Annotated in this window: 51 protein-coding genes (1 of these 51 running past the window's edge); 22 read left to right on the top strand and 29 right to left on the bottom strand. The window is 71.2% G+C overall.

Annotated elements, in window-relative coordinates; genetic code table 11:
- Together BXA11_RS13555 and BXA11_RS13550 are read left to right on the top strand one after the other, a co-directional pair.
- Positions 1-336, top strand: partial view of a hypothetical protein gene (locus tag BXA11_RS13555; RefSeq protein WP_076434820.1) — the 3' portion only. It extends 252 nt beyond the left edge of the window; 336 of the gene's 588 nt are visible here — the last part of the coding sequence; its start codon lies off the left edge, out of view; its stop codon occupies positions 334-336.
- 199 nt (positions 337-535) lie between these two features.
- Positions 536-1,624 (top strand): Vgb family protein, encoded by a 1,089-nt coding sequence (locus BXA11_RS13550; protein ID WP_204053672.1) that lies wholly within the window; start codon positions 536-538, stop codon positions 1,622-1,624.
- Between the two features lie 72 nt (positions 1,625-1,696).
- Here the strand turns inward: BXA11_RS13550 and BXA11_RS13545 are convergent, their stop codons facing one another.
- From BXA11_RS13545 to BXA11_RS13530, 4 genes are all read right to left on the bottom strand, one after another.
- Positions 1,697-3,004: a homoserine dehydrogenase gene (locus BXA11_RS13545; protein WP_030510514.1), complete on the bottom strand. Its 1,308-nt coding sequence runs from the start codon at positions 3,002-3,004 to the stop codon at positions 1,697-1,699.
- A gap of 42 nt (positions 3,005-3,046) precedes the next feature.
- A complete protein-coding gene (lysA, locus tag BXA11_RS13540; RefSeq protein WP_030510515.1) occupies positions 3,047-4,456 on the bottom strand; it encodes a diaminopimelate decarboxylase in 1,410 nt (469 codons plus the stop codon).
- A 128-nt stretch (positions 4,457-4,584) separates the two neighbouring features.
- Complete coding sequence (locus tag BXA11_RS13535; protein WP_076434958.1) at positions 4,585-5,304, bottom strand: DALR anticodon-binding domain-containing protein; 720 nt, start codon at positions 5,302-5,304, stop codon at positions 4,585-4,587.
- Between the two features lie 283 nt (positions 5,305-5,587).
- Entirely contained in the window at positions 5,588-7,609 is a 2,022-nt protein-coding gene (locus tag BXA11_RS13530; RefSeq protein WP_076434819.1) for a glycosyltransferase, read from the bottom strand.
- A gap of 322 nt (positions 7,610-7,931) precedes the next feature.
- Between BXA11_RS13530 and BXA11_RS13525 the strand changes: the two genes are divergently transcribed.
- On the top strand, positions 7,932-9,122 hold the full coding sequence (locus tag BXA11_RS13525; RefSeq protein ID WP_239105007.1) for an ATP-binding protein: 1,191 nt from the start codon (positions 7,932-7,934) through the stop codon (positions 9,120-9,122).
- 84 nt (positions 9,123-9,206) lie between these two features.
- Here the strand turns inward: BXA11_RS13525 and BXA11_RS13520 are convergent, their stop codons facing one another.
- Positions 9,207-9,686, bottom strand: a complete 480-nt coding sequence (locus BXA11_RS13520) for a hypothetical protein (RefSeq protein WP_143734246.1) — start codon at positions 9,684-9,686, stop codon at positions 9,207-9,209.
- 15 nt (positions 9,687-9,701) lie between these two features.
- Positions 9,702-9,875 (bottom strand): hypothetical protein, encoded by a 174-nt coding sequence (locus tag BXA11_RS43105; RefSeq protein WP_159454773.1) that lies wholly within the window; start codon positions 9,873-9,875, stop codon positions 9,702-9,704.
- Between the two features lie 290 nt (positions 9,876-10,165).
- Here BXA11_RS43105 and BXA11_RS13515 point away from each other — a divergent pair, with 290 nt between their 5' ends.
- The 3 genes from BXA11_RS13515 to BXA11_RS13505 all read left to right on the top strand — a co-directional run bounded on the left by BXA11_RS13515 (position 10,166) and on the right by BXA11_RS13505 (position 14,589).
- Positions 10,166-11,845 (top strand): asparagine synthetase B family protein, encoded by a 1,680-nt coding sequence (locus tag BXA11_RS13515; protein ID WP_076434816.1) that lies wholly within the window; start codon positions 10,166-10,168, stop codon positions 11,843-11,845.
- A gap of 217 nt (positions 11,846-12,062) precedes the next feature.
- Positions 12,063-13,808, top strand: coding sequence for a maltose alpha-D-glucosyltransferase (gene treS, locus BXA11_RS13510; protein WP_076434815.1), 1,746 nt, complete (start codon positions 12,063-12,065; stop codon positions 13,806-13,808).
- Positions 13,809-13,998: 190 nt separating this feature from the next.
- A complete protein-coding gene (locus BXA11_RS13505; RefSeq protein WP_083744209.1) occupies positions 13,999-14,589 on the top strand; it encodes a superoxide dismutase family protein in 591 nt (196 codons plus the stop codon).
- Positions 14,590-14,690: 101 nt separating this feature from the next.
- Here BXA11_RS13505 and BXA11_RS13500 read toward each other — a convergent pair whose 3' ends face one another.
- The 3 genes from BXA11_RS13500 to BXA11_RS13490 all read right to left on the bottom strand — a co-directional run bounded on the left by BXA11_RS13500 (position 14,691) and on the right by BXA11_RS13490 (position 18,433).
- The gene (locus tag BXA11_RS13500) at positions 14,691-16,964 is read right to left on the bottom strand and encodes an ABC transporter permease (protein WP_083744208.1); all 2,274 of its coding nucleotides are present in this window, start codon (positions 16,962-16,964) and stop codon (positions 14,691-14,693) included.
- Positions 16,965-17,055: 91 nt separating this feature from the next.
- Complete coding sequence (locus BXA11_RS13495) at positions 17,056-17,805, bottom strand: ABC transporter ATP-binding protein (RefSeq protein ID WP_076434814.1); 750 nt, start codon at positions 17,803-17,805, stop codon at positions 17,056-17,058.
- 121 nt (positions 17,806-17,926) lie between these two features.
- Positions 17,927-18,433, bottom strand: coding sequence for a PadR family transcriptional regulator (locus BXA11_RS13490; protein WP_030510524.1), 507 nt, complete (start codon positions 18,431-18,433; stop codon positions 17,927-17,929).
- A 135-nt stretch (positions 18,434-18,568) separates the two neighbouring features.
- On the opposite strand from BXA11_RS13490, the gene BXA11_RS13485 reads away from it, so the two are divergent.
- The 6 genes from BXA11_RS13485 (at position 18,569) to BXA11_RS13460 (ending at position 24,894) form a co-directional block, all read left to right on the top strand.
- On the top strand, positions 18,569-19,831 hold the full coding sequence (locus BXA11_RS13485) for an ABC transporter substrate-binding protein (protein WP_076434813.1): 1,263 nt from the start codon (positions 18,569-18,571) through the stop codon (positions 19,829-19,831).
- A gap of 6 nt (positions 19,832-19,837) precedes the next feature.
- Positions 19,838-21,163, top strand: a complete 1,326-nt coding sequence (locus tag BXA11_RS13480) for an ABC transporter substrate-binding protein (RefSeq protein WP_076434812.1) — start codon at positions 19,838-19,840, stop codon at positions 21,161-21,163.
- 12 nt (positions 21,164-21,175) lie between these two features.
- Positions 21,176-22,771: an ABC transporter permease gene (locus BXA11_RS13475; protein WP_076434811.1), complete on the top strand. Its 1,596-nt coding sequence runs from the start codon at positions 21,176-21,178 to the stop codon at positions 22,769-22,771.
- The gene (locus BXA11_RS13470; RefSeq protein WP_076434810.1) at positions 22,768-23,655 is read left to right on the top strand and encodes a carbohydrate ABC transporter permease; all 888 of its coding nucleotides are present in this window, start codon (positions 22,768-22,770) and stop codon (positions 23,653-23,655) included. The genes BXA11_RS13475 and BXA11_RS13470 overlap by 4 nt, the downstream gene beginning before the upstream one ends.
- A 183-nt stretch (positions 23,656-23,838) precedes the next feature.
- Entirely contained in the window at positions 23,839-24,519 is a 681-nt protein-coding gene (locus tag BXA11_RS13465; protein ID WP_030510529.1) for a uracil-DNA glycosylase, read from the top strand.
- A gap of 24 nt (positions 24,520-24,543) precedes the next feature.
- Positions 24,544-24,894, top strand: coding sequence for a hypothetical protein (locus BXA11_RS13460; RefSeq protein ID WP_030510530.1), 351 nt, complete (start codon positions 24,544-24,546; stop codon positions 24,892-24,894).
- A gap of 197 nt (positions 24,895-25,091) precedes the next feature.
- Here BXA11_RS13460 and BXA11_RS13455 read toward each other — a convergent pair whose 3' ends face one another.
- Together BXA11_RS13455 and BXA11_RS13450 are read right to left on the bottom strand one after the other, a co-directional pair.
- Positions 25,092-25,634 carry an MOSC domain-containing protein gene (locus BXA11_RS13455; protein WP_076434809.1) on the bottom strand — a complete coding sequence of 181 codons (543 nt, stop codon included), beginning with the start codon at positions 25,632-25,634 and terminating at the stop codon, positions 25,092-25,094.
- A complete protein-coding gene (locus BXA11_RS13450; protein ID WP_030510532.1) occupies positions 25,631-26,200 on the bottom strand; it encodes a TetR/AcrR family transcriptional regulator in 570 nt (189 codons plus the stop codon). The genes BXA11_RS13455 and BXA11_RS13450 overlap by 4 nt, the downstream gene beginning before the upstream one ends.
- A 287-nt stretch (positions 26,201-26,487) precedes the next feature.
- On the opposite strand from BXA11_RS13450, the gene BXA11_RS13445 reads away from it, so the two are divergent.
- Positions 26,488-27,414, top strand: a complete 927-nt coding sequence (locus BXA11_RS13445) for a TIGR03564 family F420-dependent LLM class oxidoreductase (RefSeq protein ID WP_076434808.1) — start codon at positions 26,488-26,490, stop codon at positions 27,412-27,414.
- 79 nt (positions 27,415-27,493) lie between these two features.
- Here the strand turns inward: BXA11_RS13445 and BXA11_RS13440 are convergent, their stop codons facing one another.
- From BXA11_RS13440 to BXA11_RS13410, 7 genes are all read right to left on the bottom strand, one after another.
- Positions 27,494-28,438: a hypothetical protein gene (locus tag BXA11_RS13440; protein WP_143734245.1), complete on the bottom strand. Its 945-nt coding sequence runs from the start codon at positions 28,436-28,438 to the stop codon at positions 27,494-27,496.
- A 114-nt stretch (positions 28,439-28,552) separates the two neighbouring features.
- Complete coding sequence (locus BXA11_RS13435) at positions 28,553-29,644, bottom strand: hypothetical protein (protein WP_076434806.1); 1,092 nt, start codon at positions 29,642-29,644, stop codon at positions 28,553-28,555.
- Between the two features lie 245 nt (positions 29,645-29,889).
- Complete coding sequence (locus tag BXA11_RS13430; RefSeq protein WP_143734244.1) at positions 29,890-30,342, bottom strand: NUDIX domain-containing protein; 453 nt, start codon at positions 30,340-30,342, stop codon at positions 29,890-29,892.
- Between the two features lie 38 nt (positions 30,343-30,380).
- Complete coding sequence (gene erm / locus BXA11_RS13425) at positions 30,381-31,157, bottom strand: 23S ribosomal RNA methyltransferase Erm (protein ID WP_076434805.1); 777 nt, start codon at positions 31,155-31,157, stop codon at positions 30,381-30,383.
- 239 nt (positions 31,158-31,396) lie between these two features.
- Entirely contained in the window at positions 31,397-32,368 is a 972-nt protein-coding gene (locus BXA11_RS13420; RefSeq protein WP_239105008.1) for a GNAT family N-acetyltransferase, read from the bottom strand.
- A 280-nt stretch (positions 32,369-32,648) separates the two neighbouring features.
- On the bottom strand, positions 32,649-33,119 hold the full coding sequence (locus tag BXA11_RS13415) for a hypothetical protein (protein WP_076434804.1): 471 nt from the start codon (positions 33,117-33,119) through the stop codon (positions 32,649-32,651).
- A 110-nt stretch (positions 33,120-33,229) separates the two neighbouring features.
- Positions 33,230-33,787 carry a TetR/AcrR family transcriptional regulator gene (locus BXA11_RS13410; RefSeq protein WP_076434803.1) on the bottom strand — a complete coding sequence of 186 codons (558 nt, stop codon included), beginning with the start codon at positions 33,785-33,787 and terminating at the stop codon, positions 33,230-33,232.
- Between the two features lie 92 nt (positions 33,788-33,879).
- Here BXA11_RS13410 and BXA11_RS13405 point away from each other — a divergent pair, with 92 nt between their 5' ends.
- A complete protein-coding gene (locus BXA11_RS13405) occupies positions 33,880-35,232 on the top strand; it encodes an MFS transporter (RefSeq protein ID WP_076434802.1) in 1,353 nt (450 codons plus the stop codon).
- A 21-nt stretch (positions 35,233-35,253) separates the two neighbouring features.
- Positions 35,254-35,619, top strand: a complete 366-nt coding sequence (locus tag BXA11_RS13400) for a nuclear transport factor 2 family protein (RefSeq protein WP_076434801.1) — start codon at positions 35,254-35,256, stop codon at positions 35,617-35,619.
- Between the two features lie 98 nt (positions 35,620-35,717).
- On the opposite strand, the gene BXA11_RS13395 is transcribed toward BXA11_RS13400, so the two are convergent.
- Together BXA11_RS13395 and BXA11_RS13390 are read right to left on the bottom strand one after the other, a co-directional pair.
- Entirely contained in the window at positions 35,718-36,074 is a 357-nt protein-coding gene (locus tag BXA11_RS13395) for a nucleotide pyrophosphohydrolase (RefSeq protein ID WP_076434800.1), read from the bottom strand.
- Between the two features lies 1 nt (position 36,075).
- Positions 36,076-38,079 (bottom strand): N-6 DNA methylase, encoded by a 2,004-nt coding sequence (locus tag BXA11_RS13390; protein WP_239105009.1) that lies wholly within the window; start codon positions 38,077-38,079, stop codon positions 36,076-36,078.
- A gap of 146 nt (positions 38,080-38,225) precedes the next feature.
- Here BXA11_RS13390 and BXA11_RS13385 point away from each other — a divergent pair, with 146 nt between their 5' ends.
- Together BXA11_RS13385 and BXA11_RS13380 are read left to right on the top strand one after the other, a co-directional pair.
- Complete coding sequence (locus tag BXA11_RS13385) at positions 38,226-38,705, top strand: PIN domain-containing protein (protein WP_051762213.1); 480 nt, start codon at positions 38,226-38,228, stop codon at positions 38,703-38,705.
- A 39-nt stretch (positions 38,706-38,744) separates the two neighbouring features.
- The gene (locus tag BXA11_RS13380) at positions 38,745-40,343 is read left to right on the top strand and encodes a GMC family oxidoreductase (protein ID WP_076434798.1); all 1,599 of its coding nucleotides are present in this window, start codon (positions 38,745-38,747) and stop codon (positions 40,341-40,343) included.
- A gap of 4 nt (positions 40,344-40,347) precedes the next feature.
- Here BXA11_RS13380 and treZ read toward each other — a convergent pair whose 3' ends face one another.
- The 4 genes from treZ to BXA11_RS13360 form a co-directional block, all read right to left on the bottom strand.
- Complete coding sequence (gene treZ / locus BXA11_RS13375) at positions 40,348-42,045, bottom strand: malto-oligosyltrehalose trehalohydrolase (protein ID WP_076434797.1); 1,698 nt, start codon at positions 42,043-42,045, stop codon at positions 40,348-40,350.
- A gap of 20 nt (positions 42,046-42,065) precedes the next feature.
- Positions 42,066-44,300 (bottom strand): malto-oligosyltrehalose synthase, encoded by a 2,235-nt coding sequence (gene treY, locus BXA11_RS13370; protein WP_143734243.1) that lies wholly within the window; start codon positions 44,298-44,300, stop codon positions 42,066-42,068.
- Between the two features lie 168 nt (positions 44,301-44,468).
- Complete coding sequence (gene glgX / locus BXA11_RS13365) at positions 44,469-46,628, bottom strand: glycogen debranching protein GlgX (protein WP_076434795.1); 2,160 nt, start codon at positions 46,626-46,628, stop codon at positions 44,469-44,471.
- Positions 46,629-46,959: 331 nt separating this feature from the next.
- Positions 46,960-47,331 carry a winged helix-turn-helix transcriptional regulator gene (locus tag BXA11_RS13360; protein WP_030510550.1) on the bottom strand — a complete coding sequence of 124 codons (372 nt, stop codon included), beginning with the start codon at positions 47,329-47,331 and terminating at the stop codon, positions 46,960-46,962.
- Positions 47,332-47,407: 76 nt separating this feature from the next.
- On the opposite strand from BXA11_RS13360, the gene BXA11_RS13355 reads away from it, so the two are divergent.
- Positions 47,408-48,265, top strand: a complete 858-nt coding sequence (locus BXA11_RS13355) for an SDR family oxidoreductase (RefSeq protein WP_076434794.1) — start codon at positions 47,408-47,410, stop codon at positions 48,263-48,265.
- Between the two features lie 74 nt (positions 48,266-48,339).
- Here BXA11_RS13355 and BXA11_RS13350 read toward each other — a convergent pair whose 3' ends face one another.
- Both BXA11_RS13350 and BXA11_RS13345 read right to left on the bottom strand, forming a co-directional pair.
- Positions 48,340-49,665, bottom strand: coding sequence for a sensor histidine kinase (locus BXA11_RS13350; protein ID WP_076434793.1), 1,326 nt, complete (start codon positions 49,663-49,665; stop codon positions 48,340-48,342).
- A 52-nt stretch (positions 49,666-49,717) separates the two neighbouring features.
- Positions 49,718-50,401, bottom strand: a complete 684-nt coding sequence (locus BXA11_RS13345; RefSeq protein WP_030510553.1) for a response regulator transcription factor — start codon at positions 50,399-50,401, stop codon at positions 49,718-49,720.
- A 156-nt stretch (positions 50,402-50,557) separates the two neighbouring features.
- Here BXA11_RS13345 and BXA11_RS13340 point away from each other — a divergent pair, with 156 nt between their 5' ends.
- The gene (locus BXA11_RS13340; protein WP_143734242.1) at positions 50,558-51,199 is read left to right on the top strand and encodes a hypothetical protein; all 642 of its coding nucleotides are present in this window, start codon (positions 50,558-50,560) and stop codon (positions 51,197-51,199) included.
- Between the two features lie 57 nt (positions 51,200-51,256).
- Here BXA11_RS13340 and BXA11_RS13335 read toward each other — a convergent pair whose 3' ends face one another.
- On the bottom strand, positions 51,257-51,985 hold the full coding sequence (locus tag BXA11_RS13335; RefSeq protein ID WP_143734241.1) for a DUF305 domain-containing protein: 729 nt from the start codon (positions 51,983-51,985) through the stop codon (positions 51,257-51,259).
- 358 nt (positions 51,986-52,343) lie between these two features.
- Between BXA11_RS13335 and BXA11_RS13330 the strand changes: the two genes are divergently transcribed.
- Both BXA11_RS13330 and BXA11_RS13325 read left to right on the top strand, forming a co-directional pair.
- A complete protein-coding gene (locus BXA11_RS13330; RefSeq protein ID WP_076434790.1) occupies positions 52,344-53,348 on the top strand; it encodes a LacI family DNA-binding transcriptional regulator in 1,005 nt (334 codons plus the stop codon).
- On the top strand, positions 53,335-54,813 hold the full coding sequence (locus BXA11_RS13325; protein ID WP_143734240.1) for a serine/threonine-protein kinase: 1,479 nt from the start codon (positions 53,335-53,337) through the stop codon (positions 54,811-54,813). The genes BXA11_RS13330 and BXA11_RS13325 overlap by 14 nt, the downstream gene beginning before the upstream one ends.
- Positions 54,814-54,956: 143 nt before the next feature.
- On the opposite strand, the gene BXA11_RS13320 is transcribed toward BXA11_RS13325, so the two are convergent.
- Positions 54,957-55,616 (bottom strand): class I SAM-dependent methyltransferase, encoded by a 660-nt coding sequence (locus tag BXA11_RS13320; protein ID WP_239105010.1) that lies wholly within the window; start codon positions 55,614-55,616, stop codon positions 54,957-54,959.
- An 89-nt stretch (positions 55,617-55,705) separates the two neighbouring features.
- On the opposite strand from BXA11_RS13320, the gene mscL reads away from it, so the two are divergent.
- Positions 55,706-56,134: a large conductance mechanosensitive channel protein MscL gene (gene mscL, locus BXA11_RS13315; protein WP_076434787.1), complete on the top strand. Its 429-nt coding sequence runs from the start codon at positions 55,706-55,708 to the stop codon at positions 56,132-56,134.
- A 902-nt stretch (positions 56,135-57,036) separates the two neighbouring features.
- Here the strand turns inward: mscL and BXA11_RS13310 are convergent.
- On the bottom strand, positions 57,037-57,671 hold a 635-nt coding region (locus BXA11_RS13310), incomplete at its 5' end, for an alpha/beta hydrolase (RefSeq protein WP_076434786.1).

The raw sequence follows: 57,671 nt of genomic DNA, 5'->3' as shown, positions 1-57,671 counted from the left end.
GTCGCCGACTCCCGGGGTGGAGTGCCTCCCTGGACGGCGACCGTGTCCGCCACGAACTTCACCACCGGCAGCGGCACCCCCACGCAGACGATCACGACCGCGAACGTCGCCTACTGGTCGGGACCGGTCACCGCGTCGTCCGGCCCGGGCACCCGCAACCCCGGTCAGGCCACCGCGGCCGGCCGAGTGGCGCTCACCTCGCCCGTCGTCGCGTTCAGCGGGCGCAAGCAGGCGGTGCCGATGTCGACGAGCTGGCAGCCCACCGTGGTCATCACCATTCCCTCCAACACCGCCGCCGGCGTCTACACCGGGACCATCACCCACTCGGTCGCCTGACCGTCTCCGCTCGTACAGGAGTTGAGGGTCTCGTTACCCGCCACGGACACGGCGGATCGGCCGCCGGTCGGACAGGTCGGCGATAGTGAGGCCCGCCGGGCCGGGGCCGCGGCTTCCGATCCGGCGTCTCATGTCGCTCCTCAGCCGAAGGGATGCCATGCCCCGCTTCTCACGACACCTCCGCCGCCCACTCGCGGCGATGGCGCTGGCCCTGGCGACGGCCGCGCCCCTGTTCACCGGCCTGCCCGCCGGCGCCGCCGGGCCGGGCGAGCGTCCGAAACCGCCGCCGCCATGGGTGCGGATCTGCCAGAAGCTGAAGCGGATGCCGGAGCACCGGCACATCCGGTGTCCCGTCCACCGGCCGCGCCCGCTCGGCCGGCCGTACGGCTCCGGCGACGCGGCGCGGTTCCCCACGGTCTCGGAGATGGACACCCCGACCCACACGTCAGGACCAGTGGGCATCACCTCCGGTCCCGACGGCGCCCTGTGGTTCACCGAGAACTACGCCGGCAACATCGGACGCGTCACCACCGACGGCGACTTCACCGAATATGCCGTGCCGACCACCGACCCCGAGCCGGGGCACATCACCACCGGGCCGGACGGCGCGCTGTGGTTCACCGAGGCGACCGGCGACAAGATCGGGCGGATCACCACGTCCGGCGTCATCACGGAGTACGCCCTGCCCACCGCGGGGTCCTACCCCTGGGGCATCACCGCCGGTCCCGACGGCGCCCTGTGGTTCGTGGAAACCATGGGCAACAAGATCGGCCGGATCACCACCTCGGGAACCATCACCGAGTACGCCCTGCCGACCGCCGACGCCTACCCGATGCGGATCACGGCCGGTCCCGACGGCAACCTGTGGTTCACCGAGTCATTCACCGGCACGATCGGGCAGATCACTCCGGACGGGGACATCACCGAGTTCGCCATCCCCTCCACGGGGGCGATACCCATAGGGATCACGACCGGGCCGGACGGCAACCTGTGGTACGCCGACGCCAACGGGAAGGTCGGCACCGTCACCACGGACGGCGCCTTCACCGAGTATTCGCTGGACGACCCCAACGCCTTCCCCTGGGGCATCACCAGCGGCTCGGACGGCAGGCTGTGGGTGTCCGAGCAACTCGGCAACGCGGCGGCCAGCGTCACCACCTCGGGAATCATCATCGAGTACAACATGCCGACCAGTCTCGCCGGGCCCTTCGACATCACCAGCGGGCCCGACGACAACGTCTGGCTCGCCGAGAACTACGTCGACCAGATCGCGAAGATCGCCCTTTAGCCCGGCCGGCACGGCTGCGGGGACTCCCGGGTGGAGCACCCGTGAGTCCCCGCAGGCAGAGTGCCCTCGGCGTCAGGGTGTGTCGTCGCCCTCGACCCGCATGACGCTCGCGACCGCGCGGACGATGTTCAGGTCGCGCAGGTCCTTTATCGTGCCCGACAGGGCGGCGTCGCTGGCCCGGTGGGTCACCAGCACGAGCTGGGCGTCGTCGCCGCGCCCCTCCTGCCGCACCGTCTGGATCGACACGTCGTGGCTCGCGAAGATCTCGGCCACCCGCGCGAGCACACCGGGCTTGTCCGCGACGTCCAGCGACACGTGGTAGCGGGTGACGCTGTCGCCCATCGGGTGGACCTTGAGGTCGGCGTACGTCGACTCCTCAGGCCCGCGGGTGCCGGCGATGCGGTTGCGTGCCACGGCGACGATGTCGCCCAGCACGGCGCTGGCGGTCGGCGCGCCGCCCGCGCCCGCGCCGTAGAACATGAGCCGCCCGGCCGACTCGGCCTCCACGAAGACGGCGTTGTACGCCTCGCGCACCCCGGCCAGGGGGTGCGACCTCGGAATCATGGCGGGGTGCACCCGGACGCCGACCGACCTGCCGTCGTCGGAGCGGGCGCAGATGGCCAGCAGCTTGATGACGTACCCCATGCCCTTGGCCGAGGCGACGTCGGCCGCGGTGATCTCCGTGATGCCCTCGCGGTGCACGTCGGCGGCCGTCACCCGGCTGTGGAAGGCGATGCCGGCCAGGATCGCCGCCTTGGCGGCGGCGTCGAAGCCCTCGACGTCGGCCGTGGGGTCGGCCTCGGCGTACCCGAGCGCTTGGGCCTCCTCCAGGGCGTCGTTGAACGAGGCGCCGGTGGAGTCCATCTTGTCGAGGATGTAGTTGGTGGTGCCGTTGACGATGCCCAGCACGCGGCGCACCCGATCGCCGGCCAGCGACTCGCGCAGCGGGCGCAGCAGCGGGATCGCCCCGGCGACGCTCGCCTCGAAGTACAGGTCGGCGCCGTTCTCGCGGGCGGCCCGGTGGATCGTCGCGCCGTCCTCGGCCAGCAGCGCCTTGTTGGCGCTCACCACGGACTTGCCGTGCGCCATGGCGGCGAGGATCAGCGACCTGGCCGGTTCGATGCCGCCGATCACCTCGACGACGATGTCCACGTCGTCGCGGGTGACCAGGGCCTCCGCGTCGGTCGTGAGCAGGGCGGGGTCCACGTCGGCGTCCCGCTTGCGCCCCAGCCTGCGCACGGCGACGCCGGCCAGCTCCAGTGGGGCCCCGACGCGGGCGGCCAGGTCGTCGGCCTGCTCGCGGAGCAGACGCACGACCTGCGACCCGACGACGCCGCAGCCCAGCAGCGCGACCCTGAGCGCCGGTTTGGCCTTACTCACGATGCCTCCTCGCTTCGCCGCCAGACTGCCCGGAGCGGCCGGTCACAGCTGCCCCCTGAGCAGGTCGTCCTCGGTCTCTCTGCGGATGATGACCCGCGCCTGGCCGTTGGACACCGCGACGACGGCGGGCTTGGGCAGATAGTTGTAGTTGTTGGCCAGCGACCGGCAGTAGGCTCCGGTGCCGGCGACGGCGATCAGGTCGCCGGGGGCCAGGTCGCCCGGCAGGTACAGGTCGCGCACGACCATGTCGCCGCTCTCACAGTGCTTGCCGACCAGGCGCGACAGCATCGGCGCCGCCTGGCTCACGCGGGAGGCGAGCACGGCCGTGTACTCGGCGCCGTAGAGGGCGGTGCGGATGTTGTCGCTCATGCCGCCGTCGACGCTCACGTACGTGCGCAGGCCCTCCACGTCCTTGACCGTACCGGCCTCGTAGAGGGTGACGCCGGACACTCCGGCGATCGACCGGCCCGGCTCGACCGTGAGCCGGGGCACGGGCAGCCCTGCCGATTCGCACACCTTCGTGACGATCTCCCGCAGGCCGTCCGCGATGACCTTGACGTCCAGGGACTCGTCGCCCACCACGTACGGAATGCCGTATCCGCCGCCGAGGTCCAGCTCCGGGAGCACGACGTCGTGCTCCTCCTTGATCTCCACCAGCAGCCTCGCCAGGCGGCGGGCCGCGACCTCGAAACCGCCGGTGTCGGTGATCTGCGACCCGATGTGCGAGTGCAGGCCGACCAGTTCGAGCTGCGGCAGCGCGAGGATGCGCCGCACCGCCTCGGCGGCGGCGCCGCTGCTCAGCGACAGGCCGAACTTCTGGTCGTCGTGGGCGGTCGCGATGAACTCGTGGGTGTGCGCCTCGACGCCCACGGTCACCCGGATCATCACCTTCGGCCGCACGCCGTGTTTGTCCGCGAGGAAGCCGAGGCGGGCGATCTCCTCGTACGAGTCGACCACGATGTGGCCCACGCCGACCTGGACGGCCTTCTCCAGCTCGGCGAGCGACTTGTTGTTGCCGTGCATCGTGATCCGCTCGGGCGGGAAGTTCACGCTGAGCGCGACGGCGAGCTCGCCGGCGCTGCACACGTCGAGGCCGAGGCCCTCCTGGTCGATCCAGCGGGCGACCTCGCGGCACAGGAACGCCTTGGCGGCGTAGTGGACCTCGCCGTCGTGGAAGGCGGATCGGTACTCGCGGCAGCGTGAGCGGAAGTCCTCCTCGTCGATGACGTACAGAGGCGTGCCGAACTCCTTCGCCAGGTCGCGCACGTCGATTCCGCCGATGGTGACGGCGCCGTCGGCCCGGCCGGACGTTCGCGGCCAGATGGCCGGTTCGAGCGCGTTGAGGTCGGCCGGCACGTGCTGCTGCGGACGCTCCTCGGGCAGTCCGGCGGTCACGGCGACGATCGATGAAGCGGCGTGCAGGTCGCCGGCAGGGTGGGCGAATCGACTCACCCGAACGAGGCTAGCCGACCCTGCGATTCACTCGCGCCCGCTGTTCACCCTGCGAGACGACCCCGACGGAAGATATTCAGATCTGCAGGTCATCGGCGACAGCACTTTCAGCCAATCACCGGTTTTGTTCAGATTTTGCCGGGTGGGGCGACACCGAGCTCCACCAGCCCCTCGCCGAGCACCCGGCGCACCGCCTCCCCCATCCGCACCCGGGCCGCGTGGAGCTCCGACGGCGGCTCGTCGCCCCTGGGGATCGGGGCCGCGCGCTCGACGGCGGTGTGGTAGGCCTCGGCCAGGCGTTCGAGGTATGCCGCCCATCCCGGATCGCGGCTCTCCCTCCTGCTCGGCAGCTCGGCCAGCACCCGCAGCACGGCCCGGTCGAACGGGCCGTCGAGCAGCTCGGGCCGCACCGCCGCGCCGGTCCGCACGCCCAGGTCGCGCGCCCACCGCCGTACGGCTCCCGCCCGCACGTACGCGTAGCGCACGGCGAAACCGGGGTTGTCCCAGGTGCGCGGGAAGTCCGGCCACGGCGCCGCGGAGGCCCCCGGCGGCGGGGGCACGGCGACCGGGGCGGCCAGCACGTCCTCGACGATCTCTCCGGGGGTGGCGAGGCCGATGACGAGGAAGCCGTTGGGCCGGACGTCCACCCGCCGGATCCCGGGCACCGCGCGCAGCCGTGCCGCGAGCCGCTCCGCCACCTCGGCCGGAGCCTCCGCCGTTGCCCGAGGCGTCGCACCCGCAGCCTCCGCCGTTCCCCGCAGCGCCACCGTGGAGACGAACCACGCGTCCCGCTCCCAGGACCCCTGCGGCACCGGCGGCTCGCCAAGGACGCCACACAACGCCTCCATGATCACCCCACACCCCCTCACCGCCGTGATCTTGTAGTTTGTCGCACGCATCCCCGCCGAGCTGGGCCTTCGCCTTTAACGATCTTGCAGAATTGGCACAACCAAAGGGCTCAGCAGGGGAAACACGAACCGTGATCTTGCAATTGCAAGATCACGGCGGTGATAACGCCAGGTCACGAAGCATATCGGCGCGCACTTGCATGATCACCAAAGGGATCGGCGCAGGTGACGGCCCATCCATGCGACAAACTACAAGATCACGAGGGGTGGGGTGGGGGGTGGTCTAGAGCAGGGCGAGGGGCTCGGCTGGGATGTATCCCTCCATACGCGCAGCGCCGAGCAGTGAGCCCTCGGCCGAGTCGCGAACGCAGACGTAGGAGTAGCGGTCGGCCGAGTAGACCCGCACCCCGTCCGTACGGCACTGCCGCATCAGGACCTCGCCCCACTCCTCCGAGACGTCGGCGAAGCCGAGCTCGGTGAGGACCTGGCGGCGGGCCAGGACGGTGCCCCCGGCCACCTCGGGGAGGAACCGGTGCTCGGCCTCCGGCTGGCGCAGCAGGGTCGCGCCGGTCGCCGGCAGGTGGGCGTAGAACGACGCCTTCCCCAGCACCTCGGCGTCGGTGGAGGCGAAGTGGCGGACGAGGTCGGCCAGGTAGTGCTCGCCGTACAGGTCCCTGGCGTCGAGCACGGCCACGTAGTCGCCGTCGGCGAGCCGGACCGCGCGGTCAAGGGCGGCCCCCCGGGTGACCGGCTCCCCCGTGGCCCGGACCACGACGTCGAGGTCCGGGCACGACTGACGGACCGTCTTGTCCACCAGGCCCGCGTCCAGGCCGTCTGCGACGATCACGATCTGCCCAGGTCGTGTGATCTGACGGGTGATCTGGGCGAGCAGGCGGTCCAGCTCCGCCGGTTCGGAGACGGCGGTGATCGCCGTGATCACGCCGCTGTTCCGTACGCTCGGCACGCCGAGGGTGTCGAGGATCGGGTCGAGCAGCGGGGTGACGCTGCCGCGGGCCCGCCAGGCGAGGTGGGCCTCCCTGGCCAGCCGTCCCGCGTCGGCCATGAGAATCTCGGCCGCCGCGAGGACCTCCTCGCCCTTGGCCCCGGCCCGCACCTGGAGCACCGGGGTGCCGCAGGCCGCGACCTCCCCTATCACCCTCGGCTCGGCGTCGGCGCCCGCGATCAGCAGGGCCGGCCGCCGGTAGGCCGTCAGCACGTCGTCGTACGACGTCGGGTCGTCGCCCTGCCCGGCCAGCGGCTGCCAGTCCGCACCGCCGGCCGGCGGGTTGACCGTGCCGAGGGTGACGATCTCCCCGGTCCTGCCGCCCTCGGCGGGGATGGGGTTGTGCACCCGGGGCTGGATCGCGAGCGGGAGCACGCCGACCCGCTCGTGGCGCAGCGCGGAGCGCCACTCGCGGGCGCGGGCCTCGGTGGTGGCCAGCACGTATTCGAAGTGCTCGGCCGCCGGGAACGCCCGCGACACCGCGCCGCCCGAGTGCCAGAAGACCGTCTTGATTCCCCGCTTGCGACAGGCCGCCACCAGGTCGCGCACCGCACGCGTCTCGCCGGCCAGTGCCTCCAGCCAGCGCCCGCCGTTGCCCTGCCGGGGGCCGGGCCGTACGGACTCGACGAACAGCACGTGCGGCTGCTGCTGGTCGAGCATGGCCTCCCAGTTGTCGGGACCGAAGTTGGTCACCAGCCGCCACTCATACCGCAGCAGCGCCTCGGTCTGCCGGTCCACGATGGCGGCCACCGTCATGTACGGCCGGGCCGTCGGGCCCTTGGGGACCGTGAACGACTCGGCGAGCGGCGCGGAGACCTGCGGGGCCTTGGGCTCGGGCGCGGCGGGGGCCGCCTTCACCTCGGGGACGGTGGGAATCTGCGGCTTGAAGTCCGAGCGCTTGGGCGCGGGGCGCTTCCTGACCGGCGCCTTGAGCGTCCTGGCCACCGTGCCGGGCTTCTTGCTGTGGATCGCGTCGCCGAGCTTGCTCCACCGGCTGTCCTGGAGCGAGGCGAGCTTCCAGTTGGCGACCTCGGTCTGGTACTTCTGCTCCGCGAGCTGCTTGGCGAGCTGCGCGTTCTGCCGCTCGGCCGTCTTCAGCCGCGCCTCGGCCTCGCGCGTCTTCGTCAGCGCCTCGGCCTCCGAGCGCGCCACCTCCTCCAGCCGCCGCTGGTAGTCCGTGATCAGCCGGGCCAGCTCCGCCGCGCCGGAGGCCCGCTCCACCGCCTCCGCCAGCGCCTGCCGCAGCGCCGCCGGGTCGTTCCACTCGGGCTGTCCGGCTGCCGGCTCGCTTACCTCGCTCATAGGGGGTGACTCCGCGGTAGACCTTCAGGACCAGAGTCACAATATTCGCAGAACGCCCTGATCGCTCTCAGCCGGAGCCGAGACCTCGTCCACCTCCCCCGCCCCATCCCCCGGCGACCGGCCGTTCACGGACCCCGCGACCAAATCGCCGAGATCCTAGCGACCAAATCACCAGCGATCATGCGACCATTTCGCCATTGATCATGCGACCGTTCTTTCACAAGGACAGCCAGCATGCCATCCTGAGCTGGTGAGAAGCCCTTCACAGACCCCTCTCGGCCGAGTGGTTCCAAGACACGCGGAAAAGCCTGCCGCGGACGCCTTGAGCGACACCCGCGTTGTACTGATCAACGGTGCCCGCCAGAGCGGCAAGAGCACCCTTGTCCGCCTCCTCGCCAAGGAACGGACGGCCGAGTGGCGCAATCTGGACACCCCGGTCGTCCGCCAAGCCGCGGAGGAGGATCCCTCGGGCTTCGTGGCGTTCCCCGATCTGATGGTGATCGACGAGATCCAGCGCGTACCCGAGCTCATGCTGTCCATCAAGGAACAGGTGGACACCGACCCCCGGCCAGGGCGGTTCCTGCTCACCGGATCGGCGCGAGTGCTCGGCCTGCGGGCCCTCCCCGACGCATTGCCGGGCCGCATGGAGACGATCGAGTTGTGGCCCTTCTCTCAAGGAGAGATCGACGGCACTCCGGACCGGTTCGTAGACGCGATCTTCGCCGAAGGCGAGGGCCTCCATCACACGTCCTCGTCGTCGCGCGCCGACTACGCCGAGCGGGTCGTCCGCGGGGGATTTCCGGAGGCGGTGGCCCGGACGAACCCGCGCAGACGCGAGCGCTTCTTCGACTCGTACGTCTCGGACCTGATCGCGCGAGACGTGAGCCGGCTGTCTGAGATCGAGCGGACTGCCGAGATGCGCGCCCTGGTGCGGTCGGTGGCCGCCCTTTCGGGACAGTTGCTCGTGACCGGCGCGCTCGGGGCGGACATCGGGCTGTCCTACGGCACCGCGAATCGCTACCTCGGCCTGCTCGAAGAGGTATTCCTGATCAAGCGCATCCCCGCCTGGTCACGCAACCTCAGCAATCGAGCGGTCGGCACCCCCAAGGTGGCCTTCGTCGACTCGGGCGTGGCCGCCAACCTGGTGGGCGCCGACGCGAGGAGCCTCGTGCGGCCCGACGGTCAGTTCGGACCGTTGCTGGAGGGATTCGTCCTCATGGAGCTCGCCCGCCAGCTCACCTGGTCGGACGAGCGCGTGGAGCTCTTCCACTACCGGACCAAGGACAAGGTCGAGGTCGACGCGGTGCTGGAGAACCGGCAGGGCCGGGTCGTCGGCGTCGAGGTCAAGGCGTCCTCCACAGTCCGCGGCGACGACTTCCGCGGCCTGCGTCACCTCGCCGACCGCCTGGGCGACGACTTCGTGGCCGGCGTCGTCCTCTACACCGGCACGCAGACCCTCCCCTTCGGCCCGCGACTGCGCGCCATGCCTGTCAGCGCCCTATGGCAGGTCTGACGGGCAAGTCGTGCGCATAGGCGGCCAGGGCGGGCTGGGCCTGCACTGTCTCAAGGCCGTGCGCTCCGACCCGCCCTCTTCGCCTCACCCGCACATTTGACTCGCGCTTTCGAGAAACTCGTTCCAGGTGTACGTGTCGTCCTTGTCGCCGACATACACCTCCCCGGGGCGGAGTGTGGCCGCGTCGTTCAGGGTGAACCTGAGCTGACCCACGATCGCGTCCTTTCCGGAATCAGGGTACGCCTCGACGTAGTAAGTGACGCCGGGGCGCAGGCGAGGATCGCCCCAGATCAATTTCCAGTCCGGCGACGGCGAATTGAGATCAAGCGTTACGGAACCGCTCCCAGTCCGCGTGGTGTCGAATTTGGCGACTCGTTCCCAGGATTCGTGCACCAGGATGGTCACGGTCATCGAGTGAGGTGCCCTTCCACACCACGCGACAGGAATGTTGATGCCGCCGTCCTGCGAGCGCGTCAGCCCCACCGTTCCTACCTGTTCCTGCACACAGCCGGCGAGCATCAAGACCACTGCCGGCGCGACCACGAGCCGCGGGATGTTTTTCATGTCAGGCCGCATTGCTCACCGTATCTCGCCCTTGATCGGATCTGCTTGGATCTCGAACCCGTTTGTACAAGGATTCGGCCCCACGAGCCAGTAGGCGATGGCGAACGAGAACCACCATCCGGTTCTGCCGCCATAGGTGTACCACCGCTGCGTGAAAGCGACCGCAGGGGGAATCTCGGACAGGAACACGCACCCGATGGTGTTGCCGTTGCGGCCGGCGCGGAACAGTTATTCCGGCAACCCACCGCCGCCCGACAGCCTCCCGCCCAAGGCGCTGCCGCACGGTCGTGGCGCAGGTGATCGGCGCGACGGTCCCGGTCCACGACTAACCGCGCATTCTGCCGTCGGCGCCCACATAATCGCCGGCGTTCAACACACCGGCATCCGGCGGCGTTCTTGCCGGCCGCTGTGGCAGACTCCGGTCCCCCTGCGAGCCCCGAGGTCCGTAGACTCGGCTGGGGTTCAAGGGAGGGCAAACCGTGCGCAAGGGTGAGTGGCCGCGATTCCAGGCCAGGCCGTACGTCTGCGGGGCCGTCGGGCCCTTCGAGCAGGCGACGCTCGACCTGCTGGCACGGTCGGGGCCGGCTGTGCAGGCCGTGCACACCGCCCCGGAGGCCGCGCTGCTCGCGTCGGCCCCCCTGGCGCCGTACGCCACCGGAGCCCGGGCGACCGCGTACGCCTGGGGCGACCGGCGGCCCGAGACCGGGGGCGAGCCCCGGGCGAACGCGTGGCTGCGGGTCGCGGAGACGTACGAGACCCCGGGCCTGGTGGACGAGCCCGACGCGGTGAGCCTGCACACGGGCGGTCTCGGCCTGGTCGACGTCTACTACCTCCAGGACGGCGACGCCGTCTACTTCTCCTCGCTGATCGAGCCGCTCCTCGCGCTCGCCCGGCGGCCCTACGAGGTGAACTGGGACGCGTGGGCGGCGATCCTCACGCTCACCTACCCGCTCCTCGAGGACACGCCGTACCGCCAGATCCGGCGCCTGCCCGGCGCGACCGCGCTGACCTGGTCGCGGCGCGAGCGCAGGCTGAGGGTGGACCGGCGGGCCCCGCGCTGGGTGCGGGAGGAGCCGGTGGACCGGGGTGTGACGGCCGGCGACCTGGTCGCGCTGCTGCACGACGCGCTCAAGCCGTACGAGCGGGTGCTGGTGCCGGTGAGCGGCGGTTACGACTCGCGGCTGCTGGCCAGCGTGGCGGTGGCCAGGAAGATGGACGTCGAGTCGTGGACCACCAGCCCCGACGACGGCCTGGACAACGACATCGACTTCGCCCGCTACATCACCCGCGAGCTGGGCATCCCGCACCGGATCATGCCGCAGGACCCCGCCGCCTACCCGCAGGAGGCACTGTGGGCGGCCCGGCGCCTGGAGTTCCTCACCAGCCACCACGCCTGGTACTCCCCCTTCGCCCGTGAGGTGCACGGCGCGGGCCGGGCCCTGGTCGACGGCCTGGCGGGCGGCCCGCTGATGAAGAACTTCCTGATCACGGCGGACGCCGTCGGCGCGGGGACGGGCGCGTCCCGCCGCGAGGCGCTGCTGAAGGCCCTGGCGACCGGCGACGCCCACATCCCCGTGCTCGGCGAGGCCGCCGCCGCGTTCATGGGCGACCGGGTCCGCGCGGCGTTCACCCGGGCGACCTCCATGCTGCACGGACACCGGGCCGAGCTGCCGTTGAGCGTGCTCCACACCCGGACCGTGCGGGGCATCGCCAGGTCCCCGGTCAACCTCGTCGGCCCCGAGGCGACCCCGGTCTTCGCGTTCCTGCACCCGGAGTTCTTCGACGCGGCGCTGTCGGTGCCGGTCGTCCGCAAGGAGGGCGGGAAGTTCTACCGGGAGGTCCTGCGGGCCGCCAACCCCCGCGTGGCGGCGCTGCCCTCGACCAACACCCCGCTGCTGCCGAACCGCCGGGTGCCGCTGCGCTCGAACGGGCCGGTCGCCCGCGAGTGGAACCACCGGATGCTGGTCAGGGCCGCGCGGATCCCGGGGCTGATGTCGCCCCAGATGCTGGACGCGATCGCCGGCGGGCCGGACGCCCTGACCGCCTTCGGGTCGTGGAACTCGCGGTTCTGGCTGCGTGCCCTGGTGGCGTTCGGGGCGTGGCTGGCCGACTACGAGGACGTGCTCGGCGACCTCACCCCGCCCTGGCCTGCGCCGTAGGGCGGGTGGTCCGCACAGTCCTGGGCCGCGTCTGTGCGGTAGCACTCCGTGATCACTCGAAAACAGGTAAAAACTGCATGTCAGACCGGCGTCAGCCTTTTCGGTCAGACCACTTCTAGTGGTAGTTTTGGTCAAATAGAGCCAAACATCTTGGCGAGAGCTTCAAAGCTCGGGTGTGACCTGACAACACGCTCCTCCTTCCTCAAGCGAGAACCAGATGAACGCTGCTGCGCCCTGCCCTGACCCGGTTTCCGGGTCGTTCGGCGCCACCACCGGTGCGTACTCCGGCGATCTGCCGGAGATCACCGATTTCACCTCACAGGACCCCCGCTGGTACAAGCGCGCGGTCTTCTACGAGGTACTGGTCCGCGGCTTCAAGGATTCCAACGGCGACGGCACCGGCGACCTGCGCGGGCTGATCGAGAAGCTCGACTACCTCAAGTGGCTCGGGGTCGACTGCCTCTGGCTGCTGCCGCTCTACGAGTCCCCGCTCAAGGACGGCGGCTACGACATCTCCGACTACCTCAAGATCCTTCCGGAGTTCGGCGACCTCGGCGACTTCGTGAAGCTGATCGAGGCCGCGCACGAGCGCGGCCTGCGGGTCATCACGGACCTGGTCATGAACCACACCAGCGACCAGCACCCGTGGTTCCAGGCGTCCCGCAACGACCCGGACGGTCCGTACGGAGACTTCTACGTCTGGTCGGACGACCCGGACAAATACTCGGGCGTCCCCATCGTCTTCGTGGGCTCCGAGGACTCGAACTGGACGTTCGACCCGGTGCGCAAGCAGTACTACTGGCACCGGTTCTTCCACCACCAGCCCGACCTGAACTACGACAACCCGGACGTCCAGGACGCGATGATGGAGGTCATCCGCTTCTGGCTCGATCTCGGTGTGGACGGGTTCCGGCTGGACGCGGTGCCCTACCTGTTCGAGCGCGAGGGCACCTCCTGCTCCGGGCTGCCGGAGACGCACGACTATCTCAGGAAGATCCGCGCCGAGGTGGACCGGCTCTACCCCGACCGGGTGCTGCTCGCCGAGGCCAACGGCTGGCCGGAGGACGTGGTCGAGTACTTCGGCGACCCCACCAAGGGGGGCGACGAGTGCCACATGGCCTTCCACTTCCCGCTGATGCCGCGCATCTTCATGGCCGTACGCCGGCAGAGCCGCGAGCCGATCTCCGAGATCATGTCGCGCACCCCGAAGCTGCCGGAAAGCGCCCAGTGGGGCATCTTCCTCCGCAATCACGACGAGCTGACGCTCGAGACCGTGACGGAGGAGGAGCGCGACTACATGCACGCGGAGTACGCCAAGGACCCGCGCATGCGCGCCTACCTCGGCATCCGCCGGCGCCTGGCTCCCCTGCTGGAGAACGACAGGGACCAGATCGAGCTGTTCACCGCGTTGCTGCTCAGCATGCCGGGCTCGCCGGTCATGTACTACGGCGATGAGATCGGCATGGGCGACAACATCTGGCTGGAGGACCGCGACGCGGTGCGCACGCCGATGCAGTGGACCCCGGACCGCAACGCCGGATTCTCCGAGGCCGACCCCGGCCGGCTCTACCTGCCGGTGGTCATGGACCCGGTGTACGGCTACCAGTCGGTCAACGTCGAGGCCCAGACCAAGAGCGAGTCGTCGCTGCTGCACTTCACCCGGCGGATGCTGCAGATCAGGCGGGAGCACTCGATCTTCGGCACCGGCGACTACACCGAGCTGTGGTCGCCGAACCCGAGCGTGCTGGCCTTCCTGCGGGAGGAGGGCGACGACGTGGTCCTGTGCGTCAACAACCTGTCGCGCTTCGCCCAGCCGGTCGAGCTCGACCTGCGGCGCTTCGCCGGGGTGACTCCGGTCGAGTGCCGGGGCGGCGTCCCCTTCCCGACGGTCGGCGACCTGCCCTACCTGCTCACGCTGCCGGGCTACGGCTTCTACTGGCTGTCCCTGCGGCCGTCGTCCTGATCCGGCCGCCCGGCACATCCGTCCTCGGGACGTTCGGCACGCCCCGTCCTCGGGCCCTTCGCGGGCCCCTGGGCCGGGCGTCGTCGTACGCACACCAGACTTGACGCCGTCTTGGCCCACCCCTTTCGCCTGACGTGCCTACCGTGGCGTGGACGGGCGGATTGCTCGCACCGGCGAGAGGGGGAGCCTCATGCCCCGGCATACCTACCTGTCCCTGGCCGCCGCGTTGGTCGCGGGGGCGGCCGTCTCCGGGATCGCCACGGCGCAGACGCCGGCGGCGCCCCGCGACACCGACGCCTCCGCGACTCTCACGAACGCGCAGGGTCAGAACGTCGGGACGGTCCACGTGGAGAACGACGAGAACGGCGGGACCGAGGTGACGATCAGGACCACCGCGCTGCCGCCCGGATTCCACGGCGTGCACGTCCACGACAAGGGCGTGTGCGACCCGAACTCGAAGGACCCGGCGACCGGCAGCCCCTTCTTCAGCGCGGGCTCCCACCTGGGCTCGGGCTCGCACCCCGGGCACACGGGGGATCTGCCCGACCTCCTGGTCCGCGGCGACGGCGTGGGCCAGGCCTCCGTCGTCACCGATCGGTTCAGGGTGGAGGACCTGCTGACCGGCGGCGGCAGGTCGATCGTCGTCCACGCCAAGCCCGACAACCAGGCGAACGTCCCCGACCGCTACAGCCGTTCGGGCACGGCCGGGCCTGACGCCGAGACGCTCAAGGCCGGCGACTCAGGCGCCCGGATCGCCTGCGGCGTGTTCAAGAGAGACTGACCCGCGTTCTCACGCGGGGCCGAACGGCACCGGCCGCGGAAGACCAGCGGGCCCCGGCCACGTCGGCTCAGGCCGGACGCTCAACGCACTCCGCCGTTCGCTCAGCGGGCGGTGAGGGGCACCTGCGCCCGCGCCGCCCGCCTGGCGGGGATCAGCGCCACCAGCAACGCCGCGCCGATCGCGATGAGGAGGGTCGCGACGAGCATGCCGGAGGTCGGAGCGCGGCCGATGCCGGCGCCGACGCCGCTGCCGCGGCCCTCCAGGTCGATCAGCCACCGTGACCAGGCCGCCCCCGCCGCGGCCCCCAGCACGACCCCGACCGCCGCGGGCAGGCCGGTCGCGGTCACCAGCGTGGCCATCACCTGGCGCGGGGTCAGGCCCATCGCCTTGAGCACGGCCAGGTCGAGGACGTGGTCGCGCAGCCCGAGCGCGCTCGCCGTGAGCAGGCTGGCCAGCCCGATCAGGGCCAGCACGGCGACCAGCGCGACAATGATCACCCGGATGACCGAGAGCCGGTCGGCCGGGTTCACGGCCTGGGCCACCTCCAGCCCCTCCCCCTGCAGGCGGGCCCGCACCTGGACCGCGTCGGCGCCGGGCCGCAGCACCAGGGCGTAGAACTGGGGCGGCAGCGCGTCCTTGGCCGCCAGGCTGTCCATCCCGAACGACAGCACCTCGCCGTCCTGCTCGGGCTCGACCACCCGGCCCACGATCCGGACGATCAGCGGGGTGCCCCCGATCGTCACGCGGACCCGGTCGCCGATCCCCACGCCGAGGAGGTCGAGCAGGCCCTGCCCGGCGACCGCCTCGCCCCGGTCCGCGAACATCCGGCCCTCGACGACCGGAAAGGGATAGGGGTCGGACGACAGGCCGAGGGCCCTGGTCCGCACGGTCCTGGTCTGCCAGGGGACGAGCGCGTCGAGCTCGGCGCCCGGGTAGGCCGCGACCACGTCCTGGTCGGCCATCGCCCGCTGGCGCGCCTCCTCGGCGGTCAGCTCGCCCGGCCGGACGGTCAGGGCCGCCGCCTGCCCCACGCTCTCGGGGTGGCGGATGAAGTCGTCCAGGGTCGTCCAGCAGCCGAGCCCGATCGTGATCATCATCATCGGGATGGCGACGCCGCACAGCGTGAGCGCGGCGGGCGTCCTGCGGGTGAACGCGTCCCTGGCGCCGAGGACGAGCGCGGGCGGCAGCCGTACGAGCAGGGCGACCCGGGCCAATCGCGACAGGTGCCCGCGTGGCGGCGCCGCCGGGGTGGCCGGGATCGGCGGGGTGCGCCCGCCGCGCCAGGCCGGGATCAGCACCGCGACCAGCACCATCAGCGACGTGCCCACGATGATCGCGGCGAGCGGGCCGGCCGACAGCGGGACGGCGACCGTCTCCCCCATGGCGTACGTCGTGATCAGCCGGGCGACGACCACGCCGGCGGCGATGCCGAGCAGCCCGAGCGTGCCGTGCTCGGTGACGAGCATCCGGACCACCTGGCCCCGGGTGAACCCGAGCGACTTGAGCGTCGCGATGTCGCGCAACTGCATGAGCACCCGGCCTCCGGCGGCGTTGGCGAGCGCCAGCGCGGCCGCGATCAGGCCCGCGCCGCCGAACAGCGCGAGCAGCAGGCCGAGCAGCCGGTTGTCCAGTTCCATGGAGGCCCGCACCTCGCGCCAGGTCGTCACCCGCTGCACCTGGTTGCGCATCGTGAAGACGGCCCTCTGGACGACGAGATCGGTGGTGGCGGGATCGGCCAGCCGCAGCCCCGTCACGGTCTCGGTGCGGCCGGGCGCGGGCTCGACCACGTTCAGCGTCTGCGCGAGCGTCCAGGCCAGGCCGGGGGTCCACTCCGGGTAGAACCCCTGGTCACCGCTTTCCGCCAGCCCGGCGACGGTCAACGCGTGGGTCGCGCCGTTCAGCCCGGTGACGGTGAACGGGCTGCCCGGCCGCAGGCCGAGCGCGCGGGCGAAGGACCGTTCGACGACCACGCCGTTCGGGGTGCGCACGTCGAGCCAGCGGCCCTCGCGGAGGAGCGGGCGGGCCACGGCGGGGATGGCCGCCGGCGTCTCCTGCAGGGTGATCGGCACCCGCCGGCCGCGCGCGACCAGCGTGGCGGGCGCGCTGCGGTAGGGCCCGGCGACGTCGGTCACGCCGTTCAGGCTGCGCAGCGCGGACACGTCGGGCACGTCCTTGCTGTGGATCCAGATGTGCGCGCTGTTGCTGCGCTGGAACAGGCCGCGCCAGGGATTGGTGCCGTCCTCCAGCAGCGTGGCCGCGATGATCAGAGCGGTGACGATCCCCGCCACCGCGAGGACCGTGAGCACGGCCTGGCCCCGGCGCGCCCGCAGGTCCGCGCGGATCCACCGCAGCTCCGCGGTCCTCGTCGTGATCAAGCGGCCCCCTCGCGCCGGTCCGGGCTCTCCGGACTCTGCGGACGGGTGGCCGGGGAGGCATGGCGGCCGGACGATCTCAACTGCGCCGATCTCAACTCCGCAGCTCCACGACGTCTCCGGCCCCTCCCAGGGGGCGCCGGCGCGACTTCGGGATCGCGCCGTCGTCGACGATCTGGCCGTCCAGCAGGCTGACGACGCGGTCGGCCATGCTCGCCACCCGCGCGTCGTGGGTGACCAGCGCGATCGTCTGGCCCTGCCCGTGCACCTGGCCGAGCAGGCGCAGCACGTCGCGGGTGTTGCGGCTGTCGAGGTTGCCGGTCGGCTCGTCGGCCAGCAGCAGCCGGGGCTGGTTCGCCAGGGCGCGGGCCAGCGCGACCCGCTGCTGCTCGCCCCCGCTGAGCTGCGCGGGCGACGCCCCGGCGCGATCGGTCAGGCCGAGCTCGCCGAGGAGATACTCGCGCCGTTCCCTGGCCTGCCGGGGCGAGACGCCGCCGAGCAGGGCGGGAAGCTCGACGTTGTCGGCCACGGTCATGTTGGCGACCAGGTTGAAGAACTGGAAGACGAAGCCGATCTTCTCCCGGCGGAGCACCGCCCACCCGCTCTCGGAGAGCGTGTCCGCCCGCCTGCCGTCCAGCCAGATCTCGCCGCTGGTGCGCGTGTCCAGGCCGCCCAGCATGTGCACGAGGGTGGACTTGCCCGACCCGGACGGGCCCATGATGGCGACGAACTCTCCCGCCTCGACGGTCAGGTCGACCCCGCGTACGGCGGGCACCGGCAGCCCGCCGGTCTGGTAGATCTTCACCAGGTTGACGGCCCGTACGACGGGGGCGTCGGCACTCATGCCGCCCCCTCGCCTGACGGCTCGGGGGCGCATGAGCGCAGCGCACTGTGCTTACCGATTCGCTGCTTACCGATTCGCTGCTTACCGATTCGCTGCTTACCGATTCGCCCGCTCCGCTCACTCATGGCAGGTCCTCCTGACAACGTTCGAGCCAGTCGAGGTCGGCCTGGAGGTGGAGCATGGCTCCCTCGATGAGCAGCAGCGCGACGCGGTTGGCCGGGTCGGTGCGCTCGGCCAGCTCGCGGAGGTCTCTCATGAGCGCAAGGTAGTGCCGTCGCTGCCGGTTCACCAACGCCATGCGGTCGGAAAGGCCGGTCATCGGAGCCAGCACGAGCTTCATGAAGAACTCGTCACGCACCCGCGGGCCCTCGGTGGGCTCCTCGACCCAGTTCTCCAGCGCCTCCCTGCCGGTGGCGGTGATGTAATAGACCTTCTTGTTCGGCCGGTTGGCCTGCTCGACGTCGACCGACCGGACGTGCCCGTCCTTCTCCAGCCGGCCCAGAGTCACGTAGATCTGGCCGATGTTGGGCGACGGGTAGGCGCCACCGAAGATCGTTTCGAGTGCCTGTTTCAGCTCGTATCCGTGGGCAGGTTCCTTCGCAAGGAGCGCCAGCAGCGACTGCCGCACGCGCCCACCCCCAAGCCGTATCGAGCAGTTATCGGAGCGTTACGAGCTCATCCGTTGACGCTCACATTATCGCTATGCATAACATGCATGCACCTACCTAACACGTATGTAACCCGCTTTTCATACGGAGGCCACATGGTTCGCCGAGCCCTCGCCGCACTTGCCACCCTCCTGGTGGCCGGCTGCGCAGGGCTCGCCGACAGCGGCACCCGGTCCACCGTGGGCAGCGACGGCACCGGGCCGATCACACTGGCGATCGGCAGGGACACCACCGCGTACCTCCGCCCGCTGCTGGACCGGTGGAACCAGGCGCACCCGGACGAGCCGGTGTCGCTGCTCGAACTGCCCGAGGCGGCCGACGAGCAGCGCGCCCAGATGGTGGCCAACCTGCAGGCGCACAACGACGTCTACGACGTGCTCGCGCTCGACGTGATGTGGACGGCGGAGTTCGCCGACGCCGGCTGGATCGCGCCGCTCGACCGCAGCCTGTTCCCCCTGGACAAGCTGCTCAAGGGCGTCGCGGACACCGCCATCTACCGGGACAGGCTGTGGGCCGCGCCGTACACCAGCAACGCCGGCCTGCTCTACTACCGGTCGGACATCCTGAAGAAGGAGCACCTGAATCCGCCCAAGACCTGGGCGGAGCTGCGCGAGCAGGCCACGCGCCTGAGCGCGAAGTATCACATCGGGGGATATGCCGGGCAGTTCCTGCCGTACGAGGGGCTGACCGTCAACTTCGCCGAGGCCGTCCAATCGGCGGGCGGGTCGATCCTCAGCCCGGACGCCCGCACGGTCACGATGGACCTCGGCAGCGCACGGGCCGCGCTCGACTTCCTCGTCGGCGGCGTCAAGGAGGGGTGGATCCCCCGCGAGGCGCTGACGTACAAGGAGGAGGAGTCCCGGCTCGCCTTCCAGGAGGGGCGGCTGCTGTTCGCCCGCAACTGGCCCCACGCGTACGGACCGGCCGCCCACTCGAAACTGGCCGGAAAGTTCTCGGTGACCCGGCTGCCCGGCCTGAACGGGCCCGGATCGAGTTCGCTGGGCGGCTACAACCTCGCCATCAGCGCCTTCTCGAAGCGGCAGAAGTCGGCGCTCGACTTCATCCGCTACTTCACCGGCCTCGACAACGAGCGGCTCGTGCTCACCGAGGGCTCGTTCCCGCCGGTGTGGGCGGAGCTGTACGACGACCCGGAGCTCATCAAGCGGTTCCCCTATCTGCCCGCGCTCAAGGAGGCGATCGTCTCGGCCCGGCCCAGGCCGGTCACCGCCGACTACAACCAGATCAGCCTGCTGATCTCCAGCGCCGTCTCCGGCGCGCTCACTCTCGACAAACCCGTAGACGAGACCGTCGCCGACCTGAAGCAGGGGCTCGGCGAGGTCATCCAGTTCGGAGGATAGATAGATATGCGCAAACTTCCCCCCATCATGGTCGCGTGCCTCGCTCTCGCCGCCGCCGCCGCGTGCGGCAGCGACACCGGCAGCGAGCCCGCGGCCTCGGCCAGCGCCCCGGCCGCGGACGCCGGCGCGGCCAAGCCTCTGGAGGGTACGAAGGTCGAGGTCGCCGCGAAGTGGACCGGTGACGAGCAGGCCAACTTCGAGAAGGTGCTCAAGGCGTTCGAGGAGAAGACCGGCGCCACGGTCACCTACGCCTCCACCGGTGAGGACACCGGCGCCTACCTCGGCCCCCGCATCCAGGGCGGCAATCCTCCGGACGTCGCGATCCTGCCGCAGCCGGGCCTGGTGCAGCAGTACGCCGACGAGAACGCGCTCAAGCCCCTGGCGCCCGAGGTGCAGACGCAGATCGACCAGAACTACACCCCGTACTGGAAGGAGCTCGGCTCCGCCAAGGGGCAGGTGTACGGCGTGCTCGTCAAGGCGGCGCACAAGTCGCTCGTCTGGTACCGCCAGTCGGCCTTCGACGACGCCGGCGCGCAGCCCGCGTCCACCTGGGACGACCTGATCAAGAACGCCCAGACGCTGTCCGACTCCGGCGTCTCGCCGTTCGCGCTGTGCGCCGCCTCCGGCTGGACCCTGACCGACCTGTTCGAGAACGTCTACCTGTCCACCGCGGGCCCGGAGAACTACGACAAGCTCTCCAAGCACGAGATCCCGTGGACCGACGCCACGGTCAAGACCGCCCTGGAGAAGCTGGCGCAGATCTTCGGCAAGAAGGAGTTCATGCTCGGCGGCTCGTCCGGCGCGCTGCAGACCGACTTCCCGACCTGCGTCACCCAGGTGTACGCCCAGAAGAAGGCCGCGATGGTCATCGAGGCCGACTTCGTCGCCGCCTCCCTCGGCCAGTCAGGCGCCAAGGTCGGCGAGGAAGCCAAGATCATGCCGTTCCCGAAGGCCGGTGACACCGCTCCGGTCATCCTCGGCGGCGACGTCGCCGTGGTGATGAAGGACAACAAGGGCGCGCAGGCGCTGGTGGAGTACCTCGCTTCCAAGGAGGGCGGCGAGGTCTGGGCCAAGCAGCCCGGCTACCTGTCCCCCAACCGCAACGTCTCCCCCGACAACTACCCGGACGACCTGACCAAGCAGCTCGCCCAGACGATCATCTCGGCCGGTGAGTCGGTGCGGTACGACATGTCCGACCTCGCCCCCAGCGCCTTCGGCGGCACCGACGGCAAGGGCGAGTGGAAGGACCTGCAGGACTTCCTCCGCAACCCGTCCGACGTGAAGGGCGCGCAGGAGAAGCTCGAGGCGGACGCCGCCAAGGCCTTCAAGTAAAGGAAGACGGCCGTGACCGATCGGTTGGACGGCCCGCAGGCCACCGGCGGCGGAGAGTCCGCCGCCGGGGCCTCCTCCGGCCCGCGAGAAACCCCCGCAGATCCTTCCACCGACTCCCCCCAGCCGGGAGCGGCCCTCTCCGATTCCGGGGCCGACGCCCCGGCCACCTCGGACTCCCTGACCGTTTCCGAGTCCCCGACCGACGATTCCCCGATCGATTCCGACGAGCCGCCGGCTGGTCCGGCGGCGGCCGGGTACGCGACGGCGGCCCCGCCCGGCGCGGTCGCCACGGCGGTCGCCACAGCGGGCGCCACGCAGGCGGCCCCGCGCCTCGGCCCGTCGCCGAGACTGGCGGTGATGTTCCTGCTGCCCGCGCTGCTGCTGCTCGCCGCGTGGGTCATCTATCCGATCGTCTACTCGATCTGGCGCAGCCTCTACGACTCGGCCGGCGACCGCTTCGTCGGGCTGGGCAACTACCTGTCGATCTTCACCGACTCCTCGACGCTCACCACGATCAGGAACAACATCATCTGGGTCGTGGTGGCCCCGATCATCGTCACCGCGCTCGGCCTGATCTTCGCGGTGCTCACCGAGCGCATCCGGTGGTCGACGGCGTTCAAGCTCGTGCTGTTCATGCCGATGGCCGTCTCCCTGCTCGCCGCCGGGGTCATCTTCCGCCTCGTGTACGAGCAGGACCCCGACAAGGGCGTGGCCAACGCCATCATCACGAGCGTCCACGACGCCTTCTCCTCCAGCGCGAGCTACCCCGGAGCCCGGCCGCGGGAGAACGACCAGGCGCCCGCGGTCGCGCAGGGCGGCGCCGTGGTGACGAAGCAGCAGGTGCAGGCGGGCACTCCGGTGCTGATCCCGCTCGTCGGCCTGAACCACGACACGGTGAAGGACGCCCCGGCCGCCAAGGCCGCCCCCGGCGGCGACGGCCTGAGCGGCACGGTCTGGCTCGACGTCGTCCGCGGCGGCGGAGGCACGCTGAACCAGATCGACCCACAGGAGAAGGGCCTGGGCGGTATCACGGTCGAGGCGGTCTCCGGCGGCGCGGTCAAGGCGACGACCGAGACGGCCGCCGACGGCACGTTCCGCTTCTCCGGCCTCCCGGCCGGCTCCTACGTCGTACGGCTGCCGCAGTCGAACTTCACGGCGCCCTTCAACGGGCTCACCTGGCTGGGGCCGGCGTTGATCACCCCCGCGATCATCGGCGCGTACATCTGGGTGTGGGCCGGATTCGCGATGGTGCTGATCGCTGCCGGGTTGTCGGCGATCCCCCGTGACGCCCTCGAGGCGGCCAGGATCGACGGCGCGACCGAGTGGCAGGTGTTCCGGCGGATCACCGTGCCGCTGCTGTCGCCGGTGCTGCTCGTCGTCTTCGTCACAATGATCATCAATGTGCTGAAGGTCTTCGACCTGGTGTTCATCATCGCCCCCGGCTCGGTGCAGCCGCAGGCCAACGTGATCGCGCTGGAGATGTGGCGCGTGTCGTTCGGCGGCGGCGGCAACCAGGGCCTGGGAAGCGCGCTGTCGATCTTCCTGCTCGTGCTGGTGGTGCCGTTCATGATCTTCAACATCCGCCGGTTCAGGAGGGACGAGGGATGACGACCCTGGCCGAACCCCGGCACGCGCAGCCGCTCGAGCGCAACCTGTTCGGACGGGTGGTCGACCGCCTCGGCGGCGGCCTGGTCCAGGTCTTCATGGTCCTGGTCGCGCTCTTCTGGCTGCTCCCGACCCTCGGGCTCCTCGTCGTCTCGCTGCGCGGCGAGACCGAGAACAACTCCTCCGGCTGGTGGACGCTGTTCACCAAACCCGCGCAGCTCACGTTCGACAACTACTCGAACCTGCTCGCGTCGGGCTTCGGCTCGTCGTTCTGGAACACCGTGCTCATCACGGTGCCGGCGACGCTGCTGGTGATCGGCATCGCGGCCATGGCGGCGTACGCCTTCGCCTGGATCGAGTTCCCCGGCAGGGACCTGGTGTTCCTCGTGGTCATCGCCCTGCTGGTCGTCCCGGTGCAGATCGCGCTGATCCCGATCGCCAAGCTGTACGGATTCCTCGGGATCTTCGGCTCGATTCTCGGGGTCGTGCTGTTCCATGTGGCGTTCGGCCTGCCGTTCGCCATCTTCCTGCTGCGCAACTTCTTCGTGGGCATTCCGCGCGAGCTGCTCGAGGCGGCGCGGATGGACGGCGCGCCGGAGTGGCGGATCTTCGCCACCGTGGTGTTCCCGCTGGCCAAGCCCGCGATCGCGTCGCTCGGCATCTTCCAGTTCCTGTGGGTGTGGAACGACCTGCTCGTCGTGCTGGTGTTCGCCGACACCGAGAACCAGCCGATGACGAAGGCACTGCAATCCCAGATGCGACAGTTCGGCACGAACGTGGACATCCTCGCGCCGGGCGCGTTCCTGTCGCTCATCATCCCGCTGGTGCTGTTCTTCGCCTTCCAGCGGTATTTCGTACAGGGCATGCTCGCGGGCTCGGTCAAGTGACCGGCCGGAGGCCCCGGATCGTCCGGGGCCTCCGGCATCACCGCGGCCGACCCGGGAAATGTCCCGTGTATGGCACAGCATGCCGAAAGGACGTCGGATGCCCGCTTCACGGGGGTAAGCGGGCATCCGATCTTTCCGCTGCCGGGCCGTACGGAGGCGGAAAAGCCGATAGAGTGCGCGGACATGTCAGGACGTCCGTTGCACGAACTCGTGGAAGCCGGGTGGGCCGAGGCCCTCGCACCCGTGGCCGGGCGGATCGCCGCCATGGGCGACTTCCTCAGGCAGGAGATCGCGGAAGGCCGCCAGTATCTCCCGGCGGGGGACAACGTCCTCCGCGCCTTCCAGCAGCCGCTGAGCGAGGTCCGGGTGCTGATCGTCGGCCAGGATCCCTACCCCACCCCCGGACACCCGGTCGGGCTGAGCTTCTCCGTGGCCCCCGACGTACGGCCGCTTCCGGGCAGCCTGGTCAACATCTTCAAGGAGTACATGGCCGACCTCGGCCACCCCACCCCGCCCTCGAACGGCGACCTCACCCCGTGGACCGAGCAGGGCGTGCTCCTGCTCAACAGGGTGCTGACGGTGATGCCGGGCAAGCCCGCCTCCCACCGGGGCAAGGGCTGGGAAGAGGTGACCGAGCAGGCCATCAAGGCGCTGGTCGAGCGGGGCGGGCCGCTCGTGGCGATCCTGTGGGGCCGCGACGCCCGCAACCTGCGGCCGATGCTGGGCGACGTGCCGTGCATCGAGTCGGCCCACCCCAGCCCGCTGTCGGCGCGCAGCGGGTTCTTCGGCTCCCGTCCGTTCAGCCGGGCCAACGCCCTGCTGGAGCAGCAGGGCGGGGCGCCGGTCGAGTGGAAACTGCCGTGACGGCTTGCCGATAGGATCACCACCATGAGCGATGGAACGGACACCGGTCGCTACCTGCGGCTCACCGTCGACCTGGTGGTCGAGGTCCTCGATGTCGACGCGCTGCAGGCGGCGGCGCTCGCCGAGATCCGCGACCCCCAGGCCGAACTGGACGACGCCGAGCGGCAGGAGCAGATCGAGCTGGTCAACTCCGATGAGACGGGCGCGGCGGCCCTGCAGTGGCTGATCGAGCCCGACCACGTGCTGGGCCTGGTCGAGCACGTGGCCGAGGTCGAGCCGCGAGAGGCGATGCTCGGCGTGGAGCCGTCAGAGGGCGTCCTGGAGGACGAGGACGACCACGAGCACGACCACAACGAGCCGGGCCACATCCACTGAGGCCGAGTCTGTCAGAGGCCCGGCCACAATCACTGGGGCCGGGTCTGCTCAGGCCGACCCACATCTACCGCGCGGCGAGAAAGGCCGGCGCCTGATCGAGACACTCCGCCCGGAACGCCTGCACGACGAAAAGGTGCGGGGCCAGGGCCGGAACCGCGGGTGAGCGCCACGGGACCGCGGGCAGGCGCCGGCACCGCTCACACCGGCCGAAGAGGCTGATGCGATCCGGCCGGGGGCTCCACACGTATGGCATCGCCGGGCCGGACCTCGCCGCCCGCGATGACGATGCCCATGACCCCGGCCTTGCGCACCAGATTGCCCTCCTCGTCCCGGTCCAGCACGGCCTTCAGCAGCCCGTCCTGGAAACCGTCGAGTTGCACGCAGGGGTTGCGCAGGCCGGTCACCTCGACGACGGCCGTCTCACCGAGGCGCAGCCGCGTCCCGGTGGGCAACGCGAGCAGATCGACGCCTCTGGTGGTGACGTTCTCCCCCATGTCCCCCTCCCGTACGGCGAAGCCCGCCTCGCGTAGTTCGTCGTGCAACTCCGCGTGGACCAGGTGCACCTGGCGCAGGTTCGGCTGGCTGGGATCGCGGGCGACCCGCGACCGGTGCTTCACCGTCACTCCGGCGTGCGCGTCCCCCTCGACGCCCAGGCCGGGCAGCAGCCGGATCGACTCCAGCGGGGTCTTGCTGAAGGTGTGGGTGGCGCTGCGGCTCACCGCCGTCACTCTGCTCGTCATGCCTTCTCCTCTCGGGGCGATCGATCCATTCCGCGCACGAGGGCGAGAAGGCGGTCAAGTAGATATTCGTCACACGGGGCCTGCTCGCTGACCCACGCGATCGCGTTGACCAGCGTGAGGAGGTCGGCGATCTCGATGTCGCCGGGCACTCCGCCGTCCCGTTGCGCGCGTTCGAGCAGGGCGGAGCCGGTGGCCCGGATCCGCTCGTGGCACGCCGCGAGCGCCGCGTCGGCGTCCGGCGCGGGCGGTACGGCCATCCGGGCGGCCACCAGGCCTCGCATCGCGGTCGCGTGCTCGGCCACGGCCCTCAGCCAGGTGCGCAGCGCCTCCGCCGGCGACGGGTGTCCGAGCAGGTCACGTCCTTTCTCGCACAGCGCCGCCACGTCGTCCCCGATGATCGCCACGAGCAGGGCTCCGAGGGTGGGGAAATGGCGATACAACGTGCCGGGGCCCACCCCCGCACTCTGCGCGATCTTGTTGAGCGACGCCTGAGCCCCCTGCTCGGCGAAGGCGGCTCTGGCGGCGCGAAGCACGCGTTCGCGGTTGTCCCGCGCGTCGGCCCGCATCCGCCGGCCACCGGGAGCGCCAACCGGCGAGCCCGCGCCCGCCGGCCCAGCGGCCGATGAAGCCGCATCGCCCACCGGCCGAGCGACCGATGAACCCCGATCATCCACCGGCGCGGCGGCCGGTGACCTCGCGTCGCTCGCCGTCTGATCCACCTGCCGCCGGCGCGCCCCGGCACTCTCAATCGTCACTTCCACCCTCACATTGCCATCCGGAGAGGTTCTCCGTATTCTAACCACACCTCAACCGGAGAAGTTCTCCGGTTGAGCTTGTGGAGGTGGGACCTTCGATGAAGATCGGTGTTCTCGTCGGTGAGGTGCGGGGGGCCGTGACGGCCGAGCAGTTCGCCGGCCAGGTGCGTGCGGCGGCGGACGCCGGTTTCGCCACCGCCTGGACGGCCCAGGCGCTCGGATGGGACGCGCTGACCGCGCTGGCGATGGCCGGCGCGCAGGTGCCGGGCATCGCGCTCGGCTCTTCCGTGGTGCCGGTGCCCGCACGTCATCCGCTGGTGCTGGCAAGCCAGGCCCTGAGCGTCCAGGCGGCGAGCGGGAACCGGCTCACCCTCGGCATCGGTGCCGGGATCGCGATGATGACGCGGACGATGTTCGGCCTGTCCGCCGAGCGGCCTGTCGCCCGGATGCGTGAATACCTGTCGGTGCTCCGTCCCTTGCTCAGGGGCGAGCACGTGAGCCATCGAGGCGAGGCGTTCACCGTGGAGAGCGCGGTGCACGTTCCCGGCGCCGCGCCGCCGCCCGTGCTGCTGGCCGCGCTCGGCCCGGCCATGCTGCGCCTGGCGGGCGAGCACGCGGACGGCGTGGTGACCTGGATGACCGGTCCTCGCACCCTGGCCGGCCACATCGTCCCGACGGTCACGCGGGCCGCCCATGCTGCCGGGCGTCCCTCTCCCCGCGTCATCGCGGGGCTGATCGTCTGCGTGACGGACGACGAGGAGGGCGTCCGGCGGCGGATCGCCGGGGAGTTCGGGCTGGCGGGCCAGGTGCCCGAATATCGTGCCGTGCTCGACCGGGAGGGCGCGGACGGCCCGGAAGACGTCGTGATCGTCGGTGACGAACCGGCGGTTGTGCGCCGGATCCGGCGGCTCGCCGAGGCGGGGGTCACCGAGTTCGCCGCGTCGCCCTACGGTGACGCGCGCGAGCAGGAACGCACCCTCGCGGTGCTCGCCGGCCTCGCCGGATCGGCCGGCCACTCGACGTGAGACCCCCGGCCGCTCGGACCACGCAGAGCCGGCCCACGGTGCCGGCGACTTCCCGACCGATCTGGCCGGACGGGACCGGTCAGGAGCCCAGGACCTCCTCGCGCCGCCGGGCGAGGGACTCCTGCTGGCGGGTGAGCCCACCACAGCGGTCGGAGACCTGGTTGACCATCGCCGCGACCCACTCGGCCACCTCGCGGACGGCCTCCGCCGTGCGGGCGATCCGCTGGTGCTTGATGGCGTCGGTGATGATGTTGTCGAAGAAGACGTCGGCGAACCAGCGCGTGTCCACCTTCGGCAACTGGGGCGCGGCGCGGACGCCGATGTCGGCCAGCTCGCGGGAGAACCGGTCGAGCGCTCCCTGCGCGTGCCAGGCCGCCTCGTCGGCCTGGCGCAGGTGCCCGTGCTCGACCATGTCGGCGAAGCCGCCGCCGCTGCTGAACATGTCCCAGGTCGAGGCGCCGCGGGCGCTGCCCAGATGCCGCATGACATAGCCGACCGCCTGGCCCGCGGCGACCCCGGCCTGCTGCGCCTCCTGGTGCTCGCGCAGGTCGGCGCCGACGTTCGCCAGCCGGGCGGCGATGTCGGCGAGCTCCCGCCCACGCGGATCCCCCGACTCGACCAGCATCCGTTCCTTGCGGGCGAGCAGCACCTCCAGCTCCTGATGTGGGTTGCCGAGCACCGCGAGGGCCTGGTCGGTGGTCCGCAGATCGCCGCTGAGCCACTCCAGGCGGGTGCGCTGGCCGATGACCCGCTGACGGGCCGCCGCCGCCTCGGCCCGTTCCCGCGCCAGGCGCTCCTCCTTGCCGCCGGTCAGACCCGCCAGGAGGGCGGAGAAGCCGCCCTGTTCCAGCTTGGCGACGTCGCGATCCTCCTTGGCGAGCTGCCGCTCCAGATCCGCGAGCATGCCACGGACCTCCTCGATCTGAGTCAGGAGCGTGGCACGCTGCCGGGTGAGCTGGTCCCGGCGCCTGGCGCGGTCCCGCGCGTCCCGGATCTCGTCGTCGATAGCAGCAAATGGGGTCACACTTCACAGACGTGCGGTAGACCCCCAAACGTTCCCGTGGCGCTGCCCGATCACGTGGTCAGGTGACCAGCACGATCGTGCCGCTGGTTCTGCCGGGCCGCCCCTGAGTCCGACTCAGGCGACCAGCAGGCCGGGGGTGTGGTGCGGGTGGGGGTTCCCACCGTGACCGCCGGGCAGGCGGAGCTTGAGGCAGGAGCGGGCGGCGGCGGCCGGCGTGAGGCGCACGCGCAGGAGTCCGTTCTCCAGGCCGGGGGTACCGGGCGGGGACCCGTGCTCGGCGTCAGCCATTCCGCCGTTCTCCCGATCCGGCCGACTCGTCCACACCGTGAGCCGGCCGCGTGATTCCTCGCACATGCCGGGTGGAGACCCGTGCTCGGCGCCGGGGGCGCGGACGGACCCGCTCTGCGGGTCCGCTCCGCCGGACAGCACGGCGTAGTCGATCCCCGCCAGCCGGAGGCGACGGGCGACGCCGCGCCAGGGCGGCGGCGTTTCGGCCCGCCACTGCGGGCCGACTGTCCACCGGGGGCCGTTGGACAGCCAGGCGAAGTGACCCGCGAGCAACGGCTCGGCCACGGCCCGCAGCACGGTGACCGCGCACAGGCTGTGAGCGCAGGCGAGGCCGGTCAACGCGATCTCCGGCATACCGAAACGCCGTAGGCCGCGCGAGGTCGTCACGAGGCACGAACAGTCCCCGCCGCCATCGGCTCCCGCAGGTGCGGCAGCGCCCAGGTCACACGCGTCATCCTCGTCGGCGCACGACACCCTCCAGCCCAGCCAGTCGTCTCCGAGGTCGAAGTCGCGCCGCTCCCCCGGGCACTCGGCGCAGTGGTAGACGGCCGCCCCGGTGAGCGGGTCGTACAGCGCGCCGCGGTAGGCCTCCGCGATCCCGCGCGCGGCCGCCCTGGCGACCTGGGCGGCCTCGGGTTGTTCCTCGACGGGGGCGGTGCTCGTGACCACCACATGATGGCGGGCCCGTCTCACCCGTTTGAGGTCCTCGGCGCTCAGGTCCATGCGCCGCCATGGGGACCGCGTCGAGCGAAACGCCTCCACCATCAGCCTGGGCGTGCCGAGCGCGTCCCTGGCGGCGCGCCGGTGGGACGGCGGCATCCGCCAGGGGACGATCGACGACAGATCGGTCGGCGTACGGTCCGTGGCGACGACGAAGACCGACGAGGTCTGCGCGGGCACGGGATAGGTGATTCGCATGGCTCCTCCTCCGCGACGTGCTGCGTCTACAACCGCCGAAGCGGCCGCGGGAGGTGCCGCGGGAGCAGGCGGCCCCGCGCCTACCGCTCCCCGCACTCCCGCAGGGCCCCAGCCTGCGCGAATCCACCGTCGTCCGGCCCAACCGAGCGCCACTCTGTGGACAGCCGACGAACAGAACGGGCGAATCTCCGCGCCGCATCGCCCCGGTCCACAGGTCACGGGTCAACGGCCTGTCCGGCGACCGTCTAACCCGCCCTGCCGAAGATCAGGAGCCGATGGGCCTCCAGGGTCCCCTCCGGCAAGTTGTCGGGCGTGCACCACCGCGCCTCCAGGATCTCCCTGGGGTCGAGCTTCATCGTGCCGCCCACGAACTCGGCCTCGTACGCCACCTCGACCCGCAGCCGGTAGCCGCTTTTGAGCTGGACGAGCTCACCGACGCGCACCTTCAGACCGGTCTCTTCGCGCACCTCCCGGACGACCGTGTCCTGGAACGTCTCCCTCTTCTTGGCGCAGCCGGTGGGCAACCCCCATTGCCGGCCTTCCGGCCACAACCGGTGCCGGAGCAACAGAACCCGCCCGTCTCCGTCGCGAACGATCCCCGTGACGCCGACCATGAACTTCGCCTCCGAAATCCACAGCAGTCGCCACTGCATCGAGCCGCCGATGCTCCGCCACAGCCGGGCGACCAGATCGTTCACGTGATTCCTTTCATCCGCGACACGGCAAAAGGACATCATCACAGGCCCGGCCGCCGGTTCCGCGTCACTTCCCGCCAGAGGGACGCCCATTGGCCGGCGGTCAGGTCCTTGGGCAGCGCGTGCGGCGCCACCCCCGCCTCACGCGCCCAGACGCGTACGGCCCTGCGGTCCAGGCATCCGATGCGTTCGAGGATCTCCGTCAGGCCGCGACCGCGACCGGTGAAGACCTGGCGCACGAGGTCCTGGTACGGCCCTCGCTCGGCGACGAGAGGTACGGCTCTGCGCGTCATCGTGAGCAGGCCGCCGTCGACCGAGGGGGCGGGCCGGAACGAACGGGCGGGCACCCGCGCATGCACCTCGAAGGCGTACCACGGCCACCAGGCGGCGGTCAGCATGCTGGCGCCGCCGACGCCGGCCCGCCGCCGGGCGACCTCCCACTGGACCAGCAGCACCGCCGTCCTCCAGCCGGACGCCGCGAGGAGCCGCCGCATGATCGAGGTCGTGAGATGGAACGGCAGGTTTCCGACGACCACGTGAGGATGCCGGGGAAACCGGAACCGCAGAATGTCGGCGGCGACGACGGTGACGTTGGCCGGGACGCGCCGGGCCAGTCGGCGTGCCCGCCCGGGATCGACCTCGACGGCCGTCACCGGCCTGCCGTACCGGCTCAGGGGAAGCGTGAGCGCCCCGTCCCCCGCGCCGACCTCGACGATCGGGCCCGTCGTCCTGGCGACGAGTTCCCCTATGCGTGCGATGACCGTGCGGTCGACGAGAAAGTTCTGGCCGAGCTCGTGCCGTCCGCCCTGATGAACCATGAAAGTGCTCCGCGAGCGCGCGATCGGAGCCGGGCAGCGCGGAAGCGCCGCACCGGCGAGGACACCGATGGCGGCGGAGCCGTACGAGAGGAAGGATCCGCCGCTACGAGCGGCGGATCCTCGTGAAGCATGCGAAGCAGCACATGGGCGTCACCCTAGCGAGCACGATGGGGGGACCCGCAAACCATTTCCCGCACAGGTCCTCCGCACCCGCTTCCACCCGCGCGGCGGCGCCCGTCCTACTGGGAGGCGTACTGGGAGGCGTTCTCATTCCAGGTCATGTCGATGCGCTGCCCGATGACCTCGTATCCGGAACGGAGGAACGCCCGGGCCATGGGGACGTTCCCGACGTCCGTGGCGGCGCGGACACGCGGGACGCCCTGCCCGGCGAGGATCCGCGTCCCCTCGGCCAGCAGGTCGTCGATGTGGCCCCTGCCCCGGTGGGCGGGCACGACCCCGATGTACGCGATCATCGCGTTGTAGGCGTTACGCGCCGGGATGACGAATCCCACGGGTTCGCCCTCAGGTGAGGTGCCGATCCGCCACCATTCCCGTGGGCTCGGGTAGTGGGCGAGCTCGTCGTCGTAGTGCTGGGCCGCGGCCCGCTCGGCGGACATGTGGACGAGCTCGGCGCGGCTGTGGGCGTCGAGCGTGCCGTCGAGGACGAGGGTCATCAGCGCGACCAGTTCCTGCCTGCCGGTCACGGGACGGAAGGCCAGCCGCCCGCTCGACGGCGCGATGGGCGTGCCCGGCCGCCACTCCAGCCGCAGCCGTTCGACGAGCAGCCGAGCGCCGGCCCGCTCCAGCACGGCGACGCGGTCCTCGACTGCACGCCTCGCCTCCGCCTCGTCACGCCACCTCGGGGGGACGAACACGTTGTATTCCGGCGGACGTACCCCCACCGGCAGCACCGCGGCGCTCGCGGTCTCATACAGCCGGACCCCGGCGTCGATGCTCGCCGGACCGGGCGTGGTGTCGTCGAGGTCGAGGATGTCCAGCAGCGCCGGCGCCTCGCCCGCGCGCGGGGCCCACCAGGCCAGCCTGGCGACGAGGCGGTCGCCGCGCAGCGCCATCCACATCCACTCGGGCCGCCGGCGGCCGGAGGCGAGGTCGTCGTCCAGCTCGTCGTTCAGTACGTAGGGCAGGCGGCGAAAAAGGTCGAGTTCCGCACGCCCCGCGATGGGGCGCATGATCAGGTTGTCGGGGTTCACTGCACTTCCTCAGGTGAGGCGTGCCGCTCGCGCCCAGGGGTCAGCGTCCGGCCGTACCCCGGGAAGGAACCGGCACGACGTTCTCGGCATACATCGGCTCGTCCCTCCTCTCGTCGTCGAAGATCCGCGCCTGTTCTATCGGACATGTGGGCCGGCCCGCCAATCGTTTTCGGCCGGCGAGACCGCCGGCCGGTGGCCCGGCCGGTCCACCGAGTGCCGCAGGGGCCGCCGGGCGGTCCCTGCGGCCGGCCCTACCGGGCCGTGGCCCAGACGTCCGGGGTCAGCTGCAGTTGCCCCACGTCAGGCGGCCACCGCTCGCGATCTCCCCGTCCACGCGCGTGTCGGCGACCGTGCCGTAGTACTTCACGCACTTGCCCTTGGCGTTCAGCTTCACCGGGCCCGCGTAGTACTTGTACTTCTTCAGGTGGTCGATCTTCTCGGCCGTCCTCCCGTTGGGCAGCCGCACCATGAGCTGGGCGGAGGTCCTGGTGGGAGTGCCGACGTACGCCGACTTGATGGTGACGACGCAGTTCTGCCCGGTCGAGCGGTTGTAGAGCAGGTAGACGCGCCCGAAGACCTGCCCCGACGGGGTCTTCACCGCCCGGCTGCCGTCGTGGGTGACCCGGCCGAAGCCGGAGCCGCACACCCCCTCGGGGGTGTAGCCGGCGGAGATCGCGTATGCCGGGTTGGCGACGAGCCCTCCGACGGCCAGCGCCGCTGCGACGACGACCGTACTCGCGGACCTGCGCATACGTTGTCCTTTCCCAACCGCCGCCCTCCGTCCGGGCGGCGTCCTGGCGATCATCCTTGCGGATCACCAACCAGGAGATGACCGAAACAGTCAAATTTGGGCAAGGCCAATCACTTCGACGCTGCGAGCACGGCCTCCGCGAGCGCCCGCGCGGCCAGGGCGGGACGGGCGCCGGGACGGGTGACGGCGTGGGCGAGCACGCCGTCGATGAGCACGAGGAGCTGGTCGGCGCCCGCGTCGGGAGCGGGGTGCCCGTGGCGGGTCAGCTCCGCCGCCATCAGCCGGTGCAGCCCCTCTTTGAAGGCCCGCACCTCCGCGTGCGCCGGATGCGCGGGGTCGGTGAGCGTGAGCTCGGCCGCGGTGTAACGGCAGCCGCGGAAGGCCGGCTGCGAGGTGATCGCGTCGAGCTCGTCGAACACGGCCAGCACCCGCTCGCGCGGATCGTCCCCCGCCTCGTTCATGACCTGGCGGTAGCGGTCCAGCCCGCCGTCACTGCGCAGCACCTCGGCCACGAGGCCGTCCTTGCCGCCGAAGTGCTGGTAGAGCGAGCGTCTCGCGACATCCGCCTGCTTGAGTATCGCGTCGACGCCCACCTGCACGCCCTGGCTGTAGGTGAGCTCTCTGGCGGCGTCGAGCAGCCGCTCGCGGGGGCCGGGTCTCGTCGTCACGTGACGATTCTGGCACGTGCTTGACAGTAGATCAATCGGTCTATCTAATTAGGCGGCGTATACCGATCGTTCTATTCACCCTGGGAGTGCGAATGGCCCGCGCGGGGACTCTCCCCACCGTGCTGACCGGCGTCTTCGTCGCGATCCTCGATTTCTTCATCGTCAATGTGGCCATCCCCACCATGCAGCGGGACCTGCGCGCCGGACCCGCCGCCGTCGAATGGGTGGTCGCCGGATACGCCCTGGCGTACGGCTCGGGGCTGGTCCTGGGCGGACGCCTGGGCGACGTGTTCGGCCGGCGCCGGATGTTCGCCCTCGGCCTCGCCCTGTTCACGCTCGCGTCGGTCGCCTGCGGACTGGCCCCCGACGCGGGTTCGCTCGTGGTCGCCCGCGTCGTCCAGGGGGCCGCGGCCGCCGTCCTCGCCCCGCAGGTGCTCGCCGTCATCCGCACCGCCTACAGCGGCGCCGCCCAGGCCAGAGCCGTCAACGCGTACGCGCTGACCATGGGGCTCGCGGCGGTGTTCGGCCAGTTGGCCGGGGGCCTGCTCATCCAGGCCGACCTGTTCGGCCTCGGCTGGCGGGCCTGCTTCCTGATCAACCTCCCGATCGGCGTCGTCGCGCTCGCCGCGACCTGGCGGGTGATCCCGGAGAGCCGGGCAGCCGGCGCCGTACGGCTCGACCTCGGCGGGGCCGCCCTGGTCACGCTCGCGCTGGCGGCCACGCTGCTGCCGCTGATCGAGGGCCGCGAGCAGGGGTGGCCGGTGTGGACCTGGGTGTCGTTCGCCCTGGCGGTCGCGCTGCTGCTGGCCTACGCCCGGCGGCGGCACGACTCACCGCTGATCGACCTCGCCCTGTTCCGCGAGCGCGCCGTCACGGCGGGGCTGCTCACCAACCTCGCGTTCTCGATGGGCATGGCGGCCTACTTCCTGATCTTCGCCATGTACTCCCAGGAGGGCCGGGGCCTGGACGCCCTGCAGGCGGGTCTGGTCTTCACGCCGATCGGCGCGGGCTACCTCGCGGCATCGCTGGCGGCGCCGCGCCTGGCCGCGCGCTTCGGCCGCCAGATCATCGCGTTCGGCGGCCTGACCAGGGCGGTGAGCCTGGCCGTCCTGCTGGTCGCGGTCACGGGGAACGCGCCGATCGGCTGGCTGGTGCCCGTGCTCGCCGTCGACGGAGCCGGCATGGGGCTGGTCCTGTCGCCCATCATGGGGACCGTCCTGTCGAGGGTCGCCCCGCACCACGCCGGCGGCGCCGCGGGCGCCCTGACCACGGCCCAGCAGGTCGGCGGCGCACTGGGCGTCGGCATCATCGGCATCGTCTTCTACAGCGCCCTGTCCGGCGGCGTCACCGTGGCGTTCCAGCACGGGCTCGTCTACCTCATCGTCATCACCCTGGCCATCGCCGCTCTCGTCCAGTGGCTTCCCCGTGCCAGGGCCGCAGCCTGACCGTCATCAGCGAGGAGAACCATGAACGACCTCAACGACCTGGCCCGCCGCTACGTCGCCGTGTGGAACGAGCCCGACGCCGCCGTGCGCCGCGAGATGATCGACCGGCTGTTCACCCCCGACGCCGCCCACTACACCCCGTCCCTGGAGGCCCACGGCCACGCGGAGCTGGAGGTGCGCATCGCCGCGTCGTATGACAAGTGGGTGGCTCCCGGCGCGTACGTCTTCCGGGCCGTGGAGAACGCCGGCGGGCACCACGGCGCGGTCCGCTTCAACTGGGAGATGGTGCGGACCGCCTCCGGCGAGGTGGACTCGGTCGGGTTCGACTTCCTCTCCCTCGGCGAGGACGGCCGGATCAGGACCGACCACCAGTTCATCGAGAGCTGACCGCACCGCTCGGCCCTCGCGTACGGATCACCCCACGACGCGAGGGCCGCTCACCCGGCCGCCGGAAGGCGTCCGGCGACGCCGGAACGCCAGGGGCGTCACGAGGTCAGCGGAGGCGCCTTCCTGGCGGAGCCGCGATAGGTCTCGGGATCGTAGCGGCGCTCGCTGTCGTCCAGCTTGGCGTGCGCGGCCTCGACGAGGTCGACGCCCAGCGCGTCGGCCAGCCTGACCAGATACAACGCCACGTCCCCGAGCTCGGCGCGAACCCTGCGGAGGGCGTCCTCGTCGAGCTCGCGCGACTCCTCGGCCGTCAGCCACTGGAACTCGGCGATCAGCTCCCCCGCCTCTCCGGCGAGGGCCATCGCCAGGTTCTTGGGCGTGTGGAACCCCTCCCAGTCCCGCTCTCGGACGAACTCGCGCAGCCGGGCGGCCAGGTGCTCCAGTTCCCCGCTCACGTCACCCGACCCTACTCGGCGGCCGTACGGCGCCGTGGGTGAGGCCGTCGGCCACCAGCCTGGCCAGGTCCTCTCCGAGCATCGCCGCCTCTCGCAGGGCCGACCGGAAGCCGGCCAGGCGCCGGAACGCCTCACCGTAACGGCGTTGCTCCTCCATCGGCAGCAGCGGCAGCTCCGCACGCCGTACGTCCACCCGGTAGCGCGAGGACATGGAGGTGTAGTGGCGGACGTTCACGGACGCGCAGAGGAAACCGGCGAGGAAGTCGGCGTCGAGCACCTCGGGATCGGGCCGCAGCAGGGAAAGGAAGGGGCCGAGCAGGGCGTCGCCCTTCGTCACCACTCGCGCGACCGGGACGGTCACGACCTGCGGCACGACGACGTCGCCGGGCCGCGTGACGATCGGCCTCGCTCCGGCCTGCTCCCAGGATCCCGTCGCGGGCCGGTCTTCGAGCACGTCCTCGACGGTGAGCACCGGCGCCCCCCGAAGGGGCTTCTCCCCCGGCCGGGCCGGCGTCTGCTGCTCGACCACGAGCATGCCGCGCCGCACCAGCTCGGGCAGCGGGACCAGGGCGAGCTCGTCCGCCGGCACCGCCGCGACGGACGGCAGCAGCCCGGCGACGGTCTGCAGCAGCTCGTCGAGCCGGGAGCGGGCCCCGGCGATCCGCTCCGGTGACAGGTCGTCGGCGGCCGTGGACAGGTAGCGGGCGGGAGTGAGGTCCACGTCCTCGTCGAGCAGATCGACGAGCGGGACCGACCTGCTGACACCCGGCTCGTCCAGCTCGCGCCCCTCGCCGAACTCGCGCCAGGCCGCGGCGGCCACCGCGGCGTAGTCGTCCGGCCTGCCGGAGGTGTCGACCATCAGCACACTGCTCGGCGTGCCGCCCTCCGGCGGCTGGCACAGGATCCACAGCGTCAGGCCGACCGCCACGTTGGGCACGGCGCCCTGCGGGAGCGCGATGACCGCGCGCAGCGCGCCGCGCCGCAGCAGCTGGGACCTGATCCGCCGGCCCGACCTGCGGCTGGCGACGGCCGGGGGCATGAGGAGCACGGCCACGCCTCCCGGCGCCAGGTGGGCGAGCGCGTGCTGCACCCAGGCCAGCTCAGGCTCCACGCGCGGCGGCAGACCGTACTCCCACCGGGCGTCGGCCGTCAGCTCCTCGTAACCCCAGTTGCGGTCGTTGAACGGCGGGTTGCACACCACCGCGTCCACCAGCTCGCCGGGGAAGGCGTCCGCGCGCAGGGAGTCTCCCGGCCTGATCCGCGCGTTGTCGCAGTGCAGCGCGAGCCGTACGGCGGCGAGCCGGGCGGCCACGGGATCGACGTCCTGGCCGAGCAGCCGGGCCCCCGGCGAGCGCTGGAGCGCGCGGCCGAGGATGCGGCCCGAGCCGCAGGCCGGGTCGAGCAGGGAGCCGAACCCGTCGCCCACGAGGTCGAGCGTCAGTGTGACGATCTCGGCGGGGGTGGAGTAGACGCGCCGGGTGTGCACCTCGAAGTACCGCTCGCGCAGGAACTCGAAGGTGTCTCGGGCGCCGCGTTCCGCGGCCAGCCGGGCGATCGAGCGGACCAGCGGCACGCGGGCCGCCGGAACGGTCTCGGGGAACGCCTCCGCACTGACGGTCTCCACGCACGCCGCGCGCACCCGGGCCGGTAACTCGCGCGCCACCTCCTCGTCCGTCCCGGCCGAGAGCCTGCCCCACTCGTCCGCCTTGTGCTGCACGTACACCAGGAAGGCCCCGAGGTCGGCGATCAGGTCGGCGAGGTCGTCGTCGTCGACGGTGGTGCGCAGGTCCTGCCAGAGCCACTCGTCCGGTGGAAGGTCCCTGCCCTCGGCGTGGCCGCGCAGCCACTCCCGGATCTCATCGAGGGAGAACGCCGGGCTGGTGGACGTGCCTCCCACGGGCTCGGGGAAGTCGTCGTGCCTGCGCCGCCAGTTGCTGACCGCCGCACGTCCCACGCCGGCCAAGCGGGCGATGTCCGCCGCGGTGACGTGTACGTCTCGCCGCACGCCGCTCCGCCTTCCGCCAGTACTTGGATCCGACCGGACCATATCCGATGCCTCGGACATGGGCAACGTCGCATCAAGGGCTGGTTGATTGTGTCAACACATGCTCTAATGGACGCCAGGAGTCGTCATGGAAGGGAGCAAGGATCGTGAGCACCCCCATCACTCGCCTCAGGTCACTGCGTCGCGGGCGCGCGATCCATCTCCTGGACATCGAGAACCTGACCGGAAGCCCTCTCCCGAGCACCCACGACGTACGGCGGGTGATGACCGCCTACCAGCGGACGGTGCCGGTGGGGCCGCTGGACCAGTTCATCGTGGCGGTCAACCACAACGCGCTCGTCTCCGTGGGGATCGCGCTGCACGGGGTGCAGTTGCTGGCCCGCTCGGGCCCGGACGGCGCCGACCACGCCCTCGACGACGCGGCCCGTACGGCCCGGGTCGACCTGCGGTTCGAGCGGGCGGTGATCGGATCGGGCGACGGCTACTTCGCCGACCTCGCCCTCTGGCTGGCCGGCCGCGGCCTGCACGTGACCGTCGTCGCCCAGCGCACCTGCCTGAGCTGGCGGCTCTACACCGCCGTCCCCGACACCGTCACCTTCGAGCTGCCCGCCGCCCAGGCCGCCTGAGGCCTACCCTCGCCCGAGCGGCGCGGGCAGGATGGGGACATGATCGACTATGTGGTGATCGGGGCCGGGTCGGCCGGATGCGTCCTGGCGAACCGGCTGTCGGAGGATCCCGCCGTCCGCGTGCTGCTCGTCGAGGCGGGCGGCGCCGACCGCCACCCGCTCTACCAGGTGCCCAAGGGATTCGGGAAGCTGTTCGACGATCCGGGGAAGGTCTGGCACTACCGGACACAGCCGTTCGGTCCCGACGGGCAGGCCGAGATCTGGCCGCGCGGCCGTGTTCTCGGCGGGTCGAGCTCCATCAACGGCATGGTCTACAACCGCGGTCACCGCGCCGACTACGACGAGCTCGTACGGCTCGGCAACCCCGGGTGGGGCTGGGACACGATTCTGCCGATCTTCCGGGCGATGGAGGACAACGCCCTGGGCGCCACGGCGACGCGCGGGGCGGGCGGGCCGCTGCACGTGTCCCCTCCGCGCGACCCCGATCCGCTCTGCGACGAGATGATCGCATCCGGAGCCGCGCTCGGCCTGACCGCGATGGCGGACGTCAACGAGTCCGACGGCGAACGCGTCGGTCACGCGATGGCGACCATCAAGGACGGCCGGCGGTTCAGCGCGGCCCGGGCCTTCCTGCACCCCGTACGCCACCGGAGCAACCTCACCGTCGTGACCGGGACGACGGTGACCGGGCTGCTGTTCGACGGCGACAAGGTCGCCGGGGTCACCGCCCGGGACGCCGGCGGCGCCACCGTCGAATACCGGGCGGCCCGGGAGGTCGTCCTGTCCCTGGGCAGCCTGGGCACGCCGAAGCTGCTGCAGTCGTCCGGCATCGGCCCAGCGGAGGTGCTGCGGGCGGCCGGTGTGGAGGTCCGGCTTGACCGGCCGATGGTCGGCGCCCGCATGCGCGAGCACCGGTGCCTGGCACTGAAGTTCCGGCTGAAGGACGACCTGGGCTACAACCGCATGCTGTCCACACCGCTGCGGCAGGGCGTCACCGCGCTGCGCTACCTGCTCAACCACAAGGGACCGCTGGCCGCGCCGGCCTACGACGTGATCGCCTTCCTCAGGACCCGGCCAGAACTGGACCGGCCGGACGCCCAACTGCTGATGGGGCCGTGGTCGGTGGCGACGTACCGGGCGGGCGAGACGGTCACGGTCGAGCGGCAACCCGGGGTCTCGGTCGTCGCCGAGATCCTCCGCCCGACCGCGGAGGGCAGCGTGGCCATCACCTCCCCCGACCCGGACGCGCCGCTCCACATCGAGCCCAACTACTTCGGGTCCGAGCACGACCGGCGCGTCGGCGTCGACCTGTTCCGCCGCATGCGCGAGTACTTCGCCCAGGAGCCGATCGCGGGACGGCTGGCGTCCGAGACGTTCCCCGGTCCCGGGGTCGGCTCGGACGAGGAGATCATCGACGCGGCGCTCGGCGGCGGCTACTGCGGCTACCACGCACTGGGCACCTGCGCCATGGGACCGCACGACGACGACGTGGTCGACTCGCGGCTGCGCGTGAGAGGGCTCGACAACCTGCGGATCGTCGACTGCTCGGTGCTGCCCACCATGATCTCGGGCAACCTGAACGGCCCCATTATGGCGATGGCCTGGCACGCCGCCGACCTCATCCTCGACAGGGCCTGACCGCTCAGACCTCCACGATGGCCAGGGAGCGGGCGGGGAGGTCGAGGACGTGACCGGTCAGGCGGGCCGACTCGTCGGAGGCGAGCAGGAGCCGTGACGCGGCCAGCCGTACGGGCACCGGGCCTTCGGCGAAGTTGGCGGCGATCCGCAGCGCACCGCGTTCGATCACCACGACGCGCCGGTCCTCGTCCACCTGGACGCGCACCCGGTCGAGGCGGGGATCGGTGAGGTCGGGATGGGCCTTGCGGAGCGCGAGCAGGTCCCGATACCAGCCCAGCAGCGAGACGTGCTCGCCTTTGGCCGGCTCCTCCCAGTCGAGCTTGGAGCGCAGGAAGGTCGTCTCCTCGCCCGGCTCGGGGGCCTTCCAGTCGTAGCCGAAGCCTTCGAACTCCTTCCTGCGCCGTTCGCCCTCGCCCTCCGCCAGGTGTGGCTCGAAGTGGTCGGTGAAGAAGTAGAAGGGGGTGGTCGCCCCCCACTCCTCGCCCATGAACAGCATCGGGGTGAACGGCGAGGTCAGCAGCAGCCCGGAGGCGAGGCGGAGCTGCTCGGGCCGCATGCGGTCGCCCTCGGGCCGGTTGCCGATCTGGTCGTGGTTCTGCGCGCAGCAGACGAACCGGTGGCCGGGAATCCCGGTCGCCGGCCTGCCGTGGGAGCGGCCGCGGAACGACGAGTAGGCGCCGTCGTGGAAATAGCCCGATGTCAGCACCTTGGCCAGGGACGACAGCGTGGCGAAGTCGCCGTAGTAGGCGTTGGCCTCCCCCGTGACGTTCGCGTGGATGGCGTGGTGGACGTCGTCGTTCCAGCTCGCGTGCATGCCGAGGCCGCCGGCCTCGCGCGGGGTGACCATGCGCGGATCGTTGAGGTCCGACTCGGCGATGAGCGTCAGCGGGCGGCCCACAGCCGCGGACAGCGCGTCGACCTCGGCCGACAGCTCCTCCAGGAAGTGGACGGCGCGCTTGTCGTGCAGGGCGTGCACGGCGTCGAGGCGCAGCCCGTCGACGTGGTAGTCGCGCAGCCACTGCAGGGCGTTCTCGATGAAGTAGCGCCGCACCCCGTCCGAGCCGGGCCCGTCCAGGTTGACCGCGTCGCCCCAGTAGGACCCCTTCGCGTCGTGGAAGTAGGGCCCGAACCTGGCCAGGTAGTTGCCGGACGGCCCGAGGTGGTTGTAGACGACGTCGAGGATCACGCCGAGACCGGCCCGGTGGCAGGCGTCCACCAGGCTCTTGAGGCCGTCGGGCCCGCCGTACTCCTCGAAGACCGCGTAGAGCTCGACTCCGTCGTAGCCCCAGTTGCGCTTCCCCGGCACGGGCGGCACCGGCATGATCTCGACGAAGTCGACCCCGAGGCCGGTCAGGTGGCCGAGCCGGTCGGCCACCCCCTGGAAGGTGCCCTCGGGCGAGAACGTGCCGACGTGCAGCTCGTAGATCACCCCGCCGCGCAGGTCGCGCCCGTGCCAGCCCTGGTCGGTCCAGGCGAACCTGTCGTGGTGGTAGACCCGGCTCGGGCCGTTCACGCCGTACGGCTGGCGCCGCGTCCGGGGATCGGGGAACGGCCCGTCGCCGTCCACGTAGAAGGCGTAGTCGAGGTCGTGCTCGTCGCCGGGGGCGGTCCACCGGCCGTCCTCGCCCCGCGACATCTCGTGCCGGGCGCCCCCGTGCTCGACCTCGACCCGCGCCGCCCCGGGCGCCCAGACCTCGAACATGCGTCGTCTCCCCCCACTGATCAGGCTTCGAGAATCGCGACCGGATACGCCGACAACAGGCCGGCCATCCGCACCTCGCCGGCGTGCTCCGCGCCGGTGAGCAGGTCGCGCCAGCGCCCCGGCGGCAGCGTGATCGTCTCACTCCTCCAGCCGCCCCTGCGCTCCAGCCCGACCGGCAGCCGGGTCGCGACCACGACGGCGGCCGTCCCCTGCCCGCCGACGCCCCGCGTGAACGCCACCGCGTGCTCCCCCGCCTCGACCGGCGCGTACGGCGCCTCGGGGTCGAGCCGCCGCCGCAGGCCGAGCGCGGCGGCGGTGACGCGGATCTTCTGGCCGTCCCAGCTGTCGTCGGGCTCGGCGAGCAGCCGCCGGCGCCGCTCGAAGTCGACCGGCCGCCGGTTGTCCGGGTCGACGAGCGAGAAGTCCGTGATCTCGTTGCCCTGGTAGACGTCCGGGATGCCCGGCATGAGGAGCTGGACGGCCTTCTGTCCCAGCGAGTTGACCCGGGCATAGCGGTCCACGACCTCGGTGAACGCGGCGACCGAGTAGCCGCAGGCGTCGATGGCCCGCCGGGCGAAGTCCCTGATGCCCTCCTCGTACGCCGGGTCGGGGTTCAGCCAGGAGATCGCCGTCTTGGCCTCGCGCGCCGCCTTGAGCAGGTAGTCGGTGAAGCGGTCGAGGGGGATCGGCCAGGCCGCCATCAGCGACTGCCAGGCGAGGTAGTCGAGCTTGGGGTCGAACGACACGGCCGCGGCCCAGGAGCCGACGGCCATCGCCCACTCCTCGGGCAGCTCCGACAGCACGGCGAGCCGGGCGCGCACGTCCTCCGATCGCTTGGTGTCGTGGGTGGACAGCGTGGTCATCGTCCGCGGCGGCAGCCCGGCGCAGAACTCGTGGAACTCGGCCGGCGACACCCCGAACCTGTCGGGCTCCCCGCCCACCTCGTTGAGGCAGGCCAGCGGATACCACCGGTAGAGCGCGGTGTCCTCCACGCCCTTGGCCATCACCGGCCCGCAGGTCTGCTGGAAGCGGGTGACCGCCTCCGGCGGGCCGTACAGGACGAGGTTGGCGGCCTTGGCCACCGCGTCGGGGCCGGTCCTGGTCGCCGCGTCGGGGCCGGTCCTGGTCGCCGCGAGACCGGCCGCCTCCTGGACGATCGCCTCGGACTCGGCGGACGGCTGCTCGCCCGGGTTCACGTACGCCCTGTAGACGGGCATCGCGGCCAGCAGTTCCACGACGGCCTCGCGCAGCTCCGGATCGCCGAGATCGTCGGTCAGCCGGTCGATCTCTCCGGAGAAGAACAGGTCGATCACGTGCTTCTTGGCGTCGTGGCGCACGGTCTCGTAGTCGTCGCGGACGCCGGTGTGGCGGCCGAACGTCTCGATCAGCGCGTCGCGGCCGGCCGGATCGACGAACAGCCGGGTGACCATGTTGAGCGCGTCATAGCCGGTGGTGCCGTCGCACGGCCAGTCGGCGGGCAGCCGTTCGCCGTCGATGAGGATCTTCTCCACCCACAGCGGTCCGGGCACGTGCGGGCGCAGCCGACGGAGGTAGCCGCGGGGGTCGGCCAGGCCGTCGGGGTGGTCGACGCGCAGCCCGTGGATCAGCCCCTCGTCGATGAGGCGGAAGGTGACGGCGTGGGTGGCCTCGAAGACCTCGGGGTCCTCCACGCGCAGCCCCATCAGCGACGACACGTCGAAGAACCGCCGATAGCCGGGGCTCTCCCTCCAGTGGGCCAGCCGGTAGTGCTGGGCCTCCAGCAGTTCCGGGAGCGGCAGGTGCCCGGTGCCGGGCCTGATCGGGAACGCGTGGTCGTGGTAGCGCAGCACCTGACCGTCCACGCCGTCGGCCACACGCAGCGCCTCGTCGGCGTCGTCGCCGAGCAGCGGCAGGGTGACCGGCCACTGGAAGTCGAACCACCGGGAGGCCGGCGACCCCGGCCCGTCCCGCAGCGCCGCCCACAGCTGGGCGTTGTCCGACTCCGGCACCGGCACGGTCATGTGGTTGGGCACGATGTCGGAGACCAGCGGCATGCCCGCGGCCGCCAGCGCCCGCAGGCCCTCCTCGCCGCCGAACTCCTCGCGTACGCGGCCGTGGTCGGTCACGTCGTACCCGTGCTGCGAGTCCCGGCAGGCCTGGAGGATCGGCGACAGGTAGAGGTGGCCGACCCCCAGGTCACGGAGGTATCCGACGAGGCCCGCGGCCTGGGCGAATCCGAAGCCGGGCGTCAGCTGCACCCGATAGGTAGAAGTCACCGAACCGCCTTTCGCAGCGCGTTCCCGGAGGTCGTGTTCATAGTGCACGTCACGGACGCGCCCCGGCCAGCACCGCGACGGGCAGGAGGAGCGCCGGACCGGCTCCCCTCCTGCCCGGTGTGCCGCGCACTGATGCCGAAGCGCACTCTATTCGGGCATCGGCGCTGGTCAGACACTCCCTAGCACCGGCCGGACCCTGCGCAGCACCCGCACCGACCGGCCGCTCACGGGCACGGCCTCGCCGGCCCGGCACACGCGCGACTCGCTCAGCACCGGCATCGCCGTGTCCAGCTCGGTCGCCCACAGCTCGCCGTAGTCGTCCGGGATCGTGAACTTGATGACCTCGTGGTGGGCGTTGAACAGCAGCAGGAACGAGTCGTCGCTGATCCGCCGGCCGCGCCGGTCGGGCTCGGTGATGGCGTCGCCGTTCAGGAAGACCGCCAGCGCCTTGGCGTAGCCGTTCGTCCAGTCGGCGTCGGCCATCTCCGTGCCGGACGGCGTGAGCCAGGCGATGTCGCTCAGTTCGTCGTGCGATCCGCGTACGGGCCTGCCGTAGAAGAAGCGGCGGCGGCGGAAGACCGGGTGGTCGCGGCGCAGCCGGGCCAGGCGCCGGGTGAAGTCGAGGAGCTGGCGCCTCTCCCTGGTCCCCGAGTCGTCCCTCGCATTGGCGTCCAGGATCGCGCCCCAGTCGACCCAGCTGATCTCGTTGTCCTGGCAGTAGGCGTTGTTGTTGCCCTGCTGGGTGCGGCCGATCTCGTCGCCGTGCGACAGCATCGGCACGCCCTGCGATAGGAACAGCGTGGCCAGGAAGTTGCGCTTCTGCCGCTCGCGGAGCTGGGCCACCGGGCCGGTGGCCGGGCCCTCCACCCCGCAGTTCCAGGAGCGGTTGTCGTCGGCGCCGTCGCGGTTGTCCTCGCCGTTGGCCTCGTTGTGCTTGTCGTTGTACGACACGAGGTCCTGGAGCGTGAACCCGTCGTGGCAGGTGACGAAGTTGATCGACGCGGCCGGGCGGCGGCTGTCGTCCTGGTAGAGGTCGCTCGACCCGGTGAGGCGGCTGGCGAACTCCGGGAGCGCGGCGGGCTCGCCCCGCCACAGGTCGCGGATCGTGTCGCGGTAACGGCCGTTCCACTCGGTCCAGCGGGCCGGGAAGTTGCCGACCTGGTAGCCGCCGGGGCCGACGTCCCACGGCTCGGCGATGAGCTTGACCTGCGACAGCACCGGGTCCTGCTGGACGAGGTCGAAGAACGCGCTCAGCCGGTCGACCTCGTGCAGCTCACGGGCGAGGGAGGCCGCGAGGTCGAAGCGGAAGCCGTCCACGTGCATGTCGCGCACCCAGTAGCGCAGCGAGTCCATGATCAGCTGCAGCGCGTGCGGGCTGCGCATCAGCAGGCTGTTGCCGGTGCCGGTGGTGTCCATGTAGTAGCGCCGGTCGTCCTCGACCAGCCGGTAGTAGTTGGCGTTGTCGATGCCCCGCATGGACAGGGTCGGACCCAGGTGGTTGCCCTCCGCCGTGTGGTTGTAGACGACGTCGAGGATCACCTCGATGCCGGCCTCGTGCAGGGCCTTCACCATCGCCTTGAACTCCAGCACCTGCCCGCCGCGCTGCCCCGAGCTGGAGTACGCGTTGTGCGGCGCGAAGAAGCCGATCGTGTTGTAGCCCCAGTAGTTGGACAGGCCCCGCTTCTCCAGCATGTGGTCGGTCACGAACTGGTGGACCGGCATGAGCTCGATCGCGGTGACGCCGAGCGAGGTGAGGTGGTCGACGATCTCGGGGTGGCCCAGGGCGGCGTACGTGCCCCGGATCCGCTCGGGGATCTTCGGGTGGCTGATCGTGAGCCCCCGCACGTGTGCCTCGTAGATCACCGTGTCGTGGTACGGCGTGGCCGGCGGCCGGTCGTGTCCCCAGCCGAAGAAGGGGTTGACGACGACCGACCTCGGCACGTACGGCGCCGAGTCGCTGTCGTCCCGGCTGTCCGGCTCGCCGAAGCGGTAGCCGTACACCGCCTGGTCCCAGTTGACCGAGCCCTCCACGGCTTTGGCGTACGGGTCGATCAGCAGCTTGCTGGGGTTGCAGCGCAGGCCCTCGCCGGGCGAGTAGGGCCCGTGGACGCGGTAGCCGTACCTCTGGCCCGGCCCGACGCCGGGCAGATAGCAGTGCCAGACGAAGCCGTCCACCTCGCTCAGCGTGACGCGCTCCTCGTTGCCCTCGTCGTCGAACAGGCACAGCTCGACGCGCTCGGCCACCTCGGAGAAGAGCGCGAAGTTGGTGCCCGCGCCGTCGTACGTCGCCCCGAGCGGATAGGAATCCCCCGGCCAGATCTCCCTCACTGGACCTCCTCGCCCTCCGGCTCGGCGGTCACGCCGGGAAGGTCCCGGAGCCCACCGGCTCTATGGTCGCGCTCGCTCACGGCCCGGCCCCTCCCGGGAACCCCGCGCGCGAGATCGTGGTGCTGAATGTCGTTCACAAGACATCGTGCCTGCCCAGAAAAGGCTTCGACAGTCCCGCCACGTTAACTGCGTGTATGGCAACGGGTTGAACCGCCCATCGGCGAGCAAAGCGCCGGTGACCTGGACCGACTCGCCGCGAACGGACGCCGGTGTCCGTCCCGTCCGTCACGGACCGCAGCCGCCCGGGCCGGGACTCGTTCCGGGTCGCCGGTCAGCGCGCCTCGTGGCGCTCCCGGGCGGCGACGACGTCGGGCATGCGCTCCTCCGTCCAGGCGATGAGGGGAAGCAGGCGCTCGGCGGCCTCGCGGCCGAGCGGGGTGAGGCTGTATTCGACCCGGGGCGGGATCGTGTGCTCGGCCTCCCGCAGCACCATGCCGTCGCGTTCCAGTGCCTGGAGGGTCTGGGACAGCATCTTCTCGCTCACCCCGTCGACCCGGCGGCGCAGCGCGTTGAAGCGGTACGGCCCTTCGTGCAGGGCCGCAAGCGCCAGGATCGCCCACCGGCCGGTGATGGTCTCCAGCACGGTGCGCGAGGTGCACTTCCGTGAGAAGACGTCGGCGACGAGCTCCTCGAACTCCTCCATGGCCGTCAGCTTACGCTCTCAAAGTACTTTCTGATAGAAAGCACTTACCAAAGGAAAGCACTGCGGAGGAGAAACCATGATCGTCGTGACCGGAGCCACCGGACACCTCGGCCGGCTGGTCGTCGAGGAACTCGCCGGCCGCGTGCCCGTCTCGCGGATCGTCGCGGCGGTGCGCAGCCCGCAGAAGGCCGCCGACCTGGCCGAGCGCGGCATCCAGGTGCGCGAGGCGGACTACGACCGTCCCGACACGCTGGGACCGGCGTTCGAGGGCGCCACCCGGGTCCTGCTCGTCTCCGGCAGCGAGCCCGGCCGGCGCGTCGACCAGCACAGGGCCGTGGTGGACGCCGCCCGGACGGCCGGCGTCGAACTGCTCGCCTACACGAGCATCCCGCGCGCCGACACCACACCGCTGGGCCTCGCGCCCGACCACAAGGCGACCGAGGAGTACATCCGCGCGAGCGGGCTGCCCTTCGCGTTCCTGCGCAACGGCTGGTATCACGAGAACTACATCGCGGCGGCCGGGCAGGGCGCGCAGAGCGGCGTCATCGCGGGCAGCGCCCGCGACGGCCGCGTCGCCTCGGCGGCGCGCGCCGACTTCGCCGCCGCCGCGGCCGCCGTACTGACGGATGAAGGGCACCGGAACGCGGTGTACGAGCTGACGGGCGACGTCGCCTGGAGCATGCCCGAGCTGGCCGCCGTGGTCTCCGAGCTGTCCGGCAGGCCGGTCGAGTATCGGGACCTGCCCGTCGCGGAGTACGCCAAGGCGCTGGAGGCGAACGGCCTGCCCGAACCGGTCGCGGCCCTGCTCGCCCAGGTCGACGCCGACATCGCGGACGGCTGGCTCGGCGACACCCCCGGCGACCTGTCCCGCCTCATCGGCCGGCCGACCACGCCGCTGCGCGACACCCTCGCGGAAGCCCTGCGGAACGGATGATCAGCCGCGTCTCGTGGAGGGCGCCGGGAGCGTAGGTGTTCTCTGACGCGTGGCGGACGATTCACGGCACAAGGTCAGTGGCGGGAGCCGTGGGCGCGGGTGCGCCGCAGCAGACGGCGACGCGGGCCGGCGGCCCGGCCGTCGGTGTGCAGCCACAGGTTGACGCCGGTCCCCCCGAGCGCCGAGGGCTCGATGCGCACCCCGCCGCCCGTCGACTCGGCCAGGCGCCTGGCGATGTCGAGGCCGAGCCCGGTCGAGCCGGCCCCGCTGTTGCCCCGCCGCAGCGCCTTCTCGGGATCGGGAATGCCCGGGCCCGCGTCGGCGACGAGGATGCCCACGATGCCGCTCCCCCGGTGCAGTGTGACGCGGAAGGCCGTGCCCTGCGGCGTGTGGCGGAAGACGTTGCCGAGCAGCGCGTCGACCACCGCCCCGAGATCGGCCGCGGCGACCGGCACCGGGCTGGGCTCCTCCGCGCCGACGAGCTGCCACGGCCGCGCCTGGTCCTCGGCCAGCGCCGACCAGAAGGCGAGCCGTTCCCGGAGCACGAGCGCGGCGTCACAGCGCGCCGGCACGGCTCGGGACGGACGCCGGGAGGCTTCGATGATCTCGTCGACGGCCCGTTCGAGCCGGTCGATGGCGAGCCTGCGCTGCTCGGCCTCGGGACCGGTGCCGCCCAGGTTGAGCCGCAGCGCGGTCAGCGGGGTGCGCAGCCGGTGCGACAGGTCGGCGGCGAGCTCGCGCTCGGCCGCGAGCAGTGCCGCCACCTGGTCGGCCATCGCGTTGAACGCGCGCCCGGCGGCCACCAACTCGGGCGGGCCGTCGGGAACGATGCGCACCGTCAGGTCGCCCGCTCCGAGGGCCGCGGCCGCCTGCCCGAGCCTGCGGGCCGCCCGGACCACCCGGGCCCCGAGCCGGTCGGCCACCACCACCGACCCCACCACCAGGGTGACCGCGACGCCGGTCAGCACGGCCCAGGACGTGGACACCCCCTTCCTCGCGTCCGCCTCGGGTGCGTACGCCTCGATGACGGCCCACCGCCCGCCGCCCAGCGCGACCGGCCTGAGCAGCACGTATCCCTTCCTGACCGGCACGGTCCTGGCGCTTTCCGCCGCGCTCGCGACGTCGGCCGCCGTGACCCGGGAGCGGCCCACCGTCCGCCCGCCGGGAAGGTGGACGGCCAGGCGCGAGGTCCCCACCGGGGTGCTGGCCAGCGCGCGCTCCAGCGCGGCCGCGTCGTCGGTCACCACCAGGGCGGGCACGATCGTGGCGGCCTGACGCTCGGCGTCCGCGAGCGCGCGGCTCTCGGCGATCTCCTTCACCGCCACGGCCAGCGGGATGAGGAATGCCAGCGCGACCATCGCCGTCACGGCCACCGCCACCAGGGCCAGGCTCCGTCTCACCGCCGCTCCCGCTTGGGGGCCAGTGCCGTCATCGCGGTTCCCGCTTCGGGGGTCAGCCCTCGGCAGGGGGGCTGAGGCGCACGCCGACGCCCCGCACCGTGTGCAGATATCGCGGACGGGAGGCGCTCTCGCCGAGCTTGCGCCGCAGCCAGGACAGGTGGACGTCGATCGTCTGATCGTCCCCGTACGACTGCCGCCACACCTCGGACAGCAGTTCCCTGCGCGAGATCACGCGGTCGGGACGGGCGGCGAGGTAGGCCAGCAGGTCGAACTCCCGGCGGGTGAGGTCGAGCGGCGCGCCGTCCAGGCGGGCCTCCCTGCGGTCGGCGTCGACGACCAGGCCGCCGACCCTCGCGACCGACGACGGCGCCCCGGGCCTGGCCCGGCGCAGCACGGCCTCCAGGCGGGCGTTGAGGTGGTCGCCGGAGAACGGCTTGACCAGGTAGTCGTCCGCGCCGTCGCGCAGCAGGCGGACGATCTCGGCCTCGTCGTCCCGGGCGGTGGCCACGATGACCGGCACGTCGGAGATCGCCCGGAGCATCTTCAGCGCCTCCGCGCCGTCGAGGTCGGGCAGCCCCAGATCGAGGACGACCACGTCGGGGGCGACGTGGGCGATCTCCCGCAGGGCGTCGAGCGCCCGGCCCGCGCTGCGGACCGCGTGGCTGCGCCCGGTCAGGTCGCGAATGATCGCGGATCGGACGAACTCGTCGTCCTCAACCACCAGAACGGTCGCCATGGGGCAGAAACGTACACTCCCGCCCGGTACGGCGTCCCGGGAAGAGCGATCCGAAACACGCGGATTTATTGCCATTTAAGGAATGCACAAATCGGTAGAGGTTGACCGAAAAGGACCGGGTGCCAATTCAGGGCAAGAGATAGAGTGATCGGCCACATGAGAAGGACCGCCGGTTACTTGATCGCCTGGTGCGGGGCCACCGCGCTCGCCGTCGGCGTGTCCTGGCTCGGCGTCCGCGACGTGTTGCGCAGCGCGATCCTGGACGAGGCGCCCCTCGCTCCCGTGGTGGCCGTCGCCGCACCCCTGTCCGCCTCGCCGGGCGCCTCCGCCCCTGCCCCGCGGAGCACCCCGGACGGCGGAGCCTCCGGCGGCACGTCCGAGGAGCCGTCCGAGGAGCCGTCCGGGCCGCGGCCCTCCGGCGGCGCGACACCCGGCCGCCCGTCCCCCTCCCGGCCCGCCGCCACTCCGGTGCGGACCGCCCGGACCTCCCCGGCGCCGCGCCCGGCCCGCGCCACCCGCCCGGCGCGATCGACGGAGTCCTCACCCGCGGCCCGGCAGCCCAAGGCCACCGGCGGGGAGCGCCTGCACACGTTCACGCTGAAGGGCGGCCGGGCGACGATCGCGGTGACCTCCGCGGACTGCCGCGTGGTGACGGCGACCCCGAACGACGGCTACGAGGTCAAGGTCTGGGAGGCCGACCAGTGGCTGCGGGTCGCGTTCCTCCAGGACACCCGTGAGTCGTCGGCGTTCTGCACCTGGAACGCCCTGCCCCCCAGGCTCGACACGTACGAGAACTGAGGGGTCCCGGCCGCCCGGCAGGAGAGCGCAGTCCAGGAGAGCGCAGTCCAGGAGAGCTCAGTCCAGGAGGGCCTGGTATTTCTTGAGCTCCTTGACCTCGGCGCCCAGCGAGGTGGTGGTGGCGACGGCCAGCGCCTTGGCTCCTTCGAAGGCGCCCTCGGCCTGCTCGGTCCGGGCGAGCTTGATCGCGCCGTTGTCGTGCTTGATCATCAGCGCCACGTACTTCTGATCGAAGGACGGGCCGCTCAGCTTGGCGAGCGCCTCGATCTCGGCCCGCGTCTGCGTGCCCGGCATCGCGTGGTCGCGCGGCAGGGGCTCCGCGCCCCACATGTCGAGCCAGCCCTTGAACGTGCGGATGTCGGTGTCGCGGGCCGTGGCGACCTTCGCCGCGAACTGCCCGACCCACGGGTCGCCCGCCCGTGTCTGCGCGAGCCTGGCCATCTCCAGGGCCTGAAGGTGATGCGGGACCATCTGCCGGGCGAACGCCACGTCGGCGGCCTTGCTCCCGCCGGACGGCTGCGCCGTGCCGGTCTCGTCCGGTGTGGGGTTGTCCGCGGCCTCGGAGGTCCCGGTGGACTCGGAGCTCGGGGTGGCCTCCGGCGTGAGCTCCGTGCCAGGGGTGGTGGCGGACGAGGCGGCCGCCTGGCCCACCGGAGCGGGCGAGGGGGCCTCGCCTGTCAGGTCCGGCGTGCCGCATCCGGCGAGCAGGGCCGCCGCGAGCATGCCCGTTAACGCTCCCGTCACACGACCCGTGGCGGCGGGGAGCCGGCGGAGAGTGGTCGTCACTGCAAGGCCTTTCCGGTTCTGGCTCGGGGACGGCCTCGACGCCCGCCGGAGACTGACGCCATCGGGTCCGTCCGTGGTCCCTTGCCGCAGGACCCTACCGCCGGGCGGCTCCGGCCGCCCCCGCGCGGCGTTACGGCATATTTACGGTGATTATCGGACAAGCTGGGCATCGCGTGTCAAAATTCCCATTCACTTCCCTTGATCACCCCTGTGCTCTAGCCTCCAACTGTGGCAAAGCGGAGCGAAACTCTACGAAAGGTTTCACACCGAGGAAACCTCTGTTGACACGAGCGAAACAGTGATACTTTCGCTTGGGAGCGCTCCCAAGCCGTGTGAACCTTCGGGCCGAGGAGACCGGATGGCCGATCTTCCCACCCTCGCAGAGGTAGCCGCCGCAGCCGGCGTCTCCCCGGCAACAGCTTCCCGGGTCTTGACCGGCTCGGTACGCGTGACCACGTCGACCCGCCGACAAGTTCACGACGCGATGTCGCGTCTGGGCTATGTTCGGCGCCGCGCCCCCAGGGGATCCGCGGGCAGGCGGGCCGAGCAGATCATCGCCGCGGTCGTCTGCGAGCACAGTCCACGCCTCTTTACCGAGCCGTTCTACGCCAGGCTCCTGTCTGCCTGCGAGGAGGTGCTGACGACGCATGGGGTCCCGATGGTCGTGATGACCGCGACCCCTGCGACCGCCTCCATCGCCGCTCCGCCGCTGGTCGCGGGCGCCGTCGACGGCGTCCTGTTGATCGGGGCGCGCGCGCGGCACCCCCTCGCGGTCACGCTGGCGGCCTCGGGCGTCCCGGTGCGCTGTGCCGGGCGGCCGCCAGACGGCATCGACCTCCCGTTCGTCGACATGGACAACCGTGACGGCGGACGGCAGGCGGCCGAGCACCTGCTGCTCAACAACCGCAAGCACATCGCCACGATCGCCGGGCCGCCGACCCTGCCGGCCGCCCGCGACCGGCTGGAGGGCTTCCGGCAGACGCTTCGCGACGCCGGTGTGCTCGACATGCCGGTGGCGTACGGCGACTTCACCCATGCGTCGGGCGCGCACGCCATGCAGTGGCTGCTGCAACGGGCGCCGCACCTCGACGCCGTGTTCGCGGCGTCGGACGTGATGGCGGCCGGGGCGATGCAGACACTGCGCCGCGCCGGGCGGAAGGTGCCGGACGACGTGGCCGTCATCGGTTACGACGACGCGCCCGTGGCCAGGCACACCTCGCCGACGCTGACCACCGTAAGACAGCCCGTCGAGGAAATGGCCACGCTCGCCGCACGACTGCTTCTCATGACACTCGCGGACGGGGACAATCCCAAGGGCAATCCGGTGCTGCCCACGGAACTGGTGGTTCGTGAATCGGCCTGAGCTTCGAGAAGGCGACGTCCTGACCCGTCGTTATCTGCTCCAGGAGCGGATAGCGACGGGCGGGATGTCGGTCATCTGGCGTGCCTTCGACCAGTCACTTCAGCGCTCGGTCGCGATCAAGGTGCTGGACGGCTCGCTCGACGACGACAACCCCGGACGGGAACTCATGCGCCGGGAGGCCAGGGCCACCGCCCGGTTGATCCACCCGGACGCGATCGAGGTCTACGACTACGGCGAGACGGTCACGAACGGCGGCAGGCTGGCGTCCTTCGTGGTCATGCGCCTGCTGGAGGGCCGGTCGCTGGCCGACCGGATCATCGAGGGGCCGCTGCCCTGGGCCGAGGCGGTGGAGATCGCCGTCGGGCTGGCGAAGGTGCTGGCCGCGGCCCACGACCGGGGCATCGTCCACCGGGACGTCACCCCGGAGAACGTGCTGCTCGCCGACGACGGGCCCAAGTTGCTCGACTTCGGGATCGCCGCGTTCATCGGCGAGGCCGACGACCAGCTCGTCGCCGACTTCGGCACCCCGCCGTACGTCGCGCCGGAGCGGCTGAAGGGGACGACGGCCGACCCGGCCGTGGACGTCTACGCGCTCGGCGTGCTGCTGTTCGAGATGCTCACGGGCGCCCTGCCCTACCCGGAGAAGACCTGGGAGGCCATCGAGGCGGCCCGGCGGGAAGGACCGCCGCCCGCGCCCGAAGGGGTGCCGGGCCTGCCTCAGGAGGTCGCCGACCTGTGCCGGCGCTGCCTGTGCCCCGACCCGGTGGACCGGCCGAGCGCACGGGCCGTCGCCGCCGCGCTGACCTCGGTGAAGAAGCCGCCAGGCCCGCGCGGGGCCGGCTGGGGCGCCGCCGCCGTCGGGGCCGCGGCCCTGGGCGGCATCCTCTGGTTCACCCAGACGCACAGCCCCGAGGTCGCGGCCGTCACCGTACTGCCCAGCCCTTCGCCGGCGCACGCGCAGGCCACCGCCTCGCCGCCGCCGCAACAGGCAGGAGCCGTCGCAGAACCCCTGCATACGGTCGCCCCCGTCGCCGACCCCGTGCGAACGACCGCGCCGGTCAGGCGGCACCACCCCTCCCCCTCGGTCAGGGTCAAGGCCGTCAAGAAGGACCGCCACACCACGGACACCGTCAGGCCGCCGAAGACCTCGGCCACCGTCAAGTCCGACGTGGCGCCGCTGCCGCTGGCCACCACGGCCGCGCCGCTGCGGGTCGACACCGCGGTCCGGCAGTTCAACCTGCTCGTGGACGGCGCGGAGGCCACCCACGACATCGACGACGACGTCGCGCTCGACCTCAAGCAGGTGCTGCGCAACCTCGTCGGCAACGGTCAGGGGCTGTCGGCCATGCGCACCAAGATCGAGGTCCGATATCAGGAGGGGCGGCTGCCCCTCACGCTGAAGGGGGAACTGCTGGCCGCGCTCGACCGGGTTGAAGCCGCTCTCACCGAGGCCAGTGATACCTAAAGTGGGAGCGCTCCCAGAACAACAGTCTGTTGAGTTCGGTCAGGACCTAAAGTCCAGCCGCGTCCGTTAAGCGGCCAGTCCGCGACCGAAATTATCTTCTACTGCCGTGGGGCCGGCCGACGACGCCCAGCCCCGACAGGCGATCAGGTCCGTCTGATTTGCGCGAGCCACGCCGGTGCGCCGTCGTCGTGATATCTCGTATGAACCCGATCCGGTTCCACGGACACGAGATTCCATCCGCCGCCGGCGGCGAACGCCCCCCTCAACTCTTCCTCACTGACAGGATGCGGGCCGGTGTCGGGACCGCCGTCGCTGAAGCACAGCACATACAGGGTGCCGCCGTGTTCGGTCACCGAGGCCAGACTCGTCACATACCCGAGGCGCTCGTCGCCGTCGAAGGTGTGGAACAGCCCGCAGTCCAGCACCGTCTCGAACCTGCGCCCCAAAAGCTCCAGATTGAGGGCGTCGGCCACGGCGAACTCGGCCTCGATCCCCCGGTCACGGGCCTTCGCCCGCGCTCTCGCCAATGCCGTCTCGGCCACGTCGACGCCCAGAACCGGCAGTCCCAGCGAGGCGACGTGAAGGGCGTTCTCCCCGCTCCCGCAGCCCGCGTCCAGCACCGGACCGGCGAATCGGGCTTCGGCCGCCAGGCGCACGATCGCCGGCTGCGGACCTTCGATGTCCCATGGCACGGGACCGTCGTGGTAAGACGCGTCCCACGGCAGCCCGGTCATCCGTTCATGACTGGTCGGACGCCGCCCACCGAACCGATCACCGGCGGGGCTTTCCGATTGTCCGGGCACCTACTTCCCCTTCCCGGCTCGATCTTTTGCAGGTCTGTCCGGGTAACACCCTTGCATAGGGAAGGTAAAACCGGATAGGTCGTTGCCCCATGAGCGGATTCAAGAAGTTCCTCATGCGGGGCAACCTGGTGGAGCTCGCCGTCGCCGTGGTCGTGGGCGCGACGTTCAGCGGGCTCATCCAGGCCCTCGTACAGGACCTGATCACCCCCCTGATCGCGGCCGTCACCGGCGGGAGGCAACCCGACTTCTCCAGCTACAAGTTCACCGTCAACGGCGCGGTGTTCAAGTATGGCGACTTCATCAACCACCTGCTGACGTTCCTCATCGTCGCCGCCGTGATCTATTGGGTGGTCGTCCTGCCCATGACCCGTTTCCTGAGCCTCTTCGACACCAAGAAGGAGGCCGCCGAGAAGAAGTGCCCCGAGTGCCTGTCGGACATCCCCGTCGGCGCCAGGCGCTGCGCCTTCTGCACGGCCGAGCTGTCCACCGTCGCAGCCGCCGAGAAGCCCCCTGCCTGAGCACCATCGGCCCTTACGCGGCCGGCGAGTGCCGCTGAATTGGTCGTGTCGTGGACCCCGGACTGCTGGAAGAGCTGGAGAAGGTCACCATGGAGGAAAGGGGGCTTCGTACAGCGGGACGAATGAGCCGTCGGCTGAGTCGGCCCCTGTCAAGGCGGGGCCGAGGCTCGTGCCGTACGCCGACGGCTGCGGCGTCATGCACGGCTTGAGGCGGCCGGGCTGGCCGCTCGGGCGACGGAGCGACCAGCAAGATTTCACCTGTCCCCTGACCGGCGCTGCCGTCCGCTGACCGAGCCGGGTCACCGTCGGTCGCCGCCCGCGGTGCCCCAGGCGGTGCGACGTCAGGGCACACGAGCCGGCCAAGACGATAGAGGTGCAGGTGCGGTCCGCTCTTCGGCGCGGAGCCGGTGGTCGTCCGCCAGGCTTCGGAGAAGGCACGGACCGATGAGTCGTCGGCCAGGAGCTGTGTAAACGGCTGAGCTTGGGTGGCCAGGAGTCCGGCCAGGTGCGTTGCCGCGACCTGGGAAAGGCGGTCCGCGGTCAGCAGGTGCGGTGGCATCCACACGAACGCGGCCGTCGTCGCTGTTTCATCCGGTTCCCGCCACCAGCCCAGCACCGTGGGCGGGTTCTTGCCCCCGGACCGCAGCTGCTCGATCGTGTCGAGTCCGGACAGCAGCATGGTGTGCAGATCGGGACGTGCGGCGAGAAAAGGCCCCGCCTCGGAGCGAAACACTTGTCCCGTAATGAACCAGGTCACGAGATCGCATCTCCTACTTGCCCGCGAGCGGCAACCCTCGGAGCCGTGGGGAAGCGGTTGGGGCCCGCCGGCCGCAGTGGACGGCGACCGGCGGGCGGCAGGGGCAGCCGGGCTCACGCTCCGGCTAGAGTCCGCGCCGACCGGCTCAGGGCAGGCTGAGTTCGTGCCTGATGAGCTGGGCGAGTGCGGAGGGCTGCGACAGGAAGGGCGAATGCGAACTGTTCAGCCGCAGCGTCCTGTCGGCACGCTTCGCGAAGAGTTCCTGGACGAAGGGCGGAATGGCGCCGTCTGCTTCGCAGATGATGTAGGTGCTCGGAATCGTCTGCCAGGCGACCGCGGTCAGCTTCTGGGTGGTGGCGGCGTAGGACTGGTAACCCAGGGCTGCCGCCGCCTTCTCGGCAACGCTGCTGTCCACGTCGCCGTAGAACACCTCGACCGGGTTCGCGACGGTCAGGAAGTCGCCGACACCCTCCTGCCGGTGAAACTCCCACCAAAGTGCCGGGTCGCCGCCCGCGCTCGACAGCAGGGAGTCTCCTGCGTCGAGCTGGAACGCGGCGAGGTAGACGATGCTCTTGACGTTGGACGCGTCGGCGAGTGCCTGCGTGGTGGGGACGCCGCCGTAGGAGTGCGCGACGACGACCACGGGGCCGCCGATCGCCTCGACCGCGGCCCTGATGGCGGCCGCGTCGGAGTACATGTCGCCCAGCGCCTTGGGATCGTCGCCACACGAGGTGAGAGCCACGGTGTGGACATCGATGCCGGGCAGGTCATCGATGAGGA

Origin of the sequence: Microbispora rosea (assembly GCF_900156315.1) — a bacterium.
GTDB classification, from domain to species: Bacteria; Actinomycetota; Actinomycetes; order Streptosporangiales; family Streptosporangiaceae; genus Microbispora; species Microbispora rosea.
The sequence above is the reverse complement of the archived record's forward strand: the minus strand, read 5'-3'. Positions and strand labels throughout refer to the sequence as shown.

Excerpts from the sequence above, each read along its gene's own strand:
- treZ (WP_076434797.1), bottom strand. The coding sequence starts at position 42,045 with ATGTTCGAGGTCTGGGCGCCCGGGGCGGCGCGGGTCGAGGTCGAGCAC.
- BXA11_RS13460 (WP_030510530.1), top strand. The coding sequence starts at position 24,544 with ATGAGCGATGGAACGGACACCGGTCGCTACCTGCGGCTCACCGTCGAC.
- BXA11_RS13530 (WP_076434819.1), bottom strand. The coding sequence starts at position 7,609 with ATGAGCGAGGTAAGCGAGCCGGCAGCCGGACAGCCCGAGTGGAACGAC.
- BXA11_RS13435 (WP_076434806.1), bottom strand. The coding sequence starts at position 29,644 with ATGCGAATCACCTATCCCGTGCCCGCGCAGACCTCGTCGGTCTTCGTC.
- BXA11_RS13405 (WP_076434802.1), top strand. The coding sequence starts at position 33,880 with ATGGCCCGCGCGGGGACTCTCCCCACCGTGCTGACCGGCGTCTTCGTC.
- BXA11_RS13345 (WP_030510553.1), bottom strand. The coding sequence starts at position 50,401 with ATGGCGACCGTTCTGGTGGTTGAGGACGACGAGTTCGTCCGATCCGCG.
- BXA11_RS13415 (WP_076434804.1), bottom strand. The coding sequence starts at position 33,119 with ATGCGCAGGTCCGCGAGTACGGTCGTCGTCGCAGCGGCGCTGGCCGTC.
- erm (WP_076434805.1), bottom strand. The coding sequence starts at position 31,157 with ATGGTTCATCAGGGCGGACGGCACGAGCTCGGCCAGAACTTTCTCGTC.
- BXA11_RS13340 (WP_143734242.1), top strand. The coding sequence starts at position 50,558 with ATGAGAAGGACCGCCGGTTACTTGATCGCCTGGTGCGGGGCCACCGCG.
- BXA11_RS13485 (WP_076434813.1), top strand. The coding sequence starts at position 18,569 with ATGGTTCGCCGAGCCCTCGCCGCACTTGCCACCCTCCTGGTGGCCGGC.
- mscL (WP_076434787.1), top strand. The coding sequence starts at position 55,706 with ATGAGCGGATTCAAGAAGTTCCTCATGCGGGGCAACCTGGTGGAGCTC.
- BXA11_RS13470 (WP_076434810.1), top strand. The coding sequence starts at position 22,768 with ATGACGACCCTGGCCGAACCCCGGCACGCGCAGCCGCTCGAGCGCAAC.
- BXA11_RS13480 (WP_076434812.1), top strand. The coding sequence starts at position 19,838 with ATGCGCAAACTTCCCCCCATCATGGTCGCGTGCCTCGCTCTCGCCGCC.
- BXA11_RS13400 (WP_076434801.1), top strand. The coding sequence starts at position 35,254 with ATGAACGACCTCAACGACCTGGCCCGCCGCTACGTCGCCGTGTGGAAC.
- BXA11_RS13445 (WP_076434808.1), top strand. The coding sequence starts at position 26,488 with ATGAAGATCGGTGTTCTCGTCGGTGAGGTGCGGGGGGCCGTGACGGCC.
- BXA11_RS13380 (WP_076434798.1), top strand. The coding sequence starts at position 38,745 with ATGATCGACTATGTGGTGATCGGGGCCGGGTCGGCCGGATGCGTCCTG.
- BXA11_RS13465 (WP_030510529.1), top strand. The coding sequence starts at position 23,839 with ATGTCAGGACGTCCGTTGCACGAACTCGTGGAAGCCGGGTGGGCCGAG.
- BXA11_RS13495 (WP_076434814.1), bottom strand. The coding sequence starts at position 17,805 with ATGAGTGCCGACGCCCCCGTCGTACGGGCCGTCAACCTGGTGAAGATC.
- treS (WP_076434815.1), top strand. The coding sequence starts at position 12,063 with ATGAACGCTGCTGCGCCCTGCCCTGACCCGGTTTCCGGGTCGTTCGGC.
- BXA11_RS13330 (WP_076434790.1), top strand. The coding sequence starts at position 52,344 with ATGGCCGATCTTCCCACCCTCGCAGAGGTAGCCGCCGCAGCCGGCGTC.
- BXA11_RS13360 (WP_030510550.1), bottom strand. The coding sequence starts at position 47,331 with ATGGAGGAGTTCGAGGAGCTCGTCGCCGACGTCTTCTCACGGAAGTGC.
- BXA11_RS13455 (WP_076434809.1), bottom strand. The coding sequence starts at position 25,634 with ATGACGAGCAGAGTGACGGCGGTGAGCCGCAGCGCCACCCACACCTTC.
- BXA11_RS13520 (WP_143734246.1), bottom strand. The coding sequence starts at position 9,686 with ATGAAAAACATCCCGCGGCTCGTGGTCGCGCCGGCAGTGGTCTTGATG.
- BXA11_RS13505 (WP_083744209.1), top strand. The coding sequence starts at position 13,999 with ATGCCCCGGCATACCTACCTGTCCCTGGCCGCCGCGTTGGTCGCGGGG.
- BXA11_RS13450 (WP_030510532.1), bottom strand. The coding sequence starts at position 26,200 with ATGCGGGCCGACGCGCGGGACAACCGCGAACGCGTGCTTCGCGCCGCC.
- BXA11_RS13535 (WP_076434958.1), bottom strand. The coding sequence starts at position 5,304 with ATGGAGGCGTTGTGTGGCGTCCTTGGCGAGCCGCCGGTGCCGCAGGGG.
- BXA11_RS13355 (WP_076434794.1), top strand. The coding sequence starts at position 47,408 with ATGATCGTCGTGACCGGAGCCACCGGACACCTCGGCCGGCTGGTCGTC.
- BXA11_RS13550 (WP_204053672.1), top strand. The coding sequence starts at position 536 with ATGGCGCTGGCCCTGGCGACGGCCGCGCCCCTGTTCACCGGCCTGCCC.